At 62.0% G+C, this 56,203-nt stretch carries 58 protein-coding genes (2 of these 58 cut by a window edge); 25 read left to right on the plus strand and 33 right to left on the minus strand.

The features are described 5' to 3' along the window. From SM764_RS00525 to coxB, 5 genes are all read right to left on the minus strand, one after another. A protein-coding gene (locus SM764_RS00525) for a cytochrome c oxidase subunit 3 (protein ID WP_065272707.1) crosses the window boundary here: on the minus strand, nt 1-655 show its 5' portion. The gene continues 161 nt to the left of window position 1, outside the view; only the first 655 of its 816 coding nucleotides appear in the window; the start codon lies at nt 653-655; its stop codon lies off the left edge, out of view. Nucleotides 656-678: 23 nt separating this feature from the next. After that, complete coding sequence (locus tag SM764_RS00530) at nt 679-1,266, minus strand: cytochrome c oxidase assembly protein (protein ID WP_065272706.1); 588 nt, start codon at nt 1,264-1,266, stop codon at nt 679-681. Next, a complete protein-coding gene (locus SM764_RS00535) occupies nt 1,266-1,436 on the minus strand; it encodes a cytochrome c oxidase system small membrane protein (RefSeq protein ID WP_065272705.1) in 171 nt (56 codons plus the stop codon). Before SM764_RS00535 ends, SM764_RS00530 begins: the two co-directional genes overlap by 1 nt. Before the next feature lies 1 nt (nt 1,437). After that, entirely contained in the window at nt 1,438-2,379 is a 942-nt protein-coding gene (cyoE, locus tag SM764_RS00540) for a heme o synthase (RefSeq protein WP_369000747.1), read from the minus strand. Nucleotides 2,380-2,506: 127 nt separating this feature from the next. Then, the gene (gene coxB, locus SM764_RS00545) at nt 2,507-3,346 is read right to left on the minus strand and encodes a cytochrome c oxidase subunit II (protein ID WP_065272704.1); all 840 of its coding nucleotides are present in this window, start codon (nt 3,344-3,346) and stop codon (nt 2,507-2,509) included. Nucleotides 3,347-3,553: 207 nt separating this feature from the next. On the opposite strand from coxB, the gene tldD reads away from it, so the two are divergent. From tldD to topA, 3 genes are all read left to right on the plus strand, one after another. Further along, complete coding sequence (tldD, locus tag SM764_RS00550) at nt 3,554-4,975, plus strand: metalloprotease TldD (protein WP_065272703.1); 1,422 nt, start codon at nt 3,554-3,556, stop codon at nt 4,973-4,975. Between the two features lie 257 nt (nt 4,976-5,232). Then, nucleotides 5,233-6,429, plus strand: coding sequence for a DNA-processing protein DprA (dprA, locus tag SM764_RS00555; RefSeq protein ID WP_369000748.1), 1,197 nt, complete (start codon nt 5,233-5,235; stop codon nt 6,427-6,429). 187 nt (nt 6,430-6,616) lie between these two features. After that, entirely contained in the window at nt 6,617-9,313 is a 2,697-nt protein-coding gene (gene topA / locus SM764_RS00560; protein ID WP_369000749.1) for a type I DNA topoisomerase, read from the plus strand. 67 nt (nt 9,314-9,380) lie between these two features. On the opposite strand, the gene SM764_RS00565 is transcribed toward topA, so the two are convergent. Further along, complete coding sequence (locus tag SM764_RS00565) at nt 9,381-10,511, minus strand: Hint domain-containing protein (RefSeq protein ID WP_274831294.1); 1,131 nt, start codon at nt 10,509-10,511, stop codon at nt 9,381-9,383. Nucleotides 10,512-10,769: 258 nt separating this feature from the next. Between SM764_RS00565 and SM764_RS00570 the strand changes: the two genes are divergently transcribed. Together SM764_RS00570 and SM764_RS00575 are read left to right on the plus strand one after the other, a co-directional pair. After that, nucleotides 10,770-11,492: a CoA transferase subunit A gene (locus SM764_RS00570; protein ID WP_065272699.1), complete on the plus strand. Its 723-nt coding sequence runs from the start codon at nt 10,770-10,772 to the stop codon at nt 11,490-11,492. Beyond that, complete coding sequence (locus tag SM764_RS00575) at nt 11,492-12,121, plus strand: 3-oxoacid CoA-transferase subunit B (RefSeq protein ID WP_065272698.1); 630 nt, start codon at nt 11,492-11,494, stop codon at nt 12,119-12,121. The genes SM764_RS00570 and SM764_RS00575 overlap by 1 nt, the downstream gene beginning before the upstream one ends. Nucleotides 12,122-12,373: 252 nt before the next feature. Here the strand turns inward: SM764_RS00575 and SM764_RS00580 are convergent, their stop codons facing one another. The 4 genes from SM764_RS00580 to SM764_RS00595 form a co-directional block, all read right to left on the minus strand. Further along, entirely contained in the window at nt 12,374-13,333 is a 960-nt protein-coding gene (locus SM764_RS00580) for an alpha/beta fold hydrolase (protein WP_274867046.1), read from the minus strand. Nucleotides 13,334-13,389: 56 nt separating this feature from the next. Beyond that, nucleotides 13,390-14,004: a pyridoxamine 5'-phosphate oxidase family protein gene (locus tag SM764_RS00585; protein ID WP_065272697.1), complete on the minus strand. Its 615-nt coding sequence runs from the start codon at nt 14,002-14,004 to the stop codon at nt 13,390-13,392. Nucleotides 14,005-14,039: 35 nt separating this feature from the next. After that, nucleotides 14,040-14,504, minus strand: a complete 465-nt coding sequence (locus SM764_RS00590) for a nuclear transport factor 2 family protein (RefSeq protein WP_369000750.1) — start codon at nt 14,502-14,504, stop codon at nt 14,040-14,042. Between the two features lie 100 nt (nt 14,505-14,604). After that, nucleotides 14,605-14,865 carry a hypothetical protein gene (locus SM764_RS00595; RefSeq protein WP_369000751.1) on the minus strand — a complete coding sequence of 87 codons (261 nt, stop codon included), beginning with the start codon at nt 14,863-14,865 and terminating at the stop codon, nt 14,605-14,607. Nucleotides 14,866-15,085: 220 nt separating this feature from the next. On the opposite strand from SM764_RS00595, the gene SM764_RS00600 reads away from it, so the two are divergent. Next, nucleotides 15,086-15,667 (plus strand): TetR/AcrR family transcriptional regulator, encoded by a 582-nt coding sequence (locus SM764_RS00600; protein WP_065272695.1) that lies wholly within the window; start codon nt 15,086-15,088, stop codon nt 15,665-15,667. A gap of 23 nt (nt 15,668-15,690) precedes the next feature. On the opposite strand, the gene SM764_RS00605 is transcribed toward SM764_RS00600, so the two are convergent. Continuing rightward, nucleotides 15,691-16,515 carry a lytic transglycosylase domain-containing protein gene (locus SM764_RS00605; protein WP_369000752.1) on the minus strand — a complete coding sequence of 275 codons (825 nt, stop codon included), beginning with the start codon at nt 16,513-16,515 and terminating at the stop codon, nt 15,691-15,693. 368 nt (nt 16,516-16,883) lie between these two features. Here SM764_RS00605 and SM764_RS00610 point away from each other — a divergent pair, with 368 nt between their 5' ends. The 13 genes from SM764_RS00610 to SM764_RS00670 all read left to right on the plus strand — a co-directional run bounded on the left by SM764_RS00610 (nt 16,884) and on the right by SM764_RS00670 (nt 28,987). Continuing rightward, on the plus strand, nt 16,884-17,081 hold the full coding sequence (locus SM764_RS00610) for a hypothetical protein (protein ID WP_368947176.1): 198 nt from the start codon (nt 16,884-16,886) through the stop codon (nt 17,079-17,081). Nucleotides 17,082-17,176: 95 nt separating this feature from the next. Further along, nucleotides 17,177-17,353 (plus strand): hypothetical protein, encoded by a 177-nt coding sequence (locus tag SM764_RS00615; RefSeq protein ID WP_274837647.1) that lies wholly within the window; start codon nt 17,177-17,179, stop codon nt 17,351-17,353. A 110-nt stretch (nt 17,354-17,463) separates the two neighbouring features. Next, the gene (gene cpaB / locus SM764_RS00620; protein WP_065272692.1) at nt 17,464-18,324 is read left to right on the plus strand and encodes a Flp pilus assembly protein CpaB; all 861 of its coding nucleotides are present in this window, start codon (nt 17,464-17,466) and stop codon (nt 18,322-18,324) included. A gap of 238 nt (nt 18,325-18,562) precedes the next feature. After that, the gene (locus SM764_RS00625; RefSeq protein WP_369000753.1) at nt 18,563-19,969 is read left to right on the plus strand and encodes a type II and III secretion system protein family protein; all 1,407 of its coding nucleotides are present in this window, start codon (nt 18,563-18,565) and stop codon (nt 19,967-19,969) included. A 20-nt stretch (nt 19,970-19,989) separates the two neighbouring features. Then, the gene (locus tag SM764_RS00630) at nt 19,990-20,619 is read left to right on the plus strand and encodes an OmpA family protein (protein WP_274834500.1); all 630 of its coding nucleotides are present in this window, start codon (nt 19,990-19,992) and stop codon (nt 20,617-20,619) included. A 147-nt stretch (nt 20,620-20,766) separates the two neighbouring features. Further along, nucleotides 20,767-22,005 carry a CpaE/TadZ family protein gene (locus SM764_RS00635; RefSeq protein ID WP_369000754.1) on the plus strand — a complete coding sequence of 413 codons (1,239 nt, stop codon included), beginning with the start codon at nt 20,767-20,769 and terminating at the stop codon, nt 22,003-22,005. Between the two features lie 26 nt (nt 22,006-22,031). Beyond that, nucleotides 22,032-23,492 carry a TadA family conjugal transfer-associated ATPase gene (locus tag SM764_RS00640; RefSeq protein ID WP_274827745.1) on the plus strand — a complete coding sequence of 487 codons (1,461 nt, stop codon included), beginning with the start codon at nt 22,032-22,034 and terminating at the stop codon, nt 23,490-23,492. After that, nucleotides 23,492-24,460, plus strand: a complete 969-nt coding sequence (locus SM764_RS00645; protein WP_368998637.1) for a type II secretion system F family protein — start codon at nt 23,492-23,494, stop codon at nt 24,458-24,460. The genes SM764_RS00640 and SM764_RS00645 overlap by 1 nt, the downstream gene beginning before the upstream one ends. A 10-nt stretch (nt 24,461-24,470) precedes the next feature. After that, nucleotides 24,471-25,451 (plus strand): type II secretion system F family protein, encoded by a 981-nt coding sequence (locus SM764_RS00650; RefSeq protein WP_065272687.1) that lies wholly within the window; start codon nt 24,471-24,473, stop codon nt 25,449-25,451. Between the two features lie 2 nt (nt 25,452-25,453). Then, entirely contained in the window at nt 25,454-26,068 is a 615-nt protein-coding gene (locus SM764_RS00655) for a tetratricopeptide repeat protein (RefSeq protein ID WP_369000755.1), read from the plus strand. A gap of 41 nt (nt 26,069-26,109) precedes the next feature. Next, complete coding sequence (locus SM764_RS00660) at nt 26,110-26,961, plus strand: tetratricopeptide repeat protein (protein WP_065272686.1); 852 nt, start codon at nt 26,110-26,112, stop codon at nt 26,959-26,961. A 3-nt stretch (nt 26,962-26,964) separates the two neighbouring features. Beyond that, nucleotides 26,965-27,486 (plus strand): prepilin peptidase, encoded by a 522-nt coding sequence (locus SM764_RS00665; RefSeq protein WP_368947180.1) that lies wholly within the window; start codon nt 26,965-26,967, stop codon nt 27,484-27,486. 193 nt (nt 27,487-27,679) lie between these two features. Then, on the plus strand, nt 27,680-28,987 hold the full coding sequence (locus SM764_RS00670; RefSeq protein ID WP_274867038.1) for a DUF8689 domain-containing protein: 1,308 nt from the start codon (nt 27,680-27,682) through the stop codon (nt 28,985-28,987). 58 nt (nt 28,988-29,045) lie between these two features. Here the strand turns inward: SM764_RS00670 and SM764_RS00675 are convergent, their stop codons facing one another. Beyond that, a complete protein-coding gene (locus SM764_RS00675; RefSeq protein ID WP_065273727.1) occupies nt 29,046-30,566 on the minus strand; it encodes an MFS transporter in 1,521 nt (506 codons plus the stop codon). A gap of 131 nt (nt 30,567-30,697) precedes the next feature. On the opposite strand from SM764_RS00675, the gene SM764_RS00680 reads away from it, so the two are divergent. The 4 genes from SM764_RS00680 to SM764_RS00695 all read left to right on the plus strand — a co-directional run bounded on the left by SM764_RS00680 (nt 30,698) and on the right by SM764_RS00695 (nt 34,969). Then, the gene (locus tag SM764_RS00680; protein WP_369000756.1) at nt 30,698-31,354 is read left to right on the plus strand and encodes a MarR family winged helix-turn-helix transcriptional regulator; all 657 of its coding nucleotides are present in this window, start codon (nt 30,698-30,700) and stop codon (nt 31,352-31,354) included. A gap of 33 nt (nt 31,355-31,387) precedes the next feature. Beyond that, entirely contained in the window at nt 31,388-33,814 is a 2,427-nt protein-coding gene (locus SM764_RS00685; protein WP_369000757.1) for a ligase-associated DNA damage response DEXH box helicase, read from the plus strand. Nucleotides 33,815-33,840: 26 nt separating this feature from the next. Next, the gene (pdeM, locus tag SM764_RS00690; protein ID WP_369000916.1) at nt 33,841-34,497 is read left to right on the plus strand and encodes a ligase-associated DNA damage response endonuclease PdeM; all 657 of its coding nucleotides are present in this window, start codon (nt 33,841-33,843) and stop codon (nt 34,495-34,497) included. Between the two features lie 61 nt (nt 34,498-34,558). Beyond that, a complete protein-coding gene (locus tag SM764_RS00695) occupies nt 34,559-34,969 on the plus strand; it encodes a PaaI family thioesterase (RefSeq protein WP_065272682.1) in 411 nt (136 codons plus the stop codon). A gap of 90 nt (nt 34,970-35,059) precedes the next feature. On the opposite strand, the gene folD is transcribed toward SM764_RS00695, so the two are convergent. The 18 genes from folD to ruvC form a co-directional block, all read right to left on the minus strand. Next, entirely contained in the window at nt 35,060-35,962 is a 903-nt protein-coding gene (gene folD, locus SM764_RS00700; protein WP_274827737.1) for a bifunctional methylenetetrahydrofolate dehydrogenase/methenyltetrahydrofolate cyclohydrolase FolD, read from the minus strand. A 46-nt stretch (nt 35,963-36,008) separates the two neighbouring features. After that, nucleotides 36,009-36,314 carry a chorismate mutase gene (locus SM764_RS00705; RefSeq protein WP_065272680.1) on the minus strand — a complete coding sequence of 102 codons (306 nt, stop codon included), beginning with the start codon at nt 36,312-36,314 and terminating at the stop codon, nt 36,009-36,011. A 63-nt stretch (nt 36,315-36,377) separates the two neighbouring features. Further along, nucleotides 36,378-38,054: a formate--tetrahydrofolate ligase gene (locus tag SM764_RS00710; protein ID WP_065273725.1), complete on the minus strand. Its 1,677-nt coding sequence runs from the start codon at nt 38,052-38,054 to the stop codon at nt 36,378-36,380. 187 nt (nt 38,055-38,241) lie between these two features. After that, nucleotides 38,242-38,817: an MOSC domain-containing protein gene (locus SM764_RS00715; RefSeq protein WP_274831310.1), complete on the minus strand. Its 576-nt coding sequence runs from the start codon at nt 38,815-38,817 to the stop codon at nt 38,242-38,244. Between the two features lie 292 nt (nt 38,818-39,109). Further along, nucleotides 39,110-41,023: an ATP-dependent zinc metalloprotease FtsH gene (gene ftsH / locus SM764_RS00720; protein WP_369000758.1), complete on the minus strand. Its 1,914-nt coding sequence runs from the start codon at nt 41,021-41,023 to the stop codon at nt 39,110-39,112. Nucleotides 41,024-41,098: 75 nt separating this feature from the next. Further along, nucleotides 41,099-42,352 carry a tRNA lysidine(34) synthetase TilS gene (gene tilS, locus SM764_RS00725; protein ID WP_369000759.1) on the minus strand — a complete coding sequence of 418 codons (1,254 nt, stop codon included), beginning with the start codon at nt 42,350-42,352 and terminating at the stop codon, nt 41,099-41,101. Then, nucleotides 42,349-43,194: a tol-pal system protein YbgF gene (gene ybgF / locus SM764_RS00730; RefSeq protein WP_116560313.1), complete on the minus strand. Its 846-nt coding sequence runs from the start codon at nt 43,192-43,194 to the stop codon at nt 42,349-42,351. Before ybgF ends, tilS begins: the two co-directional genes overlap by 4 nt. 4 nt (nt 43,195-43,198) lie before the next feature. Next, nucleotides 43,199-43,705, minus strand: coding sequence for a peptidoglycan-associated lipoprotein Pal (pal, locus tag SM764_RS00735; protein ID WP_065272677.1), 507 nt, complete (start codon nt 43,703-43,705; stop codon nt 43,199-43,201). A 106-nt stretch (nt 43,706-43,811) separates the two neighbouring features. After that, nucleotides 43,812-45,152 (minus strand): Tol-Pal system beta propeller repeat protein TolB, encoded by a 1,341-nt coding sequence (gene tolB, locus SM764_RS00740; protein WP_369000760.1) that lies wholly within the window; start codon nt 45,150-45,152, stop codon nt 43,812-43,814. After that, nucleotides 45,149-46,294 (minus strand): energy transducer TonB, encoded by a 1,146-nt coding sequence (locus SM764_RS00745; protein WP_369000761.1) that lies wholly within the window; start codon nt 46,292-46,294, stop codon nt 45,149-45,151. Before SM764_RS00745 ends, tolB begins: the two co-directional genes overlap by 4 nt. A 15-nt stretch (nt 46,295-46,309) precedes the next feature. After that, nucleotides 46,310-46,828, minus strand: a complete 519-nt coding sequence (gene tolR, locus SM764_RS00750; protein WP_369000762.1) for a protein TolR — start codon at nt 46,826-46,828, stop codon at nt 46,310-46,312. A 3-nt stretch (nt 46,829-46,831) separates the two neighbouring features. Beyond that, nucleotides 46,832-47,527, minus strand: coding sequence for a protein TolQ (gene tolQ / locus SM764_RS00755; RefSeq protein WP_369000763.1), 696 nt, complete (start codon nt 47,525-47,527; stop codon nt 46,832-46,834). 107 nt (nt 47,528-47,634) lie between these two features. Further along, complete coding sequence (ybgC, locus tag SM764_RS00760) at nt 47,635-48,021, minus strand: tol-pal system-associated acyl-CoA thioesterase (RefSeq protein WP_369000764.1); 387 nt, start codon at nt 48,019-48,021, stop codon at nt 47,635-47,637. 67 nt (nt 48,022-48,088) lie between these two features. After that, nucleotides 48,089-48,646: an RNA 2',3'-cyclic phosphodiesterase gene (gene thpR, locus SM764_RS00765; RefSeq protein ID WP_369000765.1), complete on the minus strand. Its 558-nt coding sequence runs from the start codon at nt 48,644-48,646 to the stop codon at nt 48,089-48,091. 15 nt (nt 48,647-48,661) lie between these two features. Next, nucleotides 48,662-49,321 (minus strand): hypothetical protein, encoded by a 660-nt coding sequence (locus SM764_RS00770; RefSeq protein ID WP_369000766.1) that lies wholly within the window; start codon nt 49,319-49,321, stop codon nt 48,662-48,664. A 338-nt stretch (nt 49,322-49,659) separates the two neighbouring features. Continuing rightward, the gene (gene ruvB, locus SM764_RS00775) at nt 49,660-50,691 is read right to left on the minus strand and encodes a Holliday junction branch migration DNA helicase RuvB (protein WP_347509079.1); all 1,032 of its coding nucleotides are present in this window, start codon (nt 50,689-50,691) and stop codon (nt 49,660-49,662) included. Between the two features lie 137 nt (nt 50,692-50,828). Then, complete coding sequence (gene ruvA, locus SM764_RS00780; protein WP_369000767.1) at nt 50,829-51,521, minus strand: Holliday junction branch migration protein RuvA; 693 nt, start codon at nt 51,519-51,521, stop codon at nt 50,829-50,831. Next, nucleotides 51,518-52,015 (minus strand): crossover junction endodeoxyribonuclease RuvC, encoded by a 498-nt coding sequence (gene ruvC, locus SM764_RS00785; protein WP_065272667.1) that lies wholly within the window; start codon nt 52,013-52,015, stop codon nt 51,518-51,520. The genes ruvA and ruvC overlap by 4 nt, the downstream gene beginning before the upstream one ends. Nucleotides 52,016-52,364: 349 nt before the next feature. Here ruvC and SM764_RS00790 point away from each other — a divergent pair, with 349 nt between their 5' ends. Then, on the plus strand, nt 52,365-52,583 hold the full coding sequence (locus tag SM764_RS00790; protein ID WP_065272666.1) for a DUF1127 domain-containing protein: 219 nt from the start codon (nt 52,365-52,367) through the stop codon (nt 52,581-52,583). A gap of 163 nt (nt 52,584-52,746) precedes the next feature. Here SM764_RS00790 and SM764_RS00795 read toward each other — a convergent pair whose 3' ends face one another. The 3 genes from SM764_RS00795 to SM764_RS00805 all read right to left on the minus strand — a co-directional run bounded on the left by SM764_RS00795 (nt 52,747) and on the right by SM764_RS00805 (nt 55,410). Further along, nucleotides 52,747-53,091: a hypothetical protein gene (locus SM764_RS00795; protein ID WP_274827725.1), complete on the minus strand. Its 345-nt coding sequence runs from the start codon at nt 53,089-53,091 to the stop codon at nt 52,747-52,749. A gap of 110 nt (nt 53,092-53,201) precedes the next feature. After that, nucleotides 53,202-54,074 carry a 50S ribosomal protein L11 methyltransferase gene (locus SM764_RS00800; RefSeq protein ID WP_065272664.1) on the minus strand — a complete coding sequence of 291 codons (873 nt, stop codon included), beginning with the start codon at nt 54,072-54,074 and terminating at the stop codon, nt 53,202-53,204. A gap of 100 nt (nt 54,075-54,174) precedes the next feature. Beyond that, nucleotides 54,175-55,410 (minus strand): MFS transporter, encoded by a 1,236-nt coding sequence (locus tag SM764_RS00805; RefSeq protein ID WP_369000768.1) that lies wholly within the window; start codon nt 55,408-55,410, stop codon nt 54,175-54,177. A 129-nt stretch (nt 55,411-55,539) separates the two neighbouring features. On the opposite strand from SM764_RS00805, the gene SM764_RS00810 reads away from it, so the two are divergent. After that, nucleotides 55,540-56,203: the 5' portion of a YeeE/YedE family protein gene (locus SM764_RS00810; RefSeq protein ID WP_065272662.1), read on the plus strand. Its footprint extends 398 nt past the window's final position; only the first 664 of its 1,062 coding nucleotides appear in the window; it begins with the start codon at nt 55,540-55,542; its stop codon lies beyond the right edge, outside the window.

The raw sequence follows: 56,203 nt of genomic DNA on the forward strand, positions 1-56,203 counted from the left end.
AGATAGTGCCGATGATCACGTGGAAACCGTGGAAACCGGTGGCCATGAAGAAGTTCGAGTAGAACTCATCAGCGCCGAATTCCCAGCCTTCGTGCAGCAGGTGCGCGTATTCATAGCCCTGAAGGAAGGTGAAGAAGAGGCCCAGAACGATACCGATGGACAGGCCCTGAACCAGCGCCTTGCGGTCGTTGTTGTGCACCAGTGCGTGGTGCGCCCAGGTCACGGCACAGCCGGACAGCAGCAGGACCAGGGTGTTGATCAGCGGCAGGTGGAAGGCATCGACCGGATAGATGTCGGGCTGCACATAGGAGGTGCCGACATAGGTTTCCATCGGGTAGATGGCGTGTTTGAAGAACGACCAGAACCAGGCGAAGAAGAACATCACCTCGGACATCACGAAGAGGATGAAGCCATAACGCAGGCCGATGCGGACCACCGGGGTGTGATCGCCCTGACGGCTTTCGGCCACCACTTCGGACCACCAGGCGAACATGACATAGAGCACCATCGCCAGGCCGCCCCAGAACAGCCATGCCGTGATGCCATGCATCCACAGCACTGCGCCGAACAGCATTGCAAACCCGCCTACGGAGCCCAGAAACGGCCAGATCGACGGCGGCAGAATATGAAAGTCGTGATTTTTAGCATGCGCCATTTAAGTGTCCCTCACCTAGCGGCCTAGTTCGTGGTTATGCCTGCCCCGGCTTTATCACCGGTGTCGAGAGCGGCATAGCCCTCGGGCAGATCGATTTCATAGAACGTGTACGAAAGCGTGATCGTATGCACGTATTTTGCGTCCCGGTCGTTGACGATTTCCGGATCCACAAAGAAGGTCACGGGCATCTGCACCCGCTCCCCCGGTTGCAGCACCTGCTCTGTGAAGCAGAAACAGGCGATTTTCTCAAAGTAGCCACCGGCCGAATAAGGCGTCACGTTATACGCTGCCTGCCCCGCGACGGGGTGGTCGGTTGGATTGTATGCTTCGTAGAAGGCCAGACCGGTCTCGCCGATCTTCAGCTCCATCTCGCGCTGCACCGGTTTGAACTCCCAGGGCATGTCGCGTTCCTTGGAACCGTCAAAGCGCACCGTGATGGTCTGATCCAGCACAGTATCCGCGCCTTGCTCGGCCACCCCGGTGACGCCGCCAAATCCGGTGACCCGGCAGAACCAGTCATAGAAGGGCACCGATGCCCAGGACAGCCCGCCCATCAGCGCGACCACGCCGACCAGTTGCAGAACCGTTTTCTGAGGTCCTTTGATCGCCATCAGCCCTGCCCCGCCTGTGATTGGGTCTGCGGGAATTTGAAGCCGTTCGAGGTGACCTTGACCATGGTCAGAGCCAGCACCAGCACCACAAAGGCGCCCAGCAGCAGGCCAACGCCCATGTTGCGCCCGAGGCGCCGTTTGTGCAGTTCATGTTCCTTGCGCAAAGCCATATTACCAGCCTCCCAGACCATAGGGTTTCAACAGGGCTTCGGCGAGAATCGCGCCGAAGTGCAAAAAGAGGTAGAGCAGCGACAGCTTGAAGAAACTGCGCTCAGCCTTGAAATTGTCGGCCTCGCTGTCGTCCTCATCGCGGCGGAAGATCTTCCAGGCGCCGTGCAGGAACAGCGCGTTCAGTACCACGGCCACGGCCAGATAGACCGGACCACCGATGCCCGAGTACCCGGTGCCCACAGCCAGAATCGCCAGCAGGATGGTGTAGACGAGGATATGAACGCGGGTGGCGCGGCGACCGCGGGTCACGGTCAGCATCGGAACGCCCGCATCATCGTAATCCGAGCGCATGAACAGCGCCAGCGCCCAGAAGTGCGGCGGCGTCCACATGAAGGTCAGCGCGAACATCAGCCAGGGCTCAACCGACATGGTGCCGGTGGCGGCGATCCAGCCGATCACCGGCGGGAAGGCCCCGGCGGCACCGCCGATGACGATGTTCTGCGGCGTCGCCCGCTTCAGCCACATGGTGTAGATGACGACGTAAAAGAAGATGGTGAAGGCCAGAAACGCACCGGCAAACAGGTTCGTCGCCAGTCCCAGCATGATGCAGGAAAGGCCCGAAAGCGCCAGGCCAAGGCTCAGCGCCTCGCCCTTGTCGACCTTGCCTGCGGGAATTGGGCGCGACTTGGTCCGTTTCATCACCTGATCGATATCCGCATCCCACCACATGTTGAGCGCGCCAGAGGCGCCACCACCGATGGCAATGAACAGAATCGCGGCAAATCCGATGACAGGATGCACACCAACCGGAGCAGCCAGCAGGCCGACGAGGGCCGTAAACACGACCAGTGACATCACGCGCGGCTTCAGCAGGGCGAAATAATCGCCAAAGCTGGGCTCGTCTTCGCTGATGGTGCTGGCATTGATGCTTGCGTCGCTCATGTCAGTCTCTTCGGCCACTGAAGGATGGCCGCGCGGGCGCATCCTCGTTGCATTTAAGATGGTGCTATGGGCGCTACCATCGCGGCGCGCCCATGTTCGGGGCCGGACGTTCCGGCCCCTGCTTTAATCAGTTGGAGGCAACCTGATAGGACTGCGGCAGACCCGCATATTCCTCGATCGCGCCATCCAGCCATGCGTCATAGGCTTCCTGGCTGACCACTTTTACAGTGATCGGCATATAGGCGTGGTCCTTGCCGCAGAGTTCAGAGCACTGACCGAAGTAGATGCCTTCTTTGGTGGGCTTGAACCACAGTTCAGCCAGACGGCCGGGAACCGCGTCCTGCTTCACGCCGAAGGCAGGCATCGCCCAGGAGTGGATCACGTCGGCGCCGGTCACCTGCATCACGATGGTCTTGCCAACCGGGACAACAACAGCGGTGTCTGTTGCTAGCAGGTACTCGTCCTCGGCATAGCCGTAATCGGCCAGTTCGTCCTTGGCGAGGAGGAAACTCTCATAGCCAAACTCGTGGTCGACGTATTCATAGCCCCAGTACCACTGGTAGCCGGTTACTTTGATGGTGACGTCGGCTTCGGGAATTTCCTGCTGGCGGAACAGTTCCGGCAGCGAGAAGGAGCCGATGAAAACCAGGATCAGGATCGGGATCACGGTCCATGCGATTTCGATCGGAGTGTGGTGGGTGAACTGCGCCGCGTTGGGGTTCGCGCGCTTGTTGAAGCGAACGATTGCGAACAGCAGCAAACCAGCCACAAAAACGCAGATGGCGGTGATGATCACCAGGATCAGCCCGTCCAGCATGTGAATGCCTTCCGCCAGTTCAGTTGCGGCCGGCTGGAAACCCAGACCGCCGTTGGTCGGCTTACCAATGGATTCAAGACCTTCTTGCGCTGTGGCTGGAAGGCTTGAGAGGCCAGCGAAAAGGCCCGAAAGCATCAAAGCATTCTTCATATCGTGTCCTGATCGTTTGATCGCGTTATTAGCTGCTACCGGTAACGTCGCTGGAAAGCTTGATTCCATAAAACGCACCGAACCCGTTGTCTTTGACGCTGCTTAAAATCATATTCCAACGTGCAGATAAAGAGGCAGGCGAGCGGCAAAGCGTCGCTTTCTTGATTTAGATCAAAAAAAACCGCCGTCGCGAAGAGGATTTGAGACATGGAAACCACGGCCTACCGCCCGTTTGAGACCAGCCTCCCCGAGGATGAGGCGCTTGGCGTGCTGCGCAGCGCCACTCAAGGGGCCGACGATGGCGAGATTTTTGCCGAGCGGCGCAAATCGGAGGCGCTGGTGTTTGATGACGGGCGGCTGCGCAGCGCCAGTTACGATGCCTCCGAAGGCTTTGGCTTGCGGGCGGTCAATGGCGATGTGGCGGGCTACGCCCATTCCACCGACGTGTCGATCAGCGCTCTGACCCGCGCCGCGGAAACGGCGCGCCTTGCGGTGGGCGATGGCGGCGGCACCTATGCCGAACCACCTGCGGCCACCAACAGACATCTTTACGCCGACACCGATCCGATCAGCGCGCTGCCCTTCCCGGTGAAGGTCGAGACCCTGCGCGAGATCGACGCGTTCGCCCGCGATCTGGATCCTCGGGTGGTTCAGGTCTCGGCGACGCTGGCGGCCTCCTTGCAGGAAGTAGAGATCCTGCGCGCCGACGGGGTACGGGTGCGCGACGTGCGCCCGATGACCCGGCTCAATGTCTCGGTGATCGTGGAACAGGACGGCCGCCGCGAAAGTGGCTCGGCCGGAGGCGGTGGTCGGGTTGGTCTGGACGGGTTGATTGATCCCGTTAGTTGGCAGGCCAAAGCCCGCGAAGCGCTGCGAATCGCGCTGGTCAATCTTAAAGCAGTGCCTGCACCCGCCGGGGAGATGGAAGTCGTGCTTGGGCCGGGCTGGCCGGGTATCCTCCTGCACGAGGCCATCGGTCACGGTCTTGAGGGCGATTTCAACCGCAAGGGCAGTTCGGCCTTTGCCGGGCTGATGGGGCAGCGGATCGCCTCCCCGGGAGTCACAGTGCTTGACGATGGCACCATCCCGGATCGGCGCGGCTCGATTACGGTCGACGATGAAGGTACCCCTAGCCAGAAAACCACCCTGATCGAAGACGGCATTCTGGTTGGCTTCATGCAGGACCGCCAGAACGCCCGCTTGATGGGGGTTGAGGCCACCGGCAACGGACGCAGGCAAAGCTATGCCCACGCGCCGATGCCGCGGATGACCAACACCTATATGATGGGCGGCGATGCCGACCCGGCGGATCTGGTAGCCGGAATCAAGGACGGGATCTGGGCCGTGGGATTCGGCGGTGGCCAGGTAGACATCACCAACGGCAAGTTCGTGTTTTCCTGTACCGAGGCCTACCGCGTGCAGAACGGCAAGGTCGGCGCACCGGTGAAGGGCGCAACCCTGATCGGCGATGGTGCCACCGCGCTGCAGCAGATTCGCGCCCTCGGCAACGACATGGAACTGGATCCCGGCATGGGCAATTGCGGTAAAGCAGGCCAATGGGTACCCGTCGGAGTCGGCCAACCCTCTGTTCTAATGGGGGGACTCACCGTTGGCGGGGCAGCAATCTAAGTAAAGATTCCCCGACCAAACCCTTCGGGGTTGAGCACAAAACGGACCCAACGGTCCGTTTTTTTGCGTGACTGTATCAGAAACTGAATCAGTCTTGCCGCCGAGAAGAAGGCGCCATTCGCGATCGCGCCAACTTTTTTCATTTAAAAACAAATAGCTATTCAAAGAATTCGAAAATCTTCGGAAAATTAAGGGCCATTCACCACCTGTTAACCCGTCAAGGTTAATTCTAATTGTGCAAACAGGCGGAGCAACGGATGACTGAAGAAGCATATTCTTCCACTCACCCCCCACTCCCACCCACCACGGAAGATCTCCGGCGTTCGTGGCTTCGCCTTTTGCGCTCCAGACGGGTAGGTCCGGCTACATTTTACCGGCTGATGTCTGAACACGGTTCAGCGCAGAATGCGCTGGAAGCGTTGCCTAAAATGGCACGTTCCGCTGGGTTCAAAGGGTATGAAATATGCCCTTCCGATGCGGTAGACGCCGAAATAAATGTCGCAAAAGCCGCCAAAGCGCGGCTTTTGTGCTTTTCGGATCCTGAATATCCCGCTCCGCTTGCGCACCTGAAAGACGCACCGCCCGCGCTTTGGGCCATTGGCGACCTGTCCTTGCTGCAACGCCCCATGATTGCCATCGTCGGGGCCCGCAATGCCTCCTCCCTCGGGACGCGGATGGCGCGGGCACTGGCGCATGATCTCGGTGCCGCAGGATATGTGGTCGTCTCCGGGCTGGCGCGCGGCGTGGACACCGCCGCGCATCTTGCCGCCCTGCCCTCCGGTACCATTGCCGTCATGGCAGGCGGCGCAGATGTGATTTATCCCTCGGAGAACACGAGCTTGGGCAAGAGTATCGGTGAGCAGGGTCTGATCCTGTCCGAACAACCCATGGGCCTGGCGCCCCAGGCCCGCCATTTCCCGAAACGCAACAGAATCATTGCCGGTCTGGCCCAGGCCGTTGTGGTGGTCGAGGCCGCAGCCAAATCCGGCAGCCTGATCACCGCCCGCGACGCATTGGATCTGGGCCGCGAGGTGCTGGCGGTTCCTGGCCATCCCTTCGATGCCCGCGCTTCGGGCTGCAACATGCTGATCCGCGACGGGGCGCAATTGGTGCGCAATGCCGCAGACGTGATCGCCGCGCTGCCGCCGGTGGAACAGTCTGCCCCTTTTTCAAGCCCTGCCGATCAGCCTGACGCGCCACCTGCCAACGCAGGCCTCGCGGATCTGCCGACGCCGCCTCCCGAACGGCGAAGCCTGCGCGAAACAGCCGCGCTGCATCAACAGGTTCTGGCTCGTCTTGGCCCCTCTCCCACGCCGGAGGATCAATTGCTGCAGGACCTGTCTGTCGCGCCAAAGGAGCTGTCCTCGGTCCTGACCGAACTGGAACTGGATGGCGCAGTCGACCGCCATCCCGGGGGCATGCTGTCCCGCCCGCCCGGAAGGGACGAGGGGTGACGTGGGCCAGCCGATCCGGGCAGGCAACCCGGTCCTCACAGCTTGCCCTACATGGCGCAAAACATGGTGCAAAGGCAGCGCAACGCATGCGTCCAAAGCCCACGGATTGACAATCTCCCCTTGCGCGCCACATGTTGCCCCGCCATAGAACGCGCAGTATCCGCCCCTCAAGAGGTCCTGAATTTACATGCCAGTTGTTGTCGTCGAATCCCCGGCCAAGGCCAAAACAATCAATAAATACCTGGGCTCTGACTACACTGTGCTGGCGTCTTACGGACACGTCCGTGACCTGCCGCCAAAGGATGGGTCGGTCGATACCGAGCATGAGTTTGACATGAAATGGGAGGTCGGAAACGACAGCCGAAAACACGTCAAGGCCATCGCCGACGCTCTGAAAGAAGACAACGCCCTGATTCTCGCGACTGACCCTGATCGCGAAGGAGAAGCGATCAGCTGGCACCTGCAGGAAGCGCTGACCAAGCGCCGTTCGATCAAGAAGGACACACCGGTGAGCCGCGTGACCTTCAACGCGATCACCAAGGAAGCCGTCGCCGAAGCGATGAAAAACCCGCGTCAGGTGGATATGCCGCTGGTCGAGGCCTATCTGGCCCGCCGCGCGCTGGATTACCTCGTGGGCTTCAACCTGTCGCCGGTGCTGTGGCGCAAACTGCCCGGCGCACGGTCCGCAGGCCGTGTGCAATCGGTCTGCCTGCGTCTGATCGTTGAGCGCGAGATGGAGATCGAAGCCTTCAATCCGCGCGAATACTGGTCGGTGAAGGCGCAACTTTCGACCCCGCGCGGGCAGGAATTCGAAGCACGCCTGACGGTCCTGGGCGGCGACAAGCTGGATAAATACAGCCTCGCCAACTCCACTGCCGCAGACCTGGCGGTCAAAGCAGTTTCCAGCCGCGACCTGAAGGTGCAATCGGTGGAGGCAAAGCCTGCCTCCCGTAACCCGTCGGCGCCCTTCATGACCTCCACCCTGCAGCAGGAAGCCAGCCGCAAGTTCGGCATGGGTGCACGCCAGTGTATGAACGCGGCGCAGCGGCTTTATGAGGCAGGCTATATCACCTATATGCGGACCGACGGTATCGACATGGCGCCCGAGGCGGTTCAGGCCGCCCGCGCCGAGATCGAAACCCGCTATGGCGCCGACTACGTGCCGTCCTCGCCGCGCATTTACAAGAACAAGGCCAAGAACGCCCAGGAAGCGCACGAATGTATCCGCCCCACGGATATGAGCCGCGATGCAAAAAGCCTGAAGGTCAGCGAAGAAGAGCAGCGCAAGCTTTATGATCTGATCTGGAAGCGCACGATTGCCTGCCAGATGGAAGGCGCCCGGATGGAGCGCACCACCGTCGATATCGGATCAGGCGACGGTCAGGTGGTGCTGCGCGCCACTGGTCAAGTGGTGCTGTTCGACGGTTTCATGCGCGTCTACGAAGAGGGGCGCGATGATGTGGTGGACGAGGACGACAAGCGCCTGCCGCAAATCATGAACGGCGAAAACGTCAACTTTGCCTCCTCGCTGGCAGCGCAGGCAGAAAAAGCGGGCAAGGACGCCGCGATCCTGTCGGAGAACGCCGCCGTTCTGGGCCTGCAGCACCACACCCAGCCGCCACCGCGCTATACCGAGGCGACGCTGGTCAAGAAGATGGAAGAACTGGGTATCGGCCGTCCGTCGACCTATGCCAGCGTGATCACCACGATCCAGGACCGCGAATACGTCCGCAAGGAAAAGAACCGCCTGTTCCCCGAGGACAAGGGCCGGATCGTCACCATATTCCTACTGAACTTCTTCAAACGCTACGTGGAATACGATTTCACCGCAGCGCTGGAGGAACAGCTGGATGACGTCAGCGCCGGTGAGGCCGATTACAAGGACATCCTGAGCAATTTCTGGCGCGACTTTTCCGCTGCGATTGCCGAGACATCGGATCTGCGGATCTCCGAGGTGCTGGATGTGCTGGACGATGCGCTGGCGCCGCAGCTCTACCCGCCGCGCGAAGATGGCACCGACCCGCGCATCTGCCCCAAATGCGGTGCGGGCCAGCTGCACCTGAAAACCTCGCGCACCGGCGGTTTTGTTGGCTGCGGCAACTACCCGGAATGCAACTACACCCGCCCGATCTCTGGCGAAGGCGCCGAAGGCTATGAGCGGGTGCTGGGCGAGGATGACGGTGACGAGATCCACCTGAAATCCGGCCGCTTTGGCCCCTATGTCCAGCGCGGCGAGGCCACGCCGGAAAACAAGAAGCCGCCACGCTCCTCCCTGCCAAAACAGGGCCGCGATTATCTGCCGGGCTGGGGCCCGAACGAGATCACTCTGGAGCAAGCCGTAACGCTACTGACCCTGCCGCGCCAGATTGGGGAACACCCCGATGGCGGCATGATCGCCTCGAACCTTGGCCGGTTCGGTCCTTACATCATGCACCAGCGCCCGGATGAAGAAAAACCGGTTTACGTGAACCTGAAAGAGACGCTGGATGTATTTGAAATCGGGATGAACCGGGCGGTGGAAATGCTGGCCGAGAAACGCGCCAACCCGGGCCGTGGCCGCCGCGCTGCTGCCAAGCCGCTGAAAGAACTGGGCGAACACCCCGAAAGCGGCGGCGCTATTAGCATCATGGACGGTCGTTATGGGCCTTACGTCAAATGGGAGAAGGTGAACGCCACCCTGCCCAAGGACGTAGAGCCCAAGGATGTTACCGTGGAAATGGCGGTGCAGCTGATCGCCGACAAAGCGGGCAAGACCAAGAAGAAAGCCCCGGCGAAAAAGGCCGCGCCCAAGAAGGCCGCTGCAAAGAAAACCACCGCCAAGAAACCTGCGGCGAAAAAGACAGCCAGCAAGAAGACCGCAGCCAAAGACGCAGGCGACAGCTAGGCTCGACCATCGCCACACATGACCACCCTGCCCGGCCAGAAACCGGGCGGCATTCTAGGTTCAGCGCCTAGGCGCGATCCCACAGCATGCCTGGCGAAGCCTCCCAAGCGGCTGGGTTCGCCAAAGGCGGCCGTTTGTTACGCCGGTGACGCCGGACGAGGTTCGCAGCCGCAGCGCCGGAAATGCAGGGTCTGGCGGCACTTGGCGCGGGCTGTCCCTGCATCAGAAACGGCAGGCGTTTTCGCAGGCTGGCGCGGTTTTCCGGCGACAGGCCTGCCAGTGCGATGGGGCCCGGCAAAAAGCTTTCCACCGGTGCGCCTTCAGCGAAGAGGATTTCGTGCCGTTTGAGCATCAGGTGCCAGTAGTGATGCCTCGCTTGTACCACCGGCTGGGTGACGCCCGGCAGATCGATCATCTTCGTTGCCGGGACAAAGACCTGATCCGTTCCAAACATCCGGCCTGCAATGGGCGAGTCGAACAAAACCCGGTGCTGCGGCGACAGATAGAGATCGCGTTCCGGAAACCCCGCACCCAGCGCTTTTTCCCGAAGCCGGATCGGGGAGGTCCGCCGCCCCGCTGACACGGTTTCCTGCCCCAGCCAGATCAGGGGTTGAAACCCATGATCCAGCGTTTCCACGAGATCGCCGACCGACAGGCGCTCCACCGGGACCTCCCCGGCCGCTGCGCGTATCCGCGTTCCTTCAAGGAAGCAGACAACAAAAGCGTCGGCTTCGCGGTCGACATAGGCATGGGTGCCCGCGTCATTAACGATGCCGGTGAACGTCATCGAGCGAATGCCGCCATCATTCAGCACATCGTTTTTGGCCGACCCCACCAGGAAGGGCGCCAGAAAGGTGCGCCCGGACATATCCTGCAGCAACAGAATCTCGGCTGCGGCTGTGGAGCCGTCATTGAAGACGAGATCGACTTGGTAATCGATGACACTGTCGAGCCCCGACGCGATGCCATCAAAGATCACATCTTCGGGAGACCAGCCGTAATCATTGCTGGAAACCGCACCGTCACCGCTTGGATCATCGAGGGTGAGATAGTCCAACTGCTGATACAAGGGAGATCCAGCAGAGCCGAAGGTCATGCCGACCAGCGCCGCCGCATTCTCGGCCACCGCATCCTGTTCGTCAGGATCCAGATCGGCCATGGCGCCCAGATTGATAACTTCGATTGTTTTCTGAGCCAATACAGGGCTCCTACACGCAACATATTCAACTATTCCAACATTAGCCCAACAACTCTTAACATTCCCCTTTCCGGAAACCCGTGTCGCTGAGCATCATTGACAGTAGGTCCTGGCACGGCCATGCCACGCGGCACCGGTGGTCACGGCGTCGGTCATGGGAACCTGACTCCGTAGAAATACGCGTTTTTCTCCGTATTATTGACTCTGCCGACGCCGAGGCGCAGAACCCTCTCCAATAGGCAGTTTAGGGAGAACTCCGTGAAAAAAGTCTACTCCAACGCCGCCGAAGCGCTTGACGGGCTGCTTCATGACGGCATGTTCATCGCCGCCGGGGGCTTTGGCCTCTGCGGTATTCCAGAGCTTCTGCTGGACGCGATCAAAGACGCCGGCACCAAGGATCTGACCTTCGCCTCCAACAACGCGGGCGTTGATGATTTTGGCATCGGCATCCTGCTGCAGACCAAGCAGGTGAAAAAGATGATCTCCTCCTACGTGGGTGAGAACGCCGAATTCATGCGCCAGTACCTGTCCGGAGAGCTGGAGCTGGAATTCAACCCTCAGGGCACCCTGGCCGAGCGCATGCGCGCAGGCGGCGCGGGCATCCCCGGCTTCTTCACCAAGACCGGCGTGGGCACCGTCATTGCCGAAGGCAAGTTCGAAAAGCAGTTCCCGACCGGACCGGATGGCGCCATGCAGGACTACATCATGGAAGAGGGCATCTTTGCCGATCTCGCCATCGTGAAAGCCTGGAAAGCAGACGAAACCGGCAACCTGGTGTTCCGCAAGACCGCGCGTAACTTCAACGTGCCCGCCGCCACCTGCGGCAAGGTCTGCGTTGTCGAGGTCGAGGAAATCGTGCCCACTGGCAGCCTTGACCCTGATCACATCCACCTGCCCGGTATTTATGTGCACCGCATCATCCAGGGCGAGCACGAAAAGCGCATCGAACAGCGCACCGTTCGTCAGAAGGAGACCGCATAATGGCTTGGGATCGCAATCAGATGGCCGCACGCGCGGCACAGGAGCTGCAGGACGGCTGGTATGTGAACCTCGGCATCGGTATCCCGACGCTGGTGTCGAACTACATCCCCGAAGGCGTCGAGGTGACGCTGCAATCCGAGAACGGCATGCTGGGCATGGGCCCCTTCCCCTATGAGGGTGACGAGGATCCCGACCTGATCAACGCCGGCAAGCAAACTATCACCGAACTGCCGCAAACCGCGTTCTTCGATTCGGCACAATCCTTTGCGATGATCCGTGGCGGCAAGATCGCCATGGCAATCCTGGGCGCGATGGAAGTGGCCGAAAACGGCGATCTGGCCAACTGGATGATCCCCGGCAAGCTGGTCAAAGGCATGGGCGGCGCGATGGATCTGGTCGCAGGCGTTGGCCGCGTGGTCGTGGTCATGGACCACACCAACAAGCACGGCGACAGCAAGGTTCTGAAGGCCTGCACCCTGCCGCTGACCGGCAAGGGCGTCGTGGACCGCATCATCACCGGTCTGGGCGTTCTGGACGTGGTCGAAGGTGGCCTGAAGATCGTTGAGTTGGCCGAAGGCGTCACCGAAGAAGAACTGCGCGCCGCAACCGAGGCGACCATCGTCAACTGATTGCTTAGCGACATCAAAAACAAAAAAGGCCCGCCTGATACGTTAGGCGGGCCTTCTTTTTGGCCGAAGCGGGTGCAGGACCTCAGATCACCCGCGCCGTGCCAGAGGCGTACATACTTGCGCTGTGCCCACAGGAGATGACGGCCTGCAGCAGCGATGTAGCGCCCATGTCCTCGCCCTCGGTAATGTCGATGGCAAAGGCATTACGGCAGTAAACAGGCGGGGGCGGATATCATCCCGGCCCCCACCCTGTCAGTTGTTGATACGATCGAGAAAGCTCAGCATCTTCCCGGCGATTTCAGGACCCTTTTCCTGCAAGGCGAAATGGCCGGTGTTCAGCAAGTGAAACTCCAGATCCGTGAGATCGCGTTTATAGGGGTGCGCCCCTTCCTCGGGGCAGATCTGATCATTGGCGCCCCAGACCAACAGCGCGGGGGGCTGGTGTTCGCGAAACAGTGCCTGCCACTTGGGGTACTCGCTCAGGTTCGAGCCATAATCGAGGAACATTTCCAGCTGCACCTCCTGGTTGCCCGGGCGGTCCAGCAGATACTGGGCGTGCCAGAAATGGTCCGGGCTGACGCTGGCGGGGTTCTCTGCCCCATGGGTGAACTGCCATTTGGTGGCATCAAGGGTCAGAAAGCCGCGCAGCGCATCGCCGTTCTCCGGGCTGGGATCGGCCCAATAGGCGCGCATCGGCCCCCAGAATTCCCTTAGCCCCTCTTCATAGGCATTGGCGTTCTGGATGATGAAACCCGAGACCCGCGCCGGATCCTCGGCGAACATGCGAAACCCAACCGGCGCGCCATAATCGGTCATATAGACCGCGTAATTCTTCACGCCCTTCTGGTCCAGAAGCTGCGTCACCAGATCCGCCGTATTGGCAAAGCTGTAGTCATAGTCGGCAGCAAGCGGCATGTCCGAGGCTCCAAACCCGGGATAATCCGGCGCGATCACATGATACTCCTGCGCCAGCACCGGGATCAGGTCACGGAACATATAGGAAGAACTGGGGAACCCATGCAGCAGCAAAACCGTCGGGTTCCTGGGATCACCTGCCTCACGATAGGCAATCGTGAGGCCCTCGATCATTTGCGAGGAAAAGGCGGTCTCGGGCATCGTGGATGCCTGAGCCGACGGCGCCACCGCAGGAGAGAGCGTCAGCGCCGCCGTAACAAGGGCTGAATTCAGCATGTTCATCGGGTCGAATGTCATATCAATTTACCTCGTAACAGAACGTACTGCAGCCAGCAGAAACGGAATGGCTGCCTTCAGACCTTCTGGCCTGCTTTCAGTCTTTCATTCTCCGCTTTGAGCTGGGCCAGCTGGCTGCGCAGGGGGGCCAGGTGGGGCTCCAGCTCCTCCAGCGTCAGACGCTCGGGGATGTGGCTGGGGCAATTCCAGTCAAAGGCTTCCAGATGGATCAGGATGGCCCGCTCAGGCGCAGCGCGCGCGCCGGTCGGGAACAGGCCATCCGTGGCCTCTGCACCTTCGATGATTTCAACCGTGCCCCAGATCTTCAGCCGCCGCCGGTTCGGGTAATCCATCAGGATCATCGCGAGACGGGCGTTGTCGGTCAGGTTGCCAAGCGAGATATACTGCTTGTTGCCGCTGAAATCGGCATAGGCGATGGTCTTTTCGTCCACCACTTTCAGGAAACCGCGCGGCCCCCCCCGGAACTGGACGTAGGGCCAGCCGGTTTCCGAAACGGTTGCCTGATAGAAGCCGTCGCGCTCGGCGATAAAGGCGGCTTCGGCGACGCCGATCCGATCGCCGGAGCGTTCCGGGGTTTCCAGCAGGCGCCCATAGGCACGGGCAGACCCCTGCCGCTTCTGATGCTCACGCACGGATTCGGTAAAGGCAATTTCTGCAAAGGCACGGGGCATGGTTGCTCTCGCTTTCTTAGGACTGAACGGGCAGATCAGAGACCGAGGTCAGACAGACCGGGGTGATCATCGGGGCGACGGCCCAGCGGCCAGTGGAACAGACGCTCGTCTTCGCTGATCGGCTTGTCGTTGATCGAGGCGATGCGGCGCTGCATGCGGCCGTCTTCGGCGAATTCCCAATTTTCGTTGCCATAGGCCCGGTACCACTGGCCGCTATCATCGCGCCATTCATAGGCAAACCGCGCGGCAATGCGGTTGTCGGTAAAGGCCCAGAGTTCCTTGATCAGGCGGTATTCCAGCTCACGCGACCACTTGCGGGTCAGCAGGGCGCGAATTTCATCGTGGCCAGTGACGAATTCGGCGCGGTTCCGCCAGGGGCAGTTATCGGTATAGGCCGGCGCAACGATCTGAGGATCGCGGGTGTTCCAGCCATCTTCGGCAAGGCGCACCTTCTTTTTGGCGCTGGCTTCGTCGAAAGGCGGCAAGGGGGGACGGGTCATTCGGCGTGTCCTTTGGTCTTCAATTGGTTCGGAGGAGGAGAAGGTAAGGAAACCCCGGCCAGGGGGAGGCTTGGCCGGGGTTTATTGAGGGCGGCACCAATCAGTCGGCGGCCACCTTCAAGGCGAAAGCCGGGGTGTTGGCCTTCGCCACATGGGCAGCCACCGGGGCAGCCACATGAACGGAAAAAAGGGTTGCGAGAGCGGCAGCGCGGCTCGGCGCCATGACGCCATTGGCGGGGTCAGACGGAAGGGAAAGAACGGTAGCTTCCGGCGGTGGAGGCGCCAGCATCGCCACGGCAATACCTGCGGTCAGAACAACGGGAGCCAAAGGGGATCGCATGGGGCTGAATAGTCGTTTCATCTGCGCCTCCACTGCTGCGCTTGCTTAACTGTACTGATCGGTAAATCTTGAATTCAAAGTGTACTGATCGGTACCCTTTTGCAATTCATTTTTTGTGATGTCCATTGAACGAATTCGTGAACACGGTCTCAATCCTATGAAATTGTTCACTTTAATGTGTCGCAGTTGCCAACGCTGCACCTGCAAACTATGTACAGATCGGTACACAAAGAGACGAATCATGCGCCCAAACAAGCGAGACGAGCTGGTCCGAAAGGCCCTTGATGTATTTTACCGGAACGGGTTTCACGCCACCGGCATGGACAAGCTGGTGAGCGAAACCGGTGTGTCGAAGACATCGATGTACAAACACTTCCGCACCAAGGAGGATCTGATCCTCGCGGTGCTGCGCCTTCGGGATGAAAACTTCCGCCACTGGCTTTATCGCCGCATCGAAGAGCTGAGCGACACGCCGAAAGGACAGATGCTGGCGTTGTTCGACGCGCTTTCGGAATGGTTCACCAAGCCCGAGTTTCGTGGCTGCATGTTCATCAAGGCAAGCGCCGAGTTCCAGGAGATCAACCACCCGATCCACGCCCAGTCGGCCGCGCACAAGCAGATCCTGCAGGACCATTTTTCCGAAATCGCAGAGGCCGCCGACGCCAATGATCCCCGGCTGCTGGCCCGTCAGCTCCTGCTGCTGAAAGAAGGCGCAATCGTCTCGGCAGTGCTGGCGCGCGGCGGCGGGCTGGCCGGAGACCCCGCTGCGGACGCCAAAGAGGCCGCGCGCGGGCTGATTGATCTGCAGATCCCCTCAACCTGACACCTGCCCGGTTGTTCAACCGGTCATTCAAACCGGCGGAAAACGCAGCCGTCGGTGATCAACTCGGGCGGCGTCATGCACAGGCTGCGGGCTACCTGATAGGCCGCCAGCACCTTTGGCACGTAATCCCGCGTTTCCGGAAAGGGCGGCACGCCCTGATGGCTGCGCACCGCGCCCTCGCCCGCGTTATATCCGGCCAGGGCCAGAACCGCGTCGTTTTCAAATTCCTGCATCAGCCAATCGAGGTATTTGACGCCCCCCGCAATATTCTGCGGCGCCTCGAAGGCATCGGTAACCCCAAACCGGTTGGCGGTGTCCGGCATCAACTGCATCAGCCCCTGCGCCCCGGCCGAGCTTTGCGCATCTACCCGCCCCTCGCTTTCGACCGCGATCACCGCCAGAGCCAGCGCCGGAGAGACCCGTGTGCCCACACTGGACAAAAGGATCGGCGTGCCTTGCGCTGCAACGATGTCCTGCAGCAGCTGCAGCCGCGGCGCAGCAACGCCACCTGTGCCCCCGGGTGAGGAAAGCGCGGCGATGGCAAGCTCCAGACGTGCAGCGCCGGTTGTCGCCCCCAGTTCCGGCGCAACCTGCTCCCAGAACCACTCATAGCGCCCCGGCTGGATCTCTCCGTCAGCTTCGCCGGTCGCCACCGCTTGCGCTGGGGGCGCCTCTGCATTTGGTTCGATTTGCACGGTGATGCGCGGCCCTGCCCCGGGTTGCGGCGGCTTGACCCGCTTTGCCTCGAAGTCGGGAAAAGGTTTAGGCGCCTGTTCCGCGCTTACGGGAAAGGCAAGCCAAAGGGAAAACCACACCGCAACGGCGGCACGAAAACGACGAATGGTCATGGGACTATTCAAAATCCTGTGAAGCGCTCAGCTTTTGGGTCTCAAGACTCGGTGAAATCCCTACCCGAATCCAGTCCACAGGTTCAGAATCTGGCATATTCGCCATATTTACAGGGGCCTGCCGCGCAAAAGCCACGCAGGTTTACACCTCATAAAGACTTAAATTCTTTAATTTCAGAGCTTTGCTAAATTTCTTTAAAAATCATTAAATTTTGACTGCCTTTCCGGTTTTCGGCCCAAATGCTGCCACGCTCACCCGGCTATATGTATTCATCCAAGCCGGACAGGGTCGGTGAGAGAGAGAGACAGACCCACACAACGGACGGCGGGATAGTGCAAATTCAGTGATCCTTTGGAGGGACATAACCATGATCAAGTTCATCAAAAACTTCCGTAAAGACGACTCTGGCGCCGTGACCGTTGACTGGGTTGTTCTGACCGCAGCCGTTGCCGCCCTGGCAGGCGCTGTCTACACGGCAATCGAAACCGGTTCGGGCAACCTGACCACCGCAACCAGCACCTTCCTGACCGATAAAGGCACCACCGTTGGCACCGCAGGCCAGTAATTAGTCTTAGGACAATATTACGGAACAGTTTTGGGCCGCGCCTTTGCCACAAGGGCGCGGCCTTTTTCCCAGACGCTAAGCGGGAGCGGGACATCATGAAAAAGATCTGGTCTTTTCTAGCCCGAGACGAGGGTGCAGTGACTGTCGACTGGGTCGTTCTGACCGCAGCAATCATTGGTCTGACTGTGCTGATTTCCTCTGCAATGGAAGATGGTGCAATGGGACTGGCCAATGCGCTGATGGCCTATATGTCCAACTGGACGTTCGGCTGAACAAGGCACTCCCGATGGCTCTGACCGGCTGCCTCGCGCAGTAGATTTCAGAATCAAGCCCCCGACTCCACCATGTGGACGCCGGAAGATAACAAATGAGAGGTACCACAATGCGTGCGGTTTTCGGACTCGTGCTGATTGTCGGTGTCGCCCTGGCCGGTGGCGCCGTTATGATGGCGAAGAACTACATCTCGGCCTATCAGAACGAACTGGCCCGCGAGCGGGCAAACCGGGCCGAAGTCGTCCCGGTCACAGATGTATACGTTGCAGACAAGGCGCTGAAATATGGCGAACGGCTGAGCGAGGATGCCGTCCGTAAGGTACGCTGGCCGGAAAATGCCGTTCCGGAAGGTGCATTTACCAGCCTTGAGGCGCTGTTTCCTCCCGAACGCGCCGATGAGCCGCGCGTCGTGTTGCGCACCATGGAAAAGGGCGAACCGCTGCTTGCGGTCAAGGTCACCGCGCCGGGCGAAGATGCAGGTATTACCTCGCGCCTCGCCCGCGGCATGCGTGCCTTTGCCATCAAGGTTGATGTGGCATCCGGTGTGTCCGGCTTCCTGCGCCCCAGTGACCGCGTCGATGTCTACTGGACCGGCACCGTGCGGGGCACCAATTCCAATGTCCAAGGGGAAGTCACCCGGCTGATCGAAACCAACGTCGAGTTGATCGCCGTCGATCAGAGCGCAGGCGGAGACATCAGCGGCGCGGTGATCGCCCGCACCGTCACCGTGGCCGCCCGGCCCGAGCAGGTCGCCGCCCTCGCCCAGGCCCAAAGCACCGGCAAACTGTCCCTCGCCCTTGTTGGCGCTCAGGACGATACCGTGGCTGCGCTTGTCGAAGTGGACCAGCGCAAACTGCTGGGGCTCAGCGCGGTGGAAGCACCGGTTATCGCCAAGGAAGAGCGGGTCTGCACCATCCGTACCCGCCGCGGCGCCGAGGTGGTCGAGATCCCGATCCCCTGCTCCGACTGAAGCACAAGTCGGCACAAGATGCAGTAAAACCAAATAGTCCCAAGACCTTGGACCACACGCCAGTCACCCAGAATGGGCGGCTGGCGTGTTCTTTTGTTGCCCCGACCCCACACAGCCGCGCTGCCACAGCCGCCCGTTTTCCTTTGATTCTTGCAATAATTCGGGAACTGCCGCACAGTGACCTGAAATATCGGGCAAAAAGACCCGGAGTTGAGGCGTGATCGGAAAGGCAGGTCACATGGCATTTCGTAGGTTTGTAGCGGCAGCCCTGACCGGGCTATCGTTGGTGTGTATGGCCGTCCCGGACGGGGCTTTGGCCAATGGATTGCGCGTGGTGAAGAAAGGGACTTCGGCATCGCTGAATGTGCCTATGAACCGCGCCGTCGTGGTCGAAAGCGACGAACCCTTTGCCGAACTGAGCATCGCCAATCCCAGCATCGCCGACATCTCTTCTCTTTCCGACCGCACGATCTATGTGCTTGGCAAATCGCCCGGCTTGACCACTCTGACGCTGCTGGATGCCTCGGGGCGGCTGATCACCAATGTGGATGTGCGCGTCGCCGCCGACGTGACCGAGTTCAAGGAACGCCTGCGCCAGATCCTGCCCGGCGAGAAGATCGAAGTGCGCACTGCCAATGACGGCATTGTGCTCTCCGGCACCGCCTCCAGCTCGGCCCGCCTGCAGCGGGCGCTGGATCTTGCCGAACGCTATGCCCCCGACCGCGTCAGCAACCTGATGTCCGTCGGCGGCGTACAACAGGTCATGCTGAAAGTCCGTTTTGCCGAAATGCAGCGTTCCGTCTCCAAGTCGCTCAGCTCTTCGCTGGGGATCAACGGCGGCAGCAGCTTTGGCGTCAACGGTGGCACCAACACCTTGAACAACCAGCCCGGCCTGACCAATTCGCTGACCGGCAACATTCCCGCCGCCAATAGCAATACCGGCGCCGTCTTGTTTGGCTTTAACGCCGGGTCGGTTCAGGTCGGGCTGCTGCTTGAGGCGCTGGAACAGAAGGGGGTCGTGCGCACCCTGGCCGAACCCAACCTTTCCGCCCTGTCCGGACAAGAGGCAAAATTCCTGGCCGGCGGTGAATATCCGGTTCCGGTGGCCCAGCAAGATGGGCTGATCACCGTCGAATTCAAACCCTTCGGGATCGAGTTGAACTTCATTCCCCGCGTGGTGGATGAGGACATCGTGAACCTGGAACTGAAGGCCGCCGTCTCGGCCATCGACCCGACCAATTCGCTGGAGCTGAACGGGCTGTCGATCAACGCGTTTTCACGCCGCGAAACCTCGACCACGGTTGAGATGCGTGATGGCGAAAGCTTTGCCATCGCCGGGCTTATCAAGGACGAATTCCTTGATAACTCGTCACAATTGCCCTGGCTTGGGGATGTACCGGTGCTCGGCGCCCTGTTCCGCAGCGCCGATTATCAACGCGCCCAGACCGAACTGGTCATCATCGTCAGCGCCCATCTGGTCACCCCGACCCGTGGCGAGGCTCTGACGCTTCCGACCGACCGCATCAAGCCGCCGAGCGAAGCGGACCTGTTCCTGTTCGGCCGCACCGCACGCAGCAGCTCCGGCCCCGCCAGTGAAGTGGCGAAACAGGACTTCAACGGCTCTTATGGCTATGTAATGGACTGACCACAGGAAAGATGGGGCCGATGATCAAGAAATCCGCTGTTCTGGCACTGCTTCTTGCCACTTCCGCCTGCGCAACGCGGGAAGCGGGCAAACCGCTGTCAGGTGACCTGTTTGGCCAATCCAATGCCAATAATACTGCCGTGATGAGCGGCGAGCGCGATTTCGCAATCCAGCTCGCGGGCCGGTTCGCCGAGGAAGTTCCGACCACCATCAACTTCGAATTCGACAGCGCCCAGCTTGACGGTGCCGCCCGCGCGACGCTGGACCAGCAGGCACACTGGATCAAACAGTTCCCCGAGGTCCGCTTCCGCGTTTACGGCCATACCGATGCCGTCGGCAGCAGCAGCTATAACAAACGCCTTGGTCGGCGCCGCGCACAGGCCGCCGTTAACTACCTGGTTTCACGCGGGATTAGCCGGGCCCGGCTGGAGGCAATGGTATCCTATGGCGAGACCCAGCCGCTCATCGTCACGCAGGACCGTGAACGGCGCAACCGCCGCACCGTGACCGAGGTCAGCGGCTTCCTGAAACGACATCCCACGGTGCTGGATGGCAAGTATGCGCAGATCATCTACCGCGAGTATGTTGCCAGTGCCGTTCCCGCCTCGACGCTGACGGCTGAGCAATCGCTGCAGAGCAATCTGGAATAAAATTCCGACTCAAAACCCCTTAACTTTTCCCTACAATTGGGGCTTTTTCGTCCAATTGTGGTCAAGATCTTAACGGACATTCTCTACAAGAGGTGAGGTGCGCCCCGCTCCGGGGCCCGGCTTCTTTTGACTATGAGGATGTTGGCGATGAGCAGCGGACTGCCGCAAACTGATACACCTGCAATTGTTGCCTGTACGATCAGTCGCGATGTTCAGAATTTCGACCTCTTGATCGAAGACATGGAGGCAGCTCTGGGTGAAGCCTGGGGCGATCTCGGGTTTTCCGAGGCGCTGGCGTTCTTCGCCCAGCCCGAGGCAGAAACCCTGCAATTCGTTGCCATGGCGATGGATGCCCAGGACGAGGATGATCTGACCCTGATGGGGGAAATCATCGCACAGGCCCATGCCAAGGAGATCAAGGTCATCCTCATCGCCGAAGACGTGACCCCGGCAGCGCTGCATTCGCTGCTGCGCCAGGGCGCCGATGAATTCATCCCCTACCCCTTGCCGGAACAGGAATTGCAGGCGGCCATCGACCGGCTCAGCGCCGAGGACAAGCCGCCGGAACCCGACACCAATCCGCACCAGCTGAAAAGCGGCAGTCGACGCGAAGGGGCCTTGATCGCCTGCCACGGCCTGGCCGGTGGCACCGGATCGACCACGCTGGCGGTGAACCTCGCCTGGGAGCTGGCCGAGCTGAGCAAGAGCAAGGAACCACGCGTCTGCCTGTTGGATTTCGACATGCAATACGGTTCGGTTTCCACCTATCTTGACCTGCCCCGCCGCGAAGTCGTGATGGAAATGCTGAGCGAAACCGAAAGCCTGGACGAAGAGGTGTTTGGACAAGCGCTGCTCCCCTTCCAGGATAAGCTTCAGGTGCTGACCGCCCCGTCGGACATGATTCCGCTGGAAATCATCACCCCTGAGGACGTGGAACGGGTGATCGAAATGGCGCGCAGCCATTTTGATTTCGTGGTGGTAGATCTGCCACATACGCTGGTGCAATGGTCCGAAACCATGCTGCACATGGCCCATGTCTATTTCGCGATGATCGAGCTTGATATGCGCTCGGCCCAGAACACCCTGCGGCTGAAACGGGCGCTGCAATCCGAAGGCTTGCCGTTTGACAAGCTGCGCTTTGCGCTGAACCGGGCGCCGAAATTCACCGACCTCAGCGGCAAGAGCCGCGTCAAACGCATGGCAGACAGTCTCGGGATCTCGATTGAACTCTTGCTACCGGACGGCGGCAAACCTGTACTGCAAAGCTGCGACCACGGTCTGCCGCTGGCGCTGTCCAATCCAAAGAATCCACTGCGCAAGGAAATCGCGAAGCTCGCGCAATCCCTGCACGAGCTGGGCCAGGCGGAAGCCGACGCAGCCGCTTAGGCTGCGGCAAAACCGGGGGATAGAAGTTGTTTTCGAAATACAAAAAACCAGCCGCCAAGAAACGTCCGGCACCGGTTCAGGCGTCTGCTGCGCCTGTCGCAGCTGCCCCGGCGGCCGCCGAAGCTGCGCCCAAAGCGGCCGCCTCCCTACGTCGGCCCATGACGCGCGCCAAGGCCGAAGCGCCGCAGGCGGACAGGGACCGCAAGCGCAAAGAACGGCTGGGCGAAATCAAGGTGCAGCTGCACCGTGAACTTCTGGAAAACCTGAACCTCGCAGCCCTTGAAAAAGCCAGCGAAAAGGAATTGCGCACCGAAATCTCGCAGATCGCCGGCGAAATCCTTGAAGAAAAGGGTATCGCCCTCAACCGCGAAGATCGCATGACGCTCAACAAGGAGCTGTATGACGAAGTCACCGGTCTGGGGCCGCTGGAAACCCTGCTTCAGGACGAAACCGTCAGTGATATCCTGGTCAATGGGCCGCAGCAGATCTTTGTCGAGCGCGAAGGCAAGCTGCAACTGTCGGATGTGACCTTCAAAGATGAAAAGCACCTGATGCGGATCATCGACAAGATCGTCTCGGCCGTAGGTCGGCGGGTCGATGAATCCAACCCTTATGTGGACGCCCGCCTTGCCGATGGCTCCCGTTTCAATGCCATGGTCCCGCCAGTTGCGGTTGACGGATCGCTGGTTTCGATCCGGAAATTCAAAAAAGACAAGCTCGGCATCGACGATCTGGTGAACTTCGGCGCCTTTACCGAGGAAATGGCCGCCTATCTTCAAGCTGCTGTGTCGACCCGGCTGAACGTGATCGTCTCGGGCGGTACCGGTTCGGGCAAGACCACCACGCTCAACGCGCTGTCCAGCTTTATCGACGATTCGGAACGCATCCTCACCATTGAGGATACCGCCGAACTCCAGCTGCAGCAGACCCACGTGGGCCGCATGGAGAGCCGCCCGCCAAACGTCGAAGGCAAAGGCGAAGTTTCCCCGCGCGACTGTTTGAAAAACGCCCTTCGGATGCGCCCGGACCGGATTATCGTCGGCGAAACGCGCGGTGAAGAGGTCATCGACATGCTGCAGGCGATGAACACCGGCCACGACGGATCGATGACCACGATCCACGCCAACTCGGCCCGCGATGGGATTTCGCGGCTTGAGAACATGATCGCCATGGCCGGGATTGAAATGCCGATCAAGGCGGTGCGCAGCCAGATCGCCAGCGCGGTGAACGTGATCGTTCAGGCCTCACGCCTGCAGGATGGTTCGCGCCGGATGACCTCGATCACCGAAATCACCGGCATGGAAGGTGATGTGATTTCCATGCAGGAGATCTTCCGCTTCCAACGCGTCGGGCTGACCCCGGAAAACAAGATCATCGGCCATTTCACCGGCACCGGCGTACGCAGCCACTATTCCGAACGCTTCCGTTTGTGGGGCTATGACCTGCCGCCGTCGATCTATGAGCCCACGCGGATGGAGGTGATCTGATGCAAATCCCTATCGAACCGCTGATCTATGGACTGATTTTTGTCGGCGTCATCGTGCTGGTCGAAGGCATCTATCTGGTCGTCTTTGGCAAGTCCATCCGGCTCAACAGCCGGGTCAGCCGTCGTCTGGAAATGATGGAGAAGGGCAATACCCGCGAACAGGTACTGGAACAGCTGCGTAAAGAGCTGAAACAGCACGGCAAATCTCAAACCATCCCACTTTATTCTTTGCTGGCGGAACGGGCTCAGAAGGCAGCGATCGCCTTTACCCCCAAGCAGTTAATCATGATCATGGGGCTGGTTGCGATCATCGCCTTTATCGGGCTCAGCGTGGGCACCGCTGCACCGTTCCCCGTGCGCATTTTGGGCTCCATCGTGATCGGCGTCGGCGGCGTCTTCTTCTGGGTCAACAAGAAGGCCACCAAGCGTATGACGATGATCGAGGAACAGCTGCCCGACGCGGTCGAACTGATGGTGCGTTCGCTGCGGGTCGGCCATCCTTTCACCTCGGCCATTCAGATCGTCTCGAACGAAATCGAAGACCCACTTGCCTCAGAGTTCGGAATGATTGCCGATGAAGCCGCCTATGGCCGCGACGTGGGTGAATCGCTGAAAGAAATGGCCGAACGGCTGGACATGCAAGACATGCGTTTCTTGGCAGTCGCCGTTACCATCCAGCAGCAATCGGGCGGCAACCTGGCCGAGGTTCTGGCCGGGCTGGCCAAAGTGATCCGCGCCCGCTTCCGCCTGTTCCGCAAGGTGAAGGCGATTACCGCCGAAGCGCAATGGTCGGGCAAGTTCCTCTCTGCCTTCCCGCTTCTGGCACTGGGGGGCATTCTTCTAAAGGATCCGAACTATTACGACAATGTTCTGGATCACCCGTGGTTCATACCTGCCTGTTTCCTTGTCGGGATCATGCTGACCGTGAACCTGTTCGTGATGAAAATGCTGACCAATATCGAGGTCTGAGGAGCGCGCAATGTCCATTCTGTCCGACATCAACGGCTTTCTGACCGATCAGTTCGGCGCCTTCGGTCCGCTGCTGGCGCTGGGTCTTCTGGGTCTGTTCATGATCCTGCTGGCGATCCCGCTGATCCTCAATCAGCCTGAGGATCCGCTGAAGAAGCTGCAAAAGAACATGGCCCCGGAAACGCAGGCAAAACCGCAAAAAGAACGCCTGCGCCAGGCCAACCGCAACGAACAGCTGCAGAAATTCGCCTCCTTCCTGGAGCCGCAGAACGCCGAGGAACTTTCGGCGATGGAACTGAAGCTGCGTCAGGCCGGCTATGCCTCAAAGGACTCAGTGCGCCTGTTCCATTTTGCCCAGTTTGCCCTGGGTCTTCTGGGGCTTGGCGCGGGGCTGTTCTATGTCTTCGTGCTGAAGGCCGGCACTGAATTTGACAGCCAGCAGTTGGCACTGCGCATCATCGGCCCCGGCGGCGCGGGCTATATGCTGCCCAAATACTGGGTCACCCGCCGTATCGAAGAGCGCAAGAAACAGATCACCCAAGGCTTTCCCGATGCGCTCGACATGATGCTGGTCTGCGTGGAGGCAGGTCAGTCGCTGGACCAGTCCATCGTGCGCGTCGCCAAGGAACTGCACGCCTCTTACCCGGCGTTGGCCGAGGAGTTCGAAGTGGTGGCCTATGAGATGAAAGCGGGCAAGGAACGGGAAAAGGTGCTGCGCGACATGGGCACCCGCTGCGGGGTTCAGGATGTTTCGTCCTTCACCACCGTGATGATCCAGTCGCAGGCCTTCGGCACCTCGATCGCCGATGCGCTGCGGGTCTATGCCGACGAAATGCGGGACAAACGCGTGATGCGTGCCGAAGAGGCTGCAAACAAGTTGCCAGTGAAAATGACTCTTGCCACAATGGGCCTCACGGTGCCGCCGCTGCTGATCATTCTGGTTGGACCTTCGGTGCAGGGCATCCTGAATATGGGCAACATGGGTAACTGATCATGACCAATTCGCGGAGGGCAGTGCCCCACCGCCTATACGTTTCTGAAACCGCCATCCATGCCGCCGCGCTGATGGCGGTGTTTGCTGTTGGGGCCTGCGATACGCAGATTATGCATCAGGATCCCGCCAGCCCCTGGGCACCCGGCGTGGATACCCGCAAACAGGCCGAGGACGGGCTGGTGGTCGGCCACCGGCTGATGGATGCCGGAGAGTACGAGCTGGCCCTTGATGCCTTTACCCGCGCCGGGTTGGAGCACGGGCTGACCGCCGAGGTGCTGTCCAGCATGGGATCGGCCAATCTGGGACTTGGCCGTCTGGGTCAGGCAGAAACCCTGCTGCGACGCGCAACAAAGGCCGCGCCAGACTGGCCCGAGGCCCTGAACAACCTTGGCGTCGTCCTTATGGAGCGCGGAAAAACTCCGGAAGCCACACAAATTCTGCGCCGTGCCTATGCGCTGGATAATGGCGAAAGTGACGCAATCCGGGATAATTTGCGCCGGGCTCTCGAAAATCTTGAAAATTCCGCGCATAGTGATCCGCAAAACGAAAGTCGAAACGACTACACTTTGATGCGGCAAGGCGGCGGCAGCTACCGGATTGGCAAGGTGCCCTGACTCCAAGACCGCAAAGGCAGAGCAGCAAAAGGACGCATAAAATGCGCCAGTCAATTCTTGTGACACCATGCCTGATCGGCGCACTGGCCCTGTCGGCCTGCGTAAAACCCGATGGCAAGGAAACCGTCGAACGGGCGTTTCAGGACGTGAACGTCGTCGATGAACACAACCTCAACGATGTGATGCTGACCGTGGCGGACCCGAATGAGGCGGTGAGCTACTTCCAGAAATCGCTGAAATCCGCTCCGGACCGGATCGATTTCCAGCGCGGGCTGGCCACTTCGATGATCCGCGCCAAACGCAATACCGAGGCCGCAAGCGCCTGGAAAAAAGTCGCGGCCCACCCCGAGGCGACCGTGGAAGACAAGGTCTCGCTGGCAGACGCCCTGATCCGCACCGGCGATTGGAAAGGAGCAAAGGCCGCGCTGGATTCAGTGCCACCAACACATGAAACCTATCGCCGGTATCGGCTTGAGGCGATGGTGGCGGATGCCAACAAGGAATGGAAACGCGCCGACAGTTTCTATGAAATCGCCACTGGCCTCACCACGCAGCCAGCCAAGGTGATGAACAACTGGGGCTATTCAAAACTCTCACGCGGCAGCTATGCCCAGGCCGAGCGCCTGTTCAGCGACGCCATCCGGCAGGATCCCTCGTTGTTCACCGCCAAGAACAACCTGGTTCTGGCCCGCGGTGCCCAGCGCAATTACACCCTGCCGGTGATCCCGCTCGATCAGACAGAGCGCGCCCAACTGCTGCACACGTTGGCGCTGTCGGCGGTGAAGCAGGGCGACGTCAAGACCGGTGAGAACCTGCTGCGCGAAGCCATCGCTACCCACCCCCAGCATTTTGAGGCCGCAGCCCGTTCGCTGGCAGCCCTCGAAAACGGCTGATCCATGGTCCATCTGGCCATCCCGGCCCAGGCCGCGCTGTGGTTCCTGCCCTTCGTGCTGCCGCTGTGCTATGCGGCAGCGCTGACGGATCTGCGCGGCATGCGCATTCCCAACTGGATCAATGACACGCTGGGTGCAGTCTATGTGGTGGTTGGGCTTTTCGTGATGCCGTCCTGGGCCGATTATGGCTGGCAACTGCTGCATCTTCCCGTCGGGATCGGCCTTGGCTTTCTGTTCTATTCGGCCGGCATGATCGGCGCCGGGGATGCCAAATTCGCCGGGGCTGCCGCGCCGCTGGTGGCGCTCGCTGATCTGCCTGCGGTGATGATGATCTTTTCCGCCAATCTCCTTGCGGGCTTTGTCACCCATAGGCTGGTGAAATACACACCGCTGCGCAGGCTCGCGCCCGACTGGCGCAGCTGGAACGTCGGCAGCAAGTTTCCCATGGGCCTGTGCCTTGGCGGCACATTGGCCATCTACCTGATCCTTGGCACCCTGTTTGGCAGCCTGCCTGCAGCCGCCTGATACCAAAGCTGAGACCTCCTGTCGGTCACTAAAATCCAGCTCAAATTGCAACGCCTTTCCCGGAAATGCACCAGCATTGCCGTTGTCTTGCCACAGTGGTGAATAGACTGTGAGGTCAGCAACGCAGCTCTTGTCCCCTGCCCCGCCAGGCAGAGGCGTAGCAGGGGCACAGGATGAACAGACAGGCCGTGACATGAACATGCAGACCAGCGCCGTGGTGGCGCCGCCCGCGCCCAAGGGGCTTGCCCAGATGCAGCTGCCCATCGTGATGATGCGCGATATCCTTCTGAAAACCATGTTCCGCAAGAACGCGGATATGGTCAGCGATATCGCCGCCGCGCTGTGCCTGCCGATCCCGGTAACGCAGGAACTGGTCGACATGGCCCGCGAACAGAAACTGCTGGAGGCGACCGGCACGCTCAACGCCAACAGTGGTAATGAAATGGGCTATCAGCTGACCGATGCGGGGCGCGCGCGCGCGCTCGATGCGCTCAGCCAGTCCGAATACTACGGTGCCATGCCTGTGCCGCTGGATGTCTACCGCGAACAGGTCGAACGCCAGTCGATCCGCAACATCATGGTCACCCGGCAGCAGCTGACCGATGCGATGGGGCACCTGATCCTGCCCGACAGCCTGCTGGACCACCTCGGCCCTGCCGTCAGCGCTGGCCGGTCGATCCTGATGTATGGCCCACCCGGCAACGGGAAATCCTCGATCTCGAACGGGATCCGCGATGCCCTGGGCGATTGTGTCTACGTGCCGCGCGCCATCGAATACGCCGGTCAGGTTATCACTGTCTATGACCCCATCGTGCACACCGCGGCCCCCGAAGAAGCCGAAGACCCCAATGCCCTGCGCCGCCCGCGCCGGTTCGACACGCGCTATGTGAAATGCGAACGGCCCACCGTGGTCACAGGCGGCGAATTGTCCCTGTCGATGCTGGATCTGGTCTACAACCCGACCGCGCGCACCTACCAGGCGCCGCTGCAATTGAAATCTACTGGCGGCATCTTCATCGTCGACGACCTTGGCCGTCAGGCAGAGCCGCCACAGGCCCTGGTCAACCGCTGGATCGTGCCACTGGAAGAGGGGCGCGACATCCTGGCGCTGCAATCGGGCGAAAAGTTCGAAGTGCCCTTCGACACGCTGGTGATCTTTTCCACCAACTTTCACCCGAACGAGATCTTTGACCAGGCGGCGCTGCGACGGATCTTCTTCAAGATCAAGATCGACGGTCCGGATCAGGAAAACTTTCTCAAAATCTTTGCGCTGGTGGCCCGCAAGAAAGGGATGCGCCTGGACGAGGCCACGTTGGTGCATCTCCTGAAGACGAAATACCCCACCATCGACAACGTATACGCCAACTACCAGCCGGTGTTCCTGATCGACCAGATGATGGCGATCTGCGATTTCGAAGGCATCCCCTACGAGATGAGCCCCGATCTGATCGACCGGGCCTGGGCGAACATGTTTGTCAAGGACGAGGAAATCGTGAAGTAAGGCGCGGCAAACAGCACGCCCCGGATCAGGCTCTGTACGGCCTGCCTTTTGGCGGCATCTAATCCGCTTCTGCCGTCCGGCTCATGCTGCGCTCCTCCAGCGGGATTTCCGCCAGGAACAGCGACATCAGGCAGGCAAGGCAAGCCAGCACCGTTGCTGCCCAGAACACCGGGTGCAGCGCCTCGGCGATGCCGGTCACCACCGCCTCGCGCAGGCCCGGCTCCATCGCCATGATGGCATCCTTGCTGAGGCTGCGCGGGTTCATACCGCCAAGGGCGCCGCCCAGTTCCCGCGTCAGACCGGCGGCAAACACCGCGCCAAAGACCGCCGTGCCGACAGAGCCGCCGATCATCCGGAACATATTGGCGCTGGCGGTGCCGACGCCGACCATGGTCAGCGGCACCGCGTTCTGGATCGAAGTGACGCCAACCGCCATCACCGGCCCGATCCCCAGCCCGGTCAACACCATCGACACCGCGATCCACCATTCGGGTGTGCTGGTGCCCATCTGCGCAAGGGAGGCCATCGCCCCGGCCAGGATCAGCGTGGATACGGTGGGCATCCACCGATACCGCCCGGTCCGCACCATGATCCGCCCCGAGATGGAGGAACCAAGGATGATCCCGACCATCATCGGAAAGGTGAACATGCCCGACAGCGCCGGCGACATGCCCCGCACCACCTGCATGAAAAAGGGCACAAACACGATGGTACCGAACATCGCCGAACCGACGATCAGCCCAACTGCGTTGGACACCAGGAAATTGTTGATCCGGAACAGGCGCAGCGGCAGGATCGGCTCCTTGGCGCGGCTTTCGATCATCACAAAGACGGCCAGCGCCGCCAGTGTCGCGATCAACAGCCCCTGCATCTCTGCGCTGCTCCAGGGCAGGGTAGAGCCGCCAAGGCTCGCTGAGATCACCGCCAGTGAAAGCAGCAGCGACAGGCTCAACCCGCCGGCATAGTCAATCGACGGTCGCCGCCCGGTCGGCACCGTGGCCAGCGAACGGGCCAACACCACAAAAGCCGCCAACCCCAGCGGCAAGTTCAGCAGGAACAGCCACTCCCACGCGAAATGCTGCACGATAAAGCCACCCGCCAGCGGGCCGACCACGGTTGAGGCAGCAAAGACGCTGCCCAACATCCCCTGATAGCGCCCCCGCTCGCGGGCGGGGACAGCATCGGCGACAGTGGCCATAGAGACGACGATCAGCCCGCCGCCGCCAACGCCCTGTACAAACCGCCCCGCCACCAGCACCCAGAGGTTCGGCGCCAGCGCGCAGATAAGTGAGCCAACAAGAAACACCACGATGCCGCCCTGCATCACCGGCTTGCGCCCGAACAGGTCGCCCAGCTTGCCACAGACCGGCGCCCCGACGGTCGCCGCCATCAGATAGGCGGTAATGACCCAGGTGATCTGCGACAATCCGCCCAGCTCGCTCAGAATCGTGGGCAGCGCCGTCGTCACCACCGTCTGACCCAGCGAGGCAATGAACAAGACAGAGGCCACCGCGCCGATCATCAGCTTCAGCTCTCTGTCGTCCAGGGCTCCGGGGGTGCTTGGGATCGGTCCGCTCACGTGATAATCCTTGCTCTGGCTTGATTTGAAAGGGGGCCGCTCCGCAGTTGCATTGCGTTCGGCCCTGAAACAGGTCATCTGATAATAGCACATGTATGACGATGTCATTTACATGTCAACAGCATGTAATTTTGTCAGCCCCCCGGGCCGACGACCTCCTGGAGGATGGAACCATAGCCGGGCGCAACACCGAACTGACGAATTTCCTGGAACAGGCCGGGATTGACAGCCGCACCAGCACGGCAGCGCTGGAGATTGACGACGTGCTGCAACAGTGGCGGCGCCGGGTGAACAAGCGCGAGCTTGGCTCGGCGGCGCTGGCGGCCTTTGGGCTGGCCGAGGAGGTCGATCTGGCCCAGCTTGACGTGATGATGGCGATCTGGGCCCCGGCGAGCACCTTTGGCAGCGACGATGCCGAGGAAGAGGTCATGGTCTCTACCATCGCCACCCGGCTGCGCATCGACCCCTCGCGGGCCTCACGCCTGACCAGCGACCTGATCGCCCGGGGCCTTGCACGCCGGACCGTCAGTCAGCGCGACGCCCGCCGCACGCTGGTTGAACTGACGGAACGCGGCACCGCCATCATCGAGGCCGTGCGCCAGTTCAAGTTCCTTGTTCTCGGAGAATTCCTCTCAGGCTGGAGCGAAGAGGAACTCGCCCTATTTGTCCCCCTGTTCGAACGGTTCGTCACCTGGACCGAAGAAGCCGGGGATATTGGTAACAACCGGTTCCCGGAGGAAATCAAAGCCATCAGCGCGCGGCTGGCGCAGGTCCCCGGCGCCTCCTGACGCCCTGCCCACGCCGCCCCAAACGGAACCTTTATGGATAGCACCGCCGCCTTGCCGCCCCGGATCCTGGACTGGTTCAGCGCCCGGGGCTGGACCATCCATCCGCATCAGCAGGACATGCTGGACCGTGCCACCGATCCCGCCACGCTGCTGATCGCCCCCACCGGCGGCGGCAAGACGATGGCCGGTTTCCTACCGACGCTGGCCGAGCTGGCGGACGGCAGCCACGAAGGTCTGCACACGCTCTATGTCTCACCACTCAAGGCGCTGGCGGCGGATATCAAACGCAACCTGCGCACGCCGGTTGAGGAAATGGGACTGCCGATCCGGATTGACGACCGCACCGGCGACACCCCGCAATCGCGCCGCAAACGCCAGCGCGCCGACCCGCCGCATATCCTGCTGACCACCCCCGAAAGCCTGGCGCTGATGGTGTCCTACGAGGATGCCGCCCGCACCTTTGGCGGGCTGCGGCGCATCGTCATCGACGAAATCCACGCCCTTGCCGAAAGCAAACGCGGTGATCAGCTGATGCTGGCGCTGGCGCGGCTGCAAAGCCTCTGCCCGGATCTGCGCCGGGTGGGCCTTTCGGCCACGGTGGATGATCCCGCCGCCATCGCCCGCTATCTGGCGCGCCATCCGGACCCCTGCGATATCGTGCTGGCTGATCCCGGCCCCGCCCCCGATATCGCCATGTTGCACACGAGTGAGGCACCGCCCTGGGCCGGGGGCGGCGCGGCCCATGCGATCCCTGCCGTGCTGGAACAGATCCACGCCCATCAGACCACGCTGATCTTTCACAACACCCGGGCACAGGCGGAAATCTTCTTTCACAACCTGTGGCTTGCCAATGAAGACGCGCTGCCCATCGCCATTCATCACGGCTCGCTTGACCGGGCGCAGCGCGAGCGGGTCGAGGCCGCGATGGTCGCCGGAGAGCTGCGCGCCGTGGTCTGTACCGGCTCGCTGGATCTGGGCATCGACTGGGGTAACGTGGATCTGGTGATCCAGATCGGCGCCCCGAAGAACGTCAAACGGCTGGTGCAGCGCATCGGGCGCGCCAATCACCGCTACAACGCCCCGTCCAAGGCGCTACTGGTGCCTGCCAACCGGTTTGAGGTGATCGAATGCCACGCCGCGCTGGAGGCGGTGCAGGCAGGCAGGCTTGATGGCGATCCACGCCCACCGGGACCGCGCGACGTGCTGTGCCAGCATATCCTGATCACCGCCTGCGCGGGACCGTTTGATGCCGATGCGCTTTATGCCGAGGTCATCAGCACAGGCGCCTATGCTGCCCTCAGCCGCGCGGAATTCGATGCCTGTCTCGATTTCTGCGCCACCGGCGGTTACGCCCTGCGCGCCTATGACCAATGGCAGCGCCTGCTGCAGCGCCCGGACGGCCTGTGGCAGCTGCGCGATCCGCGCGCGGCGGCCCGCATCCGCATGAATATCGGCACCATTCAGGACGCCGACCTTCTGAAGGTGCGCATGAAACAAAGCCGCGGCGGCAAGGCGCTGGGCGAGATCGAAGAGGCCTTTGCCGCCACACTGACCCCCGGCGATACCTTCCTGATCGGTGGCCAGATCGTGCGCTATGAATCCTTGCGCGAAATGACAGTGGAGGTCAGCCGCGACCGGGGCCGCAAGCCGAAGATCGCCGTGTTCTCGGGCACCAAATTCGCCACCTCCACCCAATTGAGCAAGGGCATTCTGGACCTTCTGGCGCGCGGCGACTGGCCCGATCTGCCCGCCCACACCGCCGACTGGCTTGACCTGCAGCGCCAGGTGTCCGAATTGCCCCGCGCCGGGCAGATGCTGATCGAAAGCTTTCCGCATCAGGGCCGGGAACATACCTGTCTCTATGGCTTTGCCGGGCGCAACGCTCAGCAGACGCTGGGGCTGCTGGTGACCAAACGGATGGAGGAGCTGGGCCTTGATCCGCTGGGCTTTGTCGCCACAGATTACGCCACGCTGATCTGGGGCCTTGCGGAGCTGACCGACCCCGCGCCGTTGCTGGAGGCCGAGGCCCTGCGCGACGGGCTGGAGCGGTGGCTGGCGGAAAACGCGGTGATGAAACGCGCCTTTCGCGGCGCGGCCACCATCGCCGGGCTGATCGAACGCAACAGCCCCGGCGCCCGCAAATCCGGGCGGCAGGCGACGTTTTCATCCGATATCCTCTATGACACGCTGCGCAAATACGATCCCGATCACCTGCTGCTGGATATCACCCGCGACGAAGCGCTAAGCGGGTTGGTGGATTTTGCCCGTATCGAGGAAATGGCCGACCGCATCCGGGGCCGCGTGACCCTGCGACGACTTGAGCGGATCAGCCCGCTGGCCGCGCCCTTACTGTTGGAAATGGGAAAGGTGCCAGTTCAGGGCGCGGGAGCACAGAAACTGCTGGAGCGCGAAGCCGAAGAACTGATGCGCACCTCGGGCCTCGCGGAGCTGGATTCATGAACGATCCGGCAGGATTTCAGGGCGCCTTGGTCGGCTATGATTTCACACTGGCAGGCGCACGGCTCACCGCGCTTGGCAGTGGCGCGCTCTGGTGGGCAGAGCGGCGGCTGCTTTGTGTCTCGGACCTGCATATGGGCAAATCCGAGCGCCACCTGCGGCGCGGCGGTGCGCCCCTGCCCCCTTATGAGACCCGCGATACACTGGCGCGGCTGACAGCGCAGATCCGGCAACTCCAGCCCGAAACCGTGCTCTGCCTTGGCGACAGTTTCGACGATCTGGCCGCCGCCGAGGCCCTGCCACCGGAAGACATGCAGGACCTGCGCAGCCTGATCGCCGCACAGGACTGGATCTGGGTGGAGGGCAACCACGATCCGGGCCCTGCGGGATTTGGCGGTCGCTCCTGCACCGAGATGCGCCTTGGCCCGCTCACCTTTCGCCATATTGCCGAGGGTGACGCCGAAGCCGGAGAGGTCTCGGGCCATTACCACCCCAAGGCGCGGCTACGCCGGGGCAGTGCCCGCCCCGCCTTTCTGCTGGATCGCACCCGACTGATCCTGCCCGCCTTTGGTACCTATACCGGTGGGCTGCGCAGCAGTGATCCTGCCCTTGCGGGACTGATGGCTCCAGAAGCGATTGCGATCCTGACCGGACCAAAACCCCTGCCCTGCCCAATGCCTCGCTAGGCTGGCCCCGCTAACGCAACGTCTTGTTCCCACCGGTCGCTGCAGGCCGTATGATCGCGGCATGAGCACAGATCGCATATCAGACAGTTTCGCCCGCCAAAGCATGATGCAAACCCTTGGCGCCACGCTGGATTCCGTGTCGCCAGGCAAGGTGGTGGTCTCCGCCCCCATCCTGCCCAGCAGCCTGCAACAGCATGGCGTCGCCCACGCGGCGTTGACCTTTGCCATCGGCGATACCGCAGCAGGATACGCGGCGCTGTCCCTGATGCCCGAGGATCAGGAAGTGATGACCGCAGAAATTAAGATCAACCTGCTGGCGCCCGGCGCTGGGGATCGCCTGCGGGCCACCGGCACCGTGGTGAAACCCGGGCGGCGGCTGGTCGTGGCTACCTGCGAAGTCCATGCCATCACCGGTGAGGAAGAAAAGCTGGTGGCGATCCTGCAAGGCACCATGGTGCCGGTCGCCAAGTAAAATCCTGCCCCACCAGAGACCAAACAGCAAAACACCCGCCGAAACAGTCCGGCGGGTGCAGCTGACAAAAGCGTCAGAGTATCAAAGCAATCAGGCGGTCAGACCTTCCGGCTCTGCCAGACCGTTGGCCCGGCAGCAGGCGGTGACCGTGTTGGCCAACAAGCAGGCGATGGTCATCGGACCGACACCGCCAGGCACCGGGGTGATGGCACCGGCGCGGGCCGCGGCGCTTTCGAAATGCACGTCACCGACAAGGCGGGTCTTGCCTTCGCCCTTTTCGGGGGCGTCGATGCGGTTGATACCAACGTCGATCACAGTAGCGCCTTCCTTGATCCAGTCGCCGGGCACCATTTCCGGGCGCCCGACGGCGGCCACCACAATATCGGCGCGGCGCACCACATCGGGCAGATCCTTGGTGCGGCTGTGCGCGATGGTCACGGTGCAGCTGTCACCCAGCAGCAGCTGCGCCATCGGTTTGCCCACGATATTGGAGCGGCCGATCACCACCGCGTCCATGCCCGACAGGCTGCCGTGATAATCACGCAGCATCATCAGACAGCCCAGCGGCGTGCAGGGCACCATGGATTTCTGGCCGGTGCCCAGAAGGCCGACGTTGGAGATATGGAAGCCGTCCACGTCCTTGGCCGGGTCGATGGCGTTGATCACCAGATCCTCGTCCAGGTGACCGGGCAGCGGCAGCTGCACCAGAATACCATGCACGGCAGGATCATTGTTCAGCTGGTCGATCAGCGCCAGCAGGTCGGCTTCGGACGTATCCGCTTCCAGCTTGTGCTCGTAGGAGTTCATGCCGACCTCAACGGTCTGCTTGCCCTTGGAACGGACATAGACCTGGCTCGCCGGATCCTCGCCCACCAGCACAACCGCCAGACCGGGGGTGATGCCGTGCTCTTCCTTCAGGCGCGCCACATGTTCGCCGACCTGACCACGGACTTTGGCCGCAAAGGCCTTGCCGTCAATGATATTTGCTGCCATCGCTTCGTTCCTTCTCAGGGCTGCAAGACCAGATGCGGCCTCGCGCTCATGTCTCGGGGATCTCTCGCGCCTCGCGCGAAATCGACCAATCCACCATATCGCGCCAGATACCTTCGACCAGAGCAGGATCGAGCCCCTCAGCCTCGGCGGTGCGGCAGGCGTTGACCACAACCTCCTCAACACGGGCCGGGATCCGTGCGGGCCAGCCATTCACCTGCTTCAGCTCTACCGCCCGGTCGATATAATCCGCCCGCGCCCGCAGCATCCTGACCAGTGCCACATCGAGCGCATCAATCGCGGCGCGCAACTCTCCCATATCTGCACAGTCCTGCGGTGGTTTCGGATTGGTCATCGTCACAAAAACTCCTACGGCCCGGGAATAGGTCCCCGGGCCGCAGATTGCGCAATTTGCGCCTTAGAACAAGCCTTCGATCTGCCCTTCGGCATTCAGATGGATGTTTTCCGCCGCAGGGGTGCGGGGCAGGCCCGGCATGGTCATGATCTCACCGCAGACAACCACGACAAACCCGGCGCCCGCGGAGAGGCGGACCTCACGCACCGGGACCGAGTGGCCGGTGGGCGCGCCGCGCAGGTTGGGATCGGTCGAGAAGCTGTACTGGGTCTTCGCCATGCAGACCGGCAGGTTGCCATAACCCTGATCTTCCCAGAGTTTCAGCTGATCGCGGATCTTCTTGTCGGCCAGCACTTCGTCGGCGCGGTAGATGCCCTTGGCGATACGCTCGATCTTCTCAAAAAGGGTCAGCTCATCGTTGTAGAGCGGTGCGAACTGGCTGACGCCGCTGTCGGCGATTTCCGCCACGCGGCGGGCCAGATCGGCAGAGCCTTCCGAGCCCAGTTCCCAGTGACGCGACAGGATCGCTTCGGAGCCCTGGGTTTCCACGTAGTCCTTGACCGCCTGGATTTCCGCATCGGTGTCGGTGACAAAGTGGTTGATCGCGACGACAACCGGCACACCAAAGGATTTCAGGTTGCCGATGTGACGGCCGAGGTTGGCGCAGCCTTCCATCACCGCTTCGACGTTTTCGGCGCCAAGATCTGCCTTGGCCACGCCGCCGTTCATCTTCATCGCGCGCACAGTGGCCACCAGCACAACGCAGTCGGGTGCGATACCGGCCTTGCGGCACTTGATGTTCATGAACTTCTCGGCGCCGAGGTCCGCACCAAATCCTGCTTCGGTCACCACGTAATCAGCAACTTTCATCGCGGTCTTTGTCGCGATGACAGAGTTACAGCCGTGCGCGATGTTGGCGAAGGGACCGCCATGAACAAAGGCCGGGTTGTTTTCCAGCGTCTGCACCAGGTTCGGCTGCATTGCGTCCTTCAGCAGCACCGCCATGGCGCCTTCTGCCTTGATATCACGGCAATAAACCGGGCTGCGGTCGCGGCGGTAGGCCACGATCATGTCGCCCAGACGCTTTTCCAGATCCTGCAGGTCGTTGGCCAGGCACAGGATCGCCATCACTTCGGAGGCCACGGTGATGTCGAAACCACCTTCGCGCGGGAAACCGTTGGCAACACCGCCGAGCGACACGTTGATCTGGCGCAGGGCGCGGTCGTTCATGTCGACAACGCGGCGCCACTGGACGCGGCGGATGTCGATTTCCTGCTCGTTGCCCCAGTAGATGTGGTTGTCGATCATCGCGCTCAGCAGCGAGTGTGCCGAGGTGATCGCGTGGAAGTCACCGGTGAAGTGGAGGTTCATGTCCTCCATCGGCACGACCTGCGCGTAGCCACCACCAGCGGCGCCGCCCTTCATACCGAAGTTCGGACCAAGCGAGGCTTCGCGGATGCAGACCATGGCGTTCTTGCCGATCTTGTTCAGACCATCGCCCAGCCCCACGGTGGTGGTGGTTTTGCCTTCGCCCGCCGGGGTTGGGTTGATCGCGGTCACCAGGATCAGCTTGCCATCAGGTTTATCCTGCACCGAGTTGATGAAGGACTGGCTCACCTTGGCCTTGTCGTGGCCGTAGGGCAGCAGATCGTCATGCGACATGCCCAGCTTGCTGCCGATGTCCTGAATGGGGAGCTTCTTCGCTTCGCGCGCGATTTCGATGTCACTCTTGTAGCTCATGGCCTGGTTCCTGACCTGTTTCTGTCCGTTGACCGGCTCGCGGGCCGGAGTTGACCAAGACTTAGCCAGACTGCGGCAAATGGCGCGCGTGATTTCCGACATTATCGTGTCTTGAAGCGGCGTAGGGCGAATTCGATCGGAACTTCGAGTGTCGGAAAGGAACGCATTGTTCCTTTCGGGCGCGGCTTCAGGGCGCCCAGGCGCGCTGATCCGGCACAAAAACCGTCAGAGCATCCCCGATTGAGAGCCGACCCGGACGTTCTACCCAGGCGGTGATTCCCCGTCGGTTTTTCGCCGCAGGTTTGAATTTCGCGCCGTAACCGCCATGATCCTTTTCGATCTCGCGCCCCGGCAGCACGCAGGGGCGGTTCTCCATATCCACGGTCAGGGTGGTGCCATCCGGCCCCTGCAGCCGGGAACTGGGCGGGATGAAGGTGAAATCGGGAATACCGCGCAGCACCAGGCTGGCACCCAGCCAGGCCGGGTCGATCTGCTCCAGCCCCATATCCGCGGCAATCAGGGCCAGCTCTTCCTCAGAGAGAATGGTCAGCTGGCGCACGTTGCGGATTTCGGTGCCGGTGGGATAGAGGTTCTTCACCCGCACGCAGGAGGAACGCAAACTGCCCTCGTGACGCTCCCCCGCAATGCCGTCAAAGCCGAGGTCCAGCGTCTGCTGTGGAATCGCTGCAAGCCCCTCTCCTGCCGGAACCTGTCCCATCCAGACAATCTCTCCGGTGAATTCGGTTTCGCGCAAGACTGGCATGTGAGGACTCCCCTGTACTTCATCCGCTTTGCACTACCGCTTTCGCAGGGCACAGCGCTTTTGCCGAACCATACACGCTAAGCCCCGAACCGCCAGAGAGAACCATGGGTTTCATCGAGGGAGGCGGTCGGATCGCAACGCGATCCGATCCGGGCGCTGGGGCGCCGGGCAGCACAGCTGTCCGGCACCCCAGCGCCACCCCCAACCCAACCGGCCCGGTCCAACCGAATGCCCACTACTGCAAAGAAAAAGACCCGGTCAAAGACCGGGCCTTTCACATTCAGGAAGCGCCTCAGGAGGACGGTTCCGGCTCCATGCCGCCCTCGGGCGGAGTTTTCTTCGGCTTGGCCTTGGGCACTGCGGTGACCGAGGCACTTCCCTGATCGGTGTCGTCGCCTTCATCCTCTCCAGAATGCGGCGGCTCGCCACCCATGACGCGCTTGATCTCATCGCCGGTCAGGGTTTCGTACTCGAGCAGACCTTGCGCCAGACGTTCCCATTCGTCGTGATGATCGGTCAGGATCTTGAAGGCGCGGTCATAGCCCATCTGGATGAACTCGCGTACCTCTTCCTCGATCAGCTCCTTGGTATGGGCGGAAACCGAGAAGCCGGTGGTGTTGCCACTGTAACCTTCGTGCGCCTCGGCATAATCGATATTGCCGACCTTTTCCGACATACCCCAGCGCATCACCATGGCGCGGGCCAGCTGGCTGGCCTGCTGGATATCGCCGGCCGGGCCGTTCGAAACGTGGCCTTCACCGTATTTGATGATTTCGGCGGCCTTACCGGCCATGGTCATCGCCAGCTTCTGCTCGCACTCATCCTTGTGCCAGTTGAGCCGGTCCATCTCGGGCAGGCTGACAACCATGCCCAGGGCACCGCCGCGCGGAATGATCGTCGCCTTATAGACCGGATCACACTCGGGCAGCTTCAGGCCGACAACAGCGTGGCCCGCCTCGTGATAGGCGGTCTTTTCCTTCTGATCCGCCGTCAGCACCATCGAGCGACGCTCGGCGCCCATCATCACCTTGTCCTTGGCGTTCTCAAAGTCTTCCATGGTGACAAAGCGGCGGCCGACGCGAGCAGCCATCAGCGCAGCCTCGTTCACCAGGTTCGCCAGATCCGCACCAGAGAAGCCCGGGGTGCCGCGCGCGATGATACGCATATCCACGTCGGGGCCCAGCGAGGTCTTGCGTGCGTGCACGCCGAGGATCTTTTCGCGGCCCTTGATGTCGGGGTTACCGACGGTGACGTTCCGGTCAAAGCGGCCCGGACGCAGCAGCGCGGGGTCAAGAACGTCCTTACGGTTGGTCGCCGCCAAGATGATCACGCCTTCGTTGGCTTCAAAACCGTCCATCTCGACCAGCAGCTGGTTCAGCGTCTGTTCGCGCTCGTCGTTACCGCCGCCATAGCCGGCGCCACGATGGCGGCCCACGGCGTCGATCTCGTCGATGAACACGATGCAAGGTGCGTTTTTCTTGGCCTGTTCGAACATGTCGCGCACACGGGATGCACCCACACCAACGAACATTTCAACAAAGTCCGAACCGGAGATGGTGAAGAAGGGCACGCCAGCCTCACCCGCGATGGCGCGGGCCAGCAGCGTCTTACCGGTACCCGGAGGGCCTACCAGCAGCGCACCTTTGGGGATCTTGCCACCAAGACGCGAGAATTTCTGCGGGTTGCGCAGGAATTCCACGATTTCTTCCAGCTCTTCCTTGGCTTCATCGATACCGGCAACATCGTCAAAGGTGACGCGGCCATGTTTCTCGGTCAGCATCTTCGCCTTGGACTTGCCAAAGCCCATGGCGCCGCCTTTGCCTCCGCCCTGCATCCGGTTCATGAAATAGACCCAGACACCGATAAGCAGCAGGAAGGGCAGCAATGTGATCAGGAACGACTGGAAACCCGACTGCTGCTGTTTCTCAGCCCGCACCGGGATGTTGTTCGCGATCAGCATCGAGGTGACTTCCGCGTCCCCCGGCTTGATGGTGACATAGCTCTGGCCATCGGATGTGGTGAAACGAACCTGCTCCCCGTCAAGGGTGACGGTGCTGACCTGCCCGCCTTCGACGGCGGCGACAAAGTCGGAATAGGTGCGCTCACGGCTCTGCATGGTGCTGCCCGACCCGCTGAACAAATTGAACAGCGCGAGGATCAGCAGAAACAGAACGACCCAGAAGGCGATATTGCGTGCATTACCCAAGGAAAATCTCCCAATATTCGAGGCGACGCGTAGATCGCCCACGTTGCGCTTAAAATAGGGAACATTCGGTCAGGTTCAATGCGATAAAAAGGATGCAAAGAACTCTTCTTCGCTGCAGGTCAGCTCTGCCGTACATCCCGGCGCCGGTCTCACCAGCGGTGCGGCAACCAGATCGGCCCCGCGCCACAAAGCAGGGGTGACCTCCAGCACTGGTCCCGGCAGACCGGTTTCCCGCCAATCCGGACAGAGCTGAAGCCCCTCTACCCCGAGGGCACGCACCTTGCAATCATCTGATTTTACGCGACTAATTTCCCAGCGCCCATCCCAGACCTGCCCAACTTCCGCAATCTGGCCACGTACGGCCTGCGCTTCGCGGCAGATCCAGACACGGCCCCGGCGGCACAGGATGCGCCCACCAGCAAGGGTAGCCGAACCGCCGGTACGGGCGGTTTCCAGCGCTGCCATCATCGGCGCGCGCCGCGGCGGATAGGTGCCGCCAGAAACCCATTGCAGCGCCGCCCCCAGCAACCGGTGGGCAATTTCATCCGGTAGACCCGCAAAATACGCTCGCTCTACCGCCACAGCGCCCGCCTTAAACGAAAATCCCTCCTGCGCCGCCGATAGTGCATAGTGATCAAGCGTTTGCCGCGCCTGTTGCATATTTTTTGCAACAAGCGACAGCGCCTCGACGCTCAGCCCCAGTTCTTCCAGCATCGGCAGGGCCTGGCGCAACCGCACCCGGTCGAATCGCCTGTCCTCATTTGACGGATCGTCGACCCAAGGCACGCCTTCGGCGCGCAGGTAATCTCGCAGATCCGCCCGGCGCAATGACAAGAGCGGACGCAGCAGCGTCAGATCCTCAAGCTGCCGCACGGCGGACATTGCTGACAATCCATCCACGCCAGAGGCCCGCGTCAGCCGCATCAGCACGGTTTCCGCCTGATCGTCTGCCGTATGACCCAGCGCCAGTGCGGCAATGCCTTGGCTGCGCGCCCAATCCCGCAGCAGACCATAGCGCGCCTGCCGGGCCTGATCCTGCAGGTTGCCCGCGCCGGGTCCCTCGGCCCAGTGCAAAATATCGTGTGAAAGTCCAAGGCCCGTGGCCAGCGCCGCAACCCCTTCAGCCTCGGCGGCCGAGGCTGCGCGCAATCCGTGGTCCACCGTGACCGCGTAGAGTTGCACCCCTTCGGGAGTCAAAGCGCGGTGTAGGATGTGAAGAAGCGCAACCGAGTCGCTCCCCCCGGAAACAGCAACCCCCAGCCGGTCTGGCAGGGGGTGTGGAATCTGGGCGCGAACGCCTGCAATGATATCCGCTGCGTCTTGCGTCAAGAACAGCCCAGCGTGGCCATCTCCGCCTCGGCACGGGCCACCGTATCATTGCCGGGGAACCGTGCGTTGACTTCAGAGAGGGTGATGCAGGCCTGATCGCGCTGGCCCAACCGGCCAAGAGCGGCACCCAGCTCGAACAACGCCTCGGGCGCCATCGGGCCAACCGCATCGCCGGTAAAGGACGCCAGATAGGCCCGCGCCGCCTCGCGCGTGTCGCCCAGACCATCCATCGCCTTGCCGCGATGGAAATCGGCCTTTGCCGCCAACGGGCTACCCGGATAAGCGGCATTGAAGGCCGCGAATTTCTCGGCGGCGTCCTGATAGCTGCCTTCGTCCAGCGCCTGCTTGGCGGCATCGAAATCGGCGCGCTCGCCCACCGCCAACTCGCTGGCATCACCCGGCACAGGAACCGGCACAGAAGTCTCGATGCTTGCCGCCTCGGTGTCCCCGCCCAGCGTCGAGGTTTCACCCAGAGCACTGATGTCGCCGCCTTCCAGTTCGACCAGACGGAACTCCAGATCGCCAATGCGGTTGGTGCCATCGGCAACGATCCGGTTGATGCGGTATTCCAGCTGTTCGGTCTGGGCGGTCAGGCGCTGCAGCTCGGTTTCGATCGCCTCGACCCGGTCCAGCACGGAGCTGCCTGCCAGATTGGTGGCAGGCGCGCCGGTGGTGGACAATTCGCGCGTCAGACGCTGGATCTCCACGTGCAAGACGGTCAGCTCCTGCCGGATATCGGCAAGGGTCTGCTGGTCCTGCGCTGCTGCGGGCAGCGGCCCGAACAGCGCTGCAACGGCGGCCGAGGCAATCAGGGCGGCGCGGATCCGGCGGGGCAGCTGCATCGCCTTACCCCGTCAGGCCGCTGGCCAGAACGGTCACGGCGCGGCGGTTCTTGGCATAGCAGCTTTCGGCCGAACAGATCTCAAGCGGGCGTTCCTTGCCATAGCTGACGACCTGGATACGGTTGCCCGCAACCCCTTGGGAAATCAGGAACTCCCGCGCCGAATTGGCCCGACGCGCGCCAAGCGCAAGGTTGTATTCCCGGGTGCCCTGCTCATCCGCGTGGCCCTGGATCGTGACGTTGTAATCTGTATTGGTCAGCAGCCACCCCGCCTGCCCGCGCAGGACCTCTTCGGCGGCAGGCGACAGGCTGGACTGGTCGACAGCGAACAGCACCCGGTCACCGATGGCCTGCTGGAAATAAGCCGGGCTAGTGGGGTCTGAAACCGATCCCGCTGCACCGGCACCCGCGCCGCTGCCATCCCCGAACCTGGTGTCGTCCCAGGAGGCGTTGCTACAGCCAGCAACCCCGAGGGCCGCGACCACCAGAAGTGCCTTTTTGAAACCGCTCATGCTCATTCCCTACCCCTTTACGTTTCTTGCTGGCAGCCTACCACATGTCGGATCAGGCAGCCATGCCGGTATTTTCCCCTATGACCGTCGTTCTACGGTCCGGGCCTCAGTTCTGCAGCGGCGACCAGGCCGGATCCGATGCCCCGTCAGGGGTGCGGACCGGCTTCAGGTTGCGCCCAGTGATATCCACCGAATAGAGCAGCGCCCGGCCGCTCGCCCCCTGGGTTTCGCGGGTGAACATGATCACCCGGCCATTGGGCGACCAGGTCGGCCCCTCATCCAGGAAGGACGCCGTCAGCAGGCGCTCCTCGCTGCCATCGGTGCGCATGACGCCGATATGGAAACGGCCTTTGCTTTGCTTGGTAAAGGCGATGAGATCGCCGCGCGGCGACCAGACCGGGGTGCCATAGCGCCCGGTGCCAAAACTGATCCGCCGCGCCGCGCCTCCCGCTGCGGGCATCACGTAGAGCTGCGGCGCGCCAGAGCGGTCGCTTTCAAACACGATCTGGCTGCCATCCGGCGAATAGGACGGCGCCGTTTCGATCGACGGTGCGTTGGTCAGGCGGGTGCGTTTTCCGCTGGCGATATCCATGGTGAAGATGTCGGTATTGCCGCCTTGGGACTGTGAATAGACCACAGTGCGCCCATCGGGGGCGAAACGCGGAGCAAAGCTCATGATGCCATCGTCCGCCGACAGGATGCGGCGCTGCACCTTACCCACGTCCAGCACGTGGATCTGCGGAAAGCCGGTCTCGTAACTGGTATAAAGCACGCGGTCGCCGGTAGGCGAAAACCGCGGCGCCAGCACGATGGCATCGCTGTTGGTCAGATACTGCACATTGGCGCCATCATAATCCATAATCGCCAGCCGTTTGCGGCGGTCGTTCTTGGGGCCGGTTTCAGACACAAATACCACCCGGCTGTCAAAATAGCCGCCTTCGCCCGTGATCCGGCTGTAGACGGCATCGGCCACCTTGTGCGCCATGCGCCGCCAGCCATCGGTGGTCCCGGAAAACTGCAACCCGCCGCCAAGCTCCCCTTCGGAAAAGACATCATAGGCGCGGAAGCGCACGGTCAGACGCTTTCCCTTGACGCTGACTGCGCCGGTGATCAGCGCCTGCGCATTGACGGCCTTCCAATCGGCGAATTTCACAGCGTCGTCAAAGGCGGCAACCTTGGAAATATGCGCCGAGGCCGGAACCTCGCGGAACAGGCCAGTGCCGCTCAGATCCGCAGCCACCACCCGGGCAATCTGCGCCGCGTATTCGCGCGCTGCCGGGTCGTCTGGAATGAAATCGGGCACCGCATAAGGCAAGGGCTCGATCACGCCCTGATCGATCTCGATCCGCAACGGCCCGTTTTGCGCCAAGGCAGACCCGTTCAACGCCAGAACGGCGCCGCAGAATGTCAGGCCAATCAGAGCCAGGCGTGCCAGATAGGTCTTCATTTGATCCGCATCCTTTCGGGATTGAATGTCATCTCAATATCACGCCATTGCGCATATTTTTCAGGGGGAAGTTGAAATCCTCGTGAACCGCAGCGGATAATTGCCCGCCGGGCGGCCTCATATGCCTGTTTTGCCGCCGTTGCCGAGCCGCCGGTGCTGGACAGCATCCGGATCGAGCCGCTGTCGGGTTTGCCATCCTGCGCGAGGGTGACACCCACGACCACGGTGGTCTTTAGCGCCTCGGTCGATAGCGAGCCGACATTCCAGCATTGCGACACCGCGACCCGCAGGGCGTCTTTTTCGCCCGAGGTCAGCGGCGGGCCAGAGGGTTCCGGCGCCTCAACATCCGCGCCGCCGGACAGCGCAGCAGCCAATGCATCCTCCACAGCAGAAGGGTCCACCTGCGGCTGGGTGTCTTCGGTCTCAACCGGCGTCGGTGCCGCTTCAGGCTCCGGTTCCGGCGCCGCCGCGCGACGTACCGGACGCCCACGGGGCCGCAGGGACTGTTCAGGCGCGGTCACGGTCTGCTCGTCGCTTTCGTTCTCTTCGGTCACGATACGGTCGCTGGCGGCCTCGGGGGCGGTGGCCTCCTGGACTTCCTGCTCTGTTTCGGCGCCAACGTCGGGGGCGACTTCGGGCTGTTCGATCTCATCCACTGCCGTGTCCGGCTCGGGCGGGGCTACTGGGACCGGGGCGACCCGGTCCACCGGGCGCTGCTGCTGAACTTCGGGCTGCGGCGCCACCAGCGCCGTTGTCTCCGGCGGCTCGGGCACGCCGGGCGCCGTGTCCGGCACCTCTGGCTCAGCAGGTTCCGGGGGCTGTTGGGGCGTTTCTGCTACCACCGGATCGGGGGTTGGCGGGGACAGGGGTTCGGGCGTGGGGGTCTCCGGCTCTGGCCGCTGTTGTGGCGGCAGCGACACCTCAGGCGCGGCGCTCTCTTCCGGCGGCTGCAGCGTGCTGGCATCGGGCGCCACCTGCGGCGCCTGCCGCGCCTGGCTGAGGCGCTCGAATTCCTCGGCGCTGATGAGAGAGACCTCCTGCACCTCGAACGGCAACGGCTCGGACGGGAACCAGGCGCCAAATGCGACCCAGCTCAGCAGCAGCCCATGCCCCGCAAGAGAGATCTTGGTTCCGGTCTGCACGCGTCGTGCCCCCGCCTATTGATCCGGGCCGCTGCCCGACCCGCCATCTGCCGCACCCGCAGGTGCACCATCCAGCGCCGGACCGCCCACGTCGGTCACCAGACCCACGTTGGAAAAGCCGCCCGCATTGAGCGCGCCCATGATCTGCATGACATCGCTATAGGCAATCGCCCCATCGGCGCGCAAATAGACCCGGTCAGAGCTGCGCTCAGCCGCGATGGCACGCAGTTTGATCACCAGGTCATCTCGCGCGACCGAGGTGGTCTGGATCTGGATATCGCCGCCTGCGGTCATAGTGACGGTCAACGGCTCTTCCTCGTCGCCGGGCAAGGCGCCGGCAGCGGTTTTCGGCAGATCCACCGGCACGCCCACCGTCATCAGCGGCGCTGCCACCATGAAGATGATCAAGAGTACCAGCATCACATCGACAAAGGGCGTGACGTTGATTTCGGCCATCGGCTGCACCCGGCCGCGACGGCGGCCCCGGCGGCGCCCGCCCGATCCCGAAGACGACTGTTGAACAGCGGCGCCCATGGCTCAGGAATCCAGCTGACGGCTGAGAATGGTAGCGAATTCATCGGCAAAGGCTTCATAGCCGCCAAGGATCCGGTCACTGTCCGCGCTCAGCTTGTTGTAGAAGATCACCGCCGGGATTGCGGCCAGAAGGCCAAGGCCCGTTGCCATCAGCGCCTCGGCAATACCCGGCGCGACAACGGCAAGGTTGGTGTTCTGCTGTTCGGCGATTTCGATAAAGGCGGTCATGATACCCCAGACGGTTCCGAAAAGACCGATAAAGGGCGCCGTAGAACCGACGGTGGCCAGCACTGGCAACCCGCTTTGCAGGGTTTCTGCCTCCTTGGCGATGGCCACATCCATCGACCGGTCAATGCGCGCCTGCGCGCCGGGGATCAGCCCGCCATCGCTGCGATGGCTGCGGCGCCACTCTGCCATACCAGCGGCAAAGATCCGCCCCGATGGCCCGGCCGGATCCGGCCCCAGCTGATCGAACAGCCCGTCCAGCGGCTCACCAGACCAGAAGGCGGTTTCGAAATCCGCCGCTTCGGCCCGTGCCTTGCGATAGTTGATGATCTTCTGGATGATGATGCCCCATGACCATACCGAGGCGGCGATCAGCATCAGCATCACCAGTTTCACGGTGATCGTGGCCCGCGCGAATAGGCCCCACATAGAGAAATCAATCTCCTGCGCCAGCGCCAGAGTTTCTGCTTCCATTTGCCTGCTCTATCGTTTCCGGCCATCTGCCTGCGGCCTTGATTGAGCCAACGCTAGCGCAGTTCACACGGAAATGCCAATGAAACAGGCGTGACAGAGGCCTCAGGCTAGAGCGATGCGCGAATCTCTGCCGGCAGGCGCGTGGGACGACCATCCGCCGCGGTAACGCAGACCGCCGTGACCACCGCCTTGAACAGAGGCGTATCGCCGCGCCGAACCAGCTGCCGCATCGTAAGCCGCGCCCCGGTCAGCTTCTCCACCTCGGTCTCCACCATCAGCTCATCCTCGAACTTGGCAGGCGCCAGGTAGTCGGCTTCGATCCGCTGCACCACCCAGATAATGCCCGCATCACGCATGGCGTTCTGGTCATTGCCAAGCCTGCGCACCCAGTCGCTGCGCGCCCGCTCGATATAGCGCAGATAGTTGGCGTGATAGACGATCCCGCCCATGTCGGTGTCTTCATAGTAGACCTGCACCGGGAATTCATGCGTCATGATCTGCCCTTCCTCGCGATTGCCCGCACCCTAGGGCGCGCGCCTCAGAGCAGCAAGCCCCGGGCCTTTATGACGCTCCGGGATCTTCCAGAGGGTAGTCCGCCAGCACCTCATAGCGCGCGCCATCCGGCGTCAGGGTCGAGCGGAACAGCGCCATATGGTCGATCTGCACCTCCGGCAGCGAGAAATCCCCCTGCGCCTGCAGGAAGGCGCCAAGGCGCTGCGCCTTGTGCTCCGGCATCTGACGGGCAAATCGCGCCAGGGTGATATGCGGGCGGAACCTTTCGCGCGGCAGGTCGATCTCCGCCCGCTCTGCTGCCCGCCGCACCTGATCGCGCAACCGGGACAGGTCGAGATCCGGTGCAACCGCAGCAAAAAGAATACGCGGCATACGACCGCCAAACAGATCCAGCCCGGTGATCCGCAACCTCAGTGGCACCGCCGCAATCTGCGTCAGCTCTTCATGCAGCAGCTGCAGTGCGAAATCGGGCTGATCATCCAGAAAGGCCAGCGTCAGATGCAGGTTGTCCCCAGGCACCACGCGCCCCACCGGGATCTCTTCCTGCAGGGTCTCCAGCGCCAGAATGGTCTCTTCCGGCAGTGGCAGCCCGACAAAGGCCCGCATGGCGCTGCCCCCCCGTTACTGAACCGGTGTGTCTGGCAGCGGCGCCTGAAGACGCGCAAACAGGCGCAGCGCGTGCGAGGTATCATCCGCAGCCACCGGCATCATCCGGTCATAGGCGGCGGCGATCACCCCGGCGATCTCCGGACGCAGGATGGTCGCGCCGGTTTCCGGCAGCACCGCCAGCGGGGACCTATCGGCAAAGGCGCCCTCGCCCCACATCAGCATCACCTGCACCGCCTGCGTCAGCGCCAGGGTTTCCGCAGGCATCCGCGCCATGTCACCCTTCATCCGCAGGAAGACGAACCCGGCCTGGATGGCACCCTGATCATCAAACCGAAAGGCGCGGTACTGGCTGGCATCCGCCGCCTTGAGCCGCCCCACCAGAGGATCCAGATCCGGGATCAGACGGCCCAGATCCGGAACTTCCAGAAGCTCATCCCACTCGCGGAAGAAAAAGAACATCAGATTGGCGCCCAGCTCGGGATCGGTCTCGGCCATCTGGTGCCCTGCCAGCGTCACCACGGCTTCGAGCGCGCCCTTGACGGTCTTCAGCGTCTCCTCTTCGACACCAAAGACGATAGGTGCAATCGGTCGGCCCCAGCGGGCAAAGGCATAGCCGCCGCCGGGGCGGGAAAACAGCGCTTCGATCTGCTCCGGTGTCAGGTTCAGTGTCATGATGGCGGCTCCGTCGGTCATCCCAGTCTCGCATCGGGGCCGTCTATGCCTGCAAGAAAGCTGAACGGCAAGGGGCAGCTCCCGCGCCCGCAGGACCCCGGCTGCGCCGATGATCCTGACCGGCCTTGGGCCCGGCGCCGCTGTCGCGGCGCGGTTGCACCATCCGCGCACGCCCCCTTTTTCGGGTCAAGGGACGCGCCAGCGGCCACGCGGTACGCGTGGTTCACCCTTGAGGCGGAAAAGGGGAACACACAATAGAAAAGGTTCCTGAGGGACAGATCTGTCCTTCAGGAACCTCTCAGCAGCTTCTCGCGCCGCGGCAGCGGCGCCCCGCCCCTTCAGGAAAACAGATCGCTTTGCGATTTCGGCGGTGCAATCCCCAGATGCGTCCAGGCCTTCTGCGCCAGCATCCGGCCACGCGGCGTGCGCTGGATCAGCCCCTGCTGCAACAGGAAGGGCTCGATCACCTCTTCCAGCGCATCACGGCTTTCGCTCAACGCCGCCGACAGGGTTTCGATACCCACCGGGCCGCCCGAATAATTCTCGGCAATCAACCGTAGGTAACGGCGGTCGGCACCATCTAGGCCCAGATTATCGACACCAAGCCGGGTCAGCGCGCCATCGGCCAGCTCCCGGGTGATGGTGCCATCGCCCTCGACCACCGCAAAGTCCACCACGCGGCGCAAGAGCCGCCCGGCGATCCTGGGGGTGCCGCGGGCGCGCCGCGCGATCTCCCGCGCGCCGGCCTCATCCGCCGGGGCGCCCAGCTTGCGGGCGTTGCGGGTGACGATCTCGTGCAGCTCTTCCACGGTATAAAACTGCAGCCGCGTGGGAATGCCGAACCGGTCCCTGAGTGGCGTGGTTAGCAGGCCCATCCGGGTGGTGGCCCCAACCAGAGTAAAGGGCTGCAATTCGATCCGCACGGTGCGGGCCGCCGGGCCTTCACCAATGACGAGATCCAGCTCGAAATCCTCCATCGCCGGGTAAAGCACCTCTTCGACCGCCGGGTTCAACCGGTGGATCTCGTCAATGAACAGGACGTCCCGCGCCTCCAGATTGGTCAGGATCGCGGCCAGATCGCCTGCCTTGGCCAGCACCGGGCCAGAGGTCATGCGGAAGTTGACGCCCAGCTCGCGCGCAACGATCTGCGCCAGCGTCGTCTTGCCAAGGCCCGGGGGGCCGTGAAACAGCGTGTGGTCCATCGCTTCACCGCGGCGGCGGGCGCTTTCGATAAAGACACGCAGATTGGCGCGGGCTTCGGCCTGGCCGATGAATTCGCCCAAACCCTGCGGGCGCAGGGCGCGGTCGCCATCCCCCGCACCGTCTTCGGGCAGCGGTTCGGGACGCAGGGTGGGATCGGCGTCAATCATGTGCAGCCTGCCTGTCGGTTATCGCCCAAACCGTCTGGCCGTCAGGCCGGGCAGCGCCCGTCCGCCCCCCAGGGCGGGCGCTTCGCTTTCCGCCCACGGACGGGACCTGTCCTTCGTTCATAAAATCCATTCTTCGATCACCCTTTCGGCGCCAGCAGGCGGAGCGCGGCGCGGATCAGCTCCGCCTCTCCGGCCTCCGGCTCTGCCGCTGCGGCCTCGGCCACGGCAGCGGCTGCATCCGACGGCCCATAACCGAGGTTCCCCAGCGCCGACAGCGCCCCGGCCGAGGCCGCAGCCGCCCCGCTGGGCTGTTGCTGCTGTTTCTTGCGCGTGGGTTTCGCCGTGGGAGCCGGTTCGGCCGTTTCCACAACAGCCTCCAGTTCCGGACCCTCCATCGCCTCGGAGACTGTGCCGCCCATGGCCATCACGCCGGGCGCCTTGTCCTTCAGATCCAGAACGATGCGCTGCGCGGTCTTGGGACCGACACCTTTGGCCGCCTTGACCGCGGCCCAGTCGCCAAGCGCAATGGCGCGGCTGACCCCATCTGGCCCCAGCGCGCTGAGGATGGCCAGCGACACCTTCGCCCCGACCCCCTGCACCGAGGTCAGCAGCCGGTGCCATTCCTTTTCCACCAGCGAGGTAAACCCGAACAGCTGCATCAGGTCCTCGCGCACCAGGAGTTCGGTATAAAGCGCCACCGCCTCTCCGACACCGGGCAGCGCTGCCATGGTGCGATCCGAACAATAGACGATATAGCCAACACCGCGCACGTCGATCAGCACGTGGTCCTGAGCGCGGTATTCCAGCCGCCCGGTGAGTTTTCCAATCATGCCCGCACCTCCTTCAGGACCCGCTGCTGCGTGCCCCCGTAATAGGCGTGACAGATGGCAATCGCCAGCGCATCCGCAGCATCGGCGCCCTTGGGCGCGCAGCCGGGCAGCTGCAGTTTGACCATATGCAGGATCTGCCCCTTGTCCGCATGTCCGACGCCAACCACTGTCTTCTTCACCCGGTTGGGCGCATATTCCCCCACCGGCAGACCGGCCTTGGCCAGGGTCAACAGCGCAACGCCGCGCGCCTGCCCCAGTTTCAGCGTCCCTGCACCGTCCTTGTTCACGAAGGTCTGTTCGATGGCCGCCTGATCTGGACGGTAGGCCGCGATCACCTCGCTGACCTGATTGTGGAGCGACAAGAGCCGCTCTCCCAGATCATCCCCATCTGACTGGCACAACCCGTTCGCCACATGCGACAGGCGCGTGCCCTGCGATTCGATAACGCCCCAACCGAGGGTCCGCAGCCCCGGGTCGATTCCCAAAATCCGCATGCTGTGACCGGTCCCTGCTCATTGGTTCGAATTGTTTTGAAGATCCACTAGCACAAAAGGCGAACATATCCAAACGCTTTCGCCTTGGGCCGCCCAGGGGCGCGCACACCGGAGACGGCGCAAATCGGTAAATTCGGGTTCGAAAACGCCTTCTCGATGTCGGGCCGCGACATCCGCTGGCGTAAACACTGCAAAACGGAGGAGAGCCCTTATTTACAAGGCCAAAAGCCATGCAAAATTTGCATGGGGCCATGCAAAAATCGACCTTGCTGCCGACGGATTTCGCCTCTACCTGCCGATTAACGTCACACGGCGCATCACAGTAACACATACCCAAGAGGACGAGGATATGGCTGCATTCGACACCACCCGCACCACCTATGGCTCCGTCGGCCTGTTTGGCCGTATCGGCGGCCTTCTGACCACCACTCTGGCCTCTGTCGTGGCCTGGAATGACGCGCGTGTAACCCGCAAGGCGCTGTCCGGTCTCAGCGACCGCGAACTGGCCGACATCGGCATGTGCCGCGGCGACATTGACGACATTGCAGAGGGCAAGCCGGTCTTCTGATCGCCTCCCTTGACCTGACTGACGCTCTTTTTCCCTCAGGGCGCACAGTAAGACGCCGCGGACCACCCTGGTCTGCGGCGTTTTTCGTCTGAATTCAGGAATGTGTCCGCACCCGCCGCTGCAACCGATACAGGCGGGCAAGGAAAACGCGCGATATCGCTATTCAGTGCAGATAGGGGCGGAGTTTTTCTCCGATCAGCATGGACACCGGCTCGGCTTGCATCAGAAAGGCACCGGCCCGCTCGACCGCGACCCCTTTGGACAGGTCCGCCACCCGTGCGTCGTAGCTGGCGAACCCCAGCGCCGCCATCAGGAAACCCTTGAACAGGAAAAAGGCGCAGAGGAAAAACACCACCGCGCGCGGTGTGATCCGCGAGCGTATCTGGCGCGGTGCCACCACGATCAGACCGTCCGAGCGCACCCGGGCGGAATAGCCAGCAGACATGTCGTTGTGCTTGCCTTCAAGGCGCCGCAGACGCGCCTGGAATTCTTGATGTTGCTTGCCCATAACACGAGCCCCCAAAACCTACTGGCCCCCACCAGCGATTGAGGCAGTATGCGCGCGAAATGTGGCAAGTTTTGGGCAGATACTTAAAATAAGAGGTAAACTTAGCTCAATCAGCTCTCTTTCTGCAGCAAGAGCGTCGTCCATTCACCGATTTCATCCCGCCGCCGCAGGGTCAGACCGTTCTCTGCGTAGACCGCGATCACATCGTCCGCCTGCTCGTTGAGGATGCCCGACAGGATGGCAAACCCGTCCTTGCGCAGGTTTGCTGCGATATCCGGGGAAAGCGCCACAAGCGGGCCTTTCAGGATATTGGCAAAGATCAGATCATAGGGCGCCACCGCCTTCAGATCCGGGTGATCAAAGCCTGCGGCCTCAAGACAGGTCACCTGCCCGCCCATGTCATTGGCCTTGAGGTTCGCCTCGGCGACCTCGACAGCGACCTGATCGATATCGCTGGCCATGAACTGCCCGTCCCAGACCCGCGCCGCTGCCATGGCCAGAACCGCGGTGCCGCAGCCGATGTCGGCCACCTTGGCGCCCGTGAAACCTGTGTCGATCAGATGATCCAGCGCCCGAAGACAGCCCAGCGTGGTGCCGTGGTGGCCGGTGCCGAATGCCATTGCCGCCTCGATCAGGAGCGGGATCTTGTCGCCCGGCACCTTATCCGCATCGTGGCTGCCGTAGACGAAGAATCGCCCGGCCTCAACCGGGGCCAGTTCGCGGCGCACATGGGCGACCCAGTCGGTTTCCGGCAGTTCGGAGACGGCAAAGGGTTTCGCCTCATGCATCGCTGCCAGCAGCGCAAGACCGGCCTCATCCGGGGCTTCGGTGAAATAGCCGCCAACCTCCCACAGGCCCGATCCGTCCTCGACCTCGAAGACACCGACACCGGTCGGTTCCGGGGTCAGACGTTCCATCGCATCGCCCAGCGCCTCGGCTTTGGCTTTTCCGGTGAGGGTGGTCAGGGCGGTGAAAGTGGGCATGGCGGGTCTCCAGGATGTGCTGTACAGCGCCTAGGCCCCGCAGACGGTCCCGTCAAGCGTAAGGCGCGCAGGTCGACAGGCTGCCTGCCTCAGGCTGGCCTCACTCAGCCGGGGCGGCAGCGGTGAACTTGCTGAACACAGTCTCGTTGCCCGGCTCGGGATGGCGCGGGATCAGGCAGGCCAGCGTCAGCGAGATCAACGCCATCGCCGCCGCCAGACCAAAGACCGCCGCCGGAGAGATCACCCACAAAAGACCCAGCAGGACCGGCAGGAAGACGGCCGCGATATGGTTGATGGTAAAGGCAACCGCTGCGGTGGGGGCGATATCGCCGGGATCGGCGATCTTCTGGAAATAGGTCTTCAGCGCCAGCGCCAGCGCAAACAGCACGTGATCGATGACATAAAGCGTCGCCGCCAGAACGACGCCCCAACCGAACCAGTAGATGCCGCCATACATGGCAAAGACCACGGCCAGCCCGGCGTATTCAAAGATCAGGGTTCGCCGTTCACCGAACTTAGCGACAAACCCGCCCAGCAGCGGCGCCACGGTCATGTTGATCACCAGATTAATCAGGAACAGGGCGGTGACTTCATGCACCTCAAACCCGAACTTCTCGACCATCATGAAGCCGGCAAAGACGACAAAGATCTGCCGCCGCGCCCCGGCCATGAATTGCAGCGCATAATAGAGCCAGTAACGGCGGCGCAGGACCAGCTTCTTGACCTGCGGGTGCGGTGCCTCGAATTGCGGATAGACCATGAGGCAAACCAGCGCCAGTAGCGTCGTTACCCCGCCTGCGCTCATGAAAACGACGTTGTAGCTGAGGTTCAGCGGCTCCCACAGCAGGACAATCAACCCATAGACAACCAGCGTCGCCGCCGATCCAGCGGCCAGAAGCCAGCCCAGGATCTGCGGCGCCCGTGCCTTTGGCAGCCATTGCAACTGCAACGACTGGTTCACCGTCTCGTAGTAGTGAAACCCAATCGAGGACAGCATGGTGATGGTCAGGATCCCGCCCAGCGAGGGGAACCAGGCGGTCACCGCTGTCGCCGCACCGAGGAGCATCAGCGACACCAGCCCCAACACCTGTTCACGCACCAGCAGGATCACTGCGATCACCCCGATGGCCAGAAATCCTGGGATTTCCCGCACCGTGTGAAGCAGGCCGATATCGGCGCCGTCGAACTGAGCCACCTCGATGACAAAGTTGTTGAGCAGCGCATTCCAGGCATTGAAGGCAATCGGCATACATAGCGCCATGACGAACAACAGCGTGGTCGGGCGACGCCAGCGCGGCATGTTGCGCGCGGTCTCTATCGGGACGGGATTGAACATGGGTCAAGCATGTACGCCCCTTTGCCCGCTCTGGCGAGAGCAAAACCGCCCGTGCACATCTGATCTGCATCAATGCAGCGCCTCTGATTTATACATATTACGATGCGTGCATAGATCAGGAGGCGCGCAATGGATCTGGTTTCACTTGTAGAAGGCATCGGAGAGGCCCCGACGGCGGCCCTGTTCGGGTTGCTCACCGGTCTGACCTTTGGCGTTGCGGCGCAGCGCTCCCGCTTTTGCCTGCGCGCGGCCACGGTGGAATTCGCGCGCGGCCGGATGGAGGACAAGGTGGCGGTCTGGCTGCTGACCTTCTCTACCGCCGTGGTCTGGGTGCAGGCGGCGCAGCTTCTGGGACTGATGAGCGCAGCCGATGCGCGGATGATGGCAGTGCCGGGCAGCTGGTCCGGCGCGGTGATCGGCGGCCTGATCTTTGGCGCGGGCATGGTGCTGGCGCGGGGCTGCTCGGGGCGGCTTCTGGTGCTGGCGGCCACCGGCAACCTGCGCTCGGTCGTGTCCGGGCTGATCTTTGCCGTCGTGGCGCAGATGAGCCTTTCGGGCGTGCTGTCACCGCTGCGCGACCGGCTGGCCGGGCTCTGGGTGACCTCCGGCGGGCGCAACATGGACCTTCTGGCCACCTTTGGCCTGCCGGAATGGGGCGGTCTGGCCCTTGGCGCGGCGATTGCTGTGCTGGCGCTCTGGCTGTCGCGCCGCAACCGTATCGGCGCGGCGCGGCTGATCTTTGCCTCGGGCGTGGGGTTTGCCGTCGCCATGGGCTGGGTGCTGACCTATGAGC

Origin of the sequence: Pseudophaeobacter sp. 1A16562 (genome assembly GCF_041008785.1) — a bacterium.
GTDB classification, from domain to species: domain Bacteria; phylum Pseudomonadota; class Alphaproteobacteria; order Rhodobacterales; family Rhodobacteraceae; genus Phycobacter; species Phycobacter gallaeciensis_A.

What these genes read in the sequence shown, in the direction of transcription:
- folD (WP_274827737.1), bottom strand. Translation starts at nt 35,962, where the DNA reads ATGGCAGCAAATATCATTGACGGCAAGGCCTTTGCGGCCAAAGTCCGT.
- SM764_RS00685 (WP_369000757.1), top strand. Translation starts at nt 31,388, where the DNA reads ATGGATAGCACCGCCGCCTTGCCGCCCCGGATCCTGGACTGGTTCAGC.
- SM764_RS00715 (WP_274831310.1), bottom strand. Translation starts at nt 38,817, where the DNA reads ATGCCAGTCTTGCGCGAAACCGAATTCACCGGAGAGATTGTCTGGATG.
- tolR (WP_369000762.1), bottom strand. Translation starts at nt 46,828, where the DNA reads ATGGGCGCCGCTGTTCAACAGTCGTCTTCGGGATCGGGCGGGCGCCGC.
- dprA (WP_369000748.1), top strand. Translation starts at nt 5,233, where the DNA reads ATGACTGAAGAAGCATATTCTTCCACTCACCCCCCACTCCCACCCACC.
- SM764_RS00625 (WP_369000753.1), top strand. Translation starts at nt 18,563, where the DNA reads ATGGCATTTCGTAGGTTTGTAGCGGCAGCCCTGACCGGGCTATCGTTG.
- thpR (WP_369000765.1), bottom strand. Translation starts at nt 48,646, where the DNA reads ATGCGGGCCTTTGTCGGGCTGCCACTGCCGGAAGAGACCATTCTGGCG.
- ybgF (WP_116560313.1), bottom strand. Translation starts at nt 43,194, where the DNA reads ATGCAGCTGCCCCGCCGGATCCGCGCCGCCCTGATTGCCTCGGCCGCC.
- SM764_RS00635 (WP_369000754.1), top strand. Translation starts at nt 20,767, where the DNA reads ATGAGCAGCGGACTGCCGCAAACTGATACACCTGCAATTGTTGCCTGT.
- SM764_RS00645 (WP_368998637.1), top strand. Translation starts at nt 23,492, where the DNA reads ATGCAAATCCCTATCGAACCGCTGATCTATGGACTGATTTTTGTCGGC.
- SM764_RS00590 (WP_369000750.1), bottom strand. Translation starts at nt 14,504, where the DNA reads ATGACCCGTCCCCCCTTGCCGCCTTTCGACGAAGCCAGCGCCAAAAAG.
- SM764_RS00610 (WP_368947176.1), top strand. Translation starts at nt 16,884, where the DNA reads ATGATCAAGTTCATCAAAAACTTCCGTAAAGACGACTCTGGCGCCGTG.
- SM764_RS00605 (WP_369000752.1), bottom strand. Translation starts at nt 16,515, where the DNA reads ATGACCATTCGTCGTTTTCGTGCCGCCGTTGCGGTGTGGTTTTCCCTT.
- pal (WP_065272677.1), bottom strand. Translation starts at nt 43,705, where the DNA reads ATGAGCGGTTTCAAAAAGGCACTTCTGGTGGTCGCGGCCCTCGGGGTT.
- SM764_RS00575 (WP_065272698.1), top strand. Translation starts at nt 11,492, where the DNA reads ATGGCTTGGGATCGCAATCAGATGGCCGCACGCGCGGCACAGGAGCTG.
- coxB (WP_065272704.1), bottom strand. Translation starts at nt 3,346, where the DNA reads ATGAAGAATGCTTTGATGCTTTCGGGCCTTTTCGCTGGCCTCTCAAGC.
- SM764_RS00630 (WP_274834500.1), top strand. Translation starts at nt 19,990, where the DNA reads ATGATCAAGAAATCCGCTGTTCTGGCACTGCTTCTTGCCACTTCCGCC.
- SM764_RS00705 (WP_065272680.1), bottom strand. Translation starts at nt 36,314, where the DNA reads ATGACCAATCCGAAACCACCGCAGGACTGTGCAGATATGGGAGAGTTG.
- SM764_RS00670 (WP_274867038.1), top strand. Translation starts at nt 27,680, where the DNA reads ATGAACATGCAGACCAGCGCCGTGGTGGCGCCGCCCGCGCCCAAGGGG.
- SM764_RS00615 (WP_274837647.1), top strand. Translation starts at nt 17,177, where the DNA reads ATGAAAAAGATCTGGTCTTTTCTAGCCCGAGACGAGGGTGCAGTGACT.
- tldD (WP_065272703.1), top strand. Translation starts at nt 3,554, where the DNA reads ATGGAAACCACGGCCTACCGCCCGTTTGAGACCAGCCTCCCCGAGGAT.
- SM764_RS00790 (WP_065272666.1), top strand. Translation starts at nt 52,365, where the DNA reads ATGGCTGCATTCGACACCACCCGCACCACCTATGGCTCCGTCGGCCTG.
- SM764_RS00805 (WP_369000768.1), bottom strand. Translation starts at nt 55,410, where the DNA reads ATGTTCAATCCCGTCCCGATAGAGACCGCGCGCAACATGCCGCGCTGG.
- SM764_RS00585 (WP_065272697.1), bottom strand. Translation starts at nt 14,004, where the DNA reads ATGCCCCGTGCCTTTGCAGAAATTGCCTTTACCGAATCCGTGCGTGAG.
- SM764_RS00600 (WP_065272695.1), top strand. Translation starts at nt 15,086, where the DNA reads ATGCGCCCAAACAAGCGAGACGAGCTGGTCCGAAAGGCCCTTGATGTA.
- SM764_RS00665 (WP_368947180.1), top strand. Translation starts at nt 26,965, where the DNA reads ATGGTCCATCTGGCCATCCCGGCCCAGGCCGCGCTGTGGTTCCTGCCC.
- SM764_RS00595 (WP_369000751.1), bottom strand. Translation starts at nt 14,865, where the DNA reads ATGAAACGACTATTCAGCCCCATGCGATCCCCTTTGGCTCCCGTTGTT.
- SM764_RS00770 (WP_369000766.1), bottom strand. Translation starts at nt 49,321, where the DNA reads ATGACACTGAACCTGACACCGGAGCAGATCGAAGCGCTGTTTTCCCGC.
- topA (WP_369000749.1), top strand. Translation starts at nt 6,617, where the DNA reads ATGCCAGTTGTTGTCGTCGAATCCCCGGCCAAGGCCAAAACAATCAAT.
- SM764_RS00800 (WP_065272664.1), bottom strand. Translation starts at nt 54,074, where the DNA reads ATGCCCACTTTCACCGCCCTGACCACCCTCACCGGAAAAGCCAAAGCC.
- ruvB (WP_347509079.1), bottom strand. Translation starts at nt 50,691, where the DNA reads ATGATTGACGCCGATCCCACCCTGCGTCCCGAACCGCTGCCCGAAGAC.
- ruvC (WP_065272667.1), bottom strand. Translation starts at nt 52,015, where the DNA reads ATGCGGATTTTGGGAATCGACCCGGGGCTGCGGACCCTCGGTTGGGGC.
- ruvA (WP_369000767.1), bottom strand. Translation starts at nt 51,521, where the DNA reads ATGATTGGAAAACTCACCGGGCGGCTGGAATACCGCGCTCAGGACCAC.
- SM764_RS00650 (WP_065272687.1), top strand. Translation starts at nt 24,471, where the DNA reads ATGTCCATTCTGTCCGACATCAACGGCTTTCTGACCGATCAGTTCGGC.
- SM764_RS00530 (WP_065272706.1), bottom strand. Translation starts at nt 1,266, where the DNA reads ATGGCGATCAAAGGACCTCAGAAAACGGTTCTGCAACTGGTCGGCGTG.
- tolB (WP_369000760.1), bottom strand. Translation starts at nt 45,152, where the DNA reads ATGAAGACCTATCTGGCACGCCTGGCTCTGATTGGCCTGACATTCTGC.
- SM764_RS00580 (WP_274867046.1), bottom strand. Translation starts at nt 13,333, where the DNA reads ATGACATTCGACCCGATGAACATGCTGAATTCAGCCCTTGTTACGGCG.
- SM764_RS00535 (WP_065272705.1), bottom strand. Translation starts at nt 1,436, where the DNA reads ATGGCTTTGCGCAAGGAACATGAACTGCACAAACGGCGCCTCGGGCGC.
- SM764_RS00655 (WP_369000755.1), top strand. Translation starts at nt 25,454, where the DNA reads ATGACCAATTCGCGGAGGGCAGTGCCCCACCGCCTATACGTTTCTGAA.
- SM764_RS00660 (WP_065272686.1), top strand. Translation starts at nt 26,110, where the DNA reads ATGCGCCAGTCAATTCTTGTGACACCATGCCTGATCGGCGCACTGGCC.
- SM764_RS00695 (WP_065272682.1), top strand. Translation starts at nt 34,559, where the DNA reads ATGAGCACAGATCGCATATCAGACAGTTTCGCCCGCCAAAGCATGATG.
- SM764_RS00710 (WP_065273725.1), bottom strand. Translation starts at nt 38,054, where the DNA reads ATGAGCTACAAGAGTGACATCGAAATCGCGCGCGAAGCGAAGAAGCTC.
- cpaB (WP_065272692.1), top strand. Translation starts at nt 17,464, where the DNA reads ATGCGTGCGGTTTTCGGACTCGTGCTGATTGTCGGTGTCGCCCTGGCC.
- SM764_RS00795 (WP_274827725.1), bottom strand. Translation starts at nt 53,091, where the DNA reads ATGGGCAAGCAACATCAAGAATTCCAGGCGCGTCTGCGGCGCCTTGAA.
- tolQ (WP_369000763.1), bottom strand. Translation starts at nt 47,527, where the DNA reads ATGGAAGCAGAAACTCTGGCGCTGGCGCAGGAGATTGATTTCTCTATG.
- cyoE (WP_369000747.1), bottom strand. Translation starts at nt 2,379, where the DNA reads ATGAGCGACGCAAGCATCAATGCCAGCACCATCAGCGAAGACGAGCCC.
- ybgC (WP_369000764.1), bottom strand. Translation starts at nt 48,021, where the DNA reads ATGACGCATGAATTCCCGGTGCAGGTCTACTATGAAGACACCGACATG.